This is a genomic window from Sphingobacterium sp. UBA6320 (assembly GCF_002440335.1).
Taxonomy (GTDB): Bacteria; Bacteroidota; Bacteroidia; order Sphingobacteriales; family Sphingobacteriaceae; genus Sphingobacterium.
The window spans coordinates 173,014-218,026 of record NZ_DJTA01000020.1 but is presented as its reverse complement, the minus strand read 5'-3'; the positions used below and the strand labels follow the sequence as shown (position 1 = coordinate 218,026).

Annotated in this window: 35 protein-coding genes and 2 rRNA genes (1 of these 37 cut by a window edge); 18 read left to right on the top strand and 19 right to left on the bottom strand. The window is 35.3% G+C overall.

Annotated elements, in window-relative coordinates:
* Nucleotides 1–19 precede the first annotated feature (19 nt).
* The 5 genes from rrf (B3P23_RS13235) to B3P23_RS13215 all read left to right on the top strand — a co-directional run bounded on the left by rrf (B3P23_RS13235) (nt 20) and on the right by B3P23_RS13215 (nt 5,986).
* Nucleotides 20–131 (top strand): 5S ribosomal RNA (gene rrf, locus B3P23_RS13235).
* A gap of 80 nt (nt 132–211) precedes the next feature.
* Nucleotides 212–323, top strand: a 5S ribosomal RNA gene (gene rrf, locus B3P23_RS13230).
* A 210-nt stretch (nt 324–533) separates the two neighbouring features.
* Complete coding sequence (locus tag B3P23_RS13225; protein WP_293926742.1) at nt 534–1,592, top strand: efflux RND transporter periplasmic adaptor subunit; 1,059 nt, start codon at nt 534–536, stop codon at nt 1,590–1,592.
* 10 nt (nt 1,593–1,602) lie between these two features.
* Nucleotides 1,603–4,680 (top strand): efflux RND transporter permease subunit, encoded by a 3,078-nt coding sequence (locus tag B3P23_RS13220; protein ID WP_094771711.1) that lies wholly within the window; start codon nt 1,603–1,605, stop codon nt 4,678–4,680.
* Nucleotide 4,681: 1 nt separating this feature from the next.
* Entirely contained in the window at nt 4,682–5,986 is a 1,305-nt protein-coding gene (locus B3P23_RS13215; RefSeq protein ID WP_094771710.1) for a TolC family protein, read from the top strand.
* Nucleotides 5,987–6,021: 35 nt separating this feature from the next.
* On the opposite strand, the gene B3P23_RS13210 is transcribed toward B3P23_RS13215, so the two are convergent.
* The 4 genes from B3P23_RS13210 to B3P23_RS13195 all read right to left on the bottom strand — a co-directional run bounded on the left by B3P23_RS13210 (nt 6,022) and on the right by B3P23_RS13195 (nt 9,116).
* On the bottom strand, nt 6,022–6,411 hold the full coding sequence (locus tag B3P23_RS13210; RefSeq protein WP_153197376.1) for an SRPBCC domain-containing protein: 390 nt from the start codon (nt 6,409–6,411) through the stop codon (nt 6,022–6,024).
* 218 nt (nt 6,412–6,629) lie between these two features.
* Nucleotides 6,630–7,841, bottom strand: coding sequence for a bifunctional phosphopantothenoylcysteine decarboxylase/phosphopantothenate--cysteine ligase CoaBC (gene coaBC / locus B3P23_RS13205; protein WP_045755479.1), 1,212 nt, complete (start codon nt 7,839–7,841; stop codon nt 6,630–6,632).
* 20 nt (nt 7,842–7,861) lie between these two features.
* The gene (locus B3P23_RS13200) at nt 7,862–8,191 is read right to left on the bottom strand and encodes a DNA-directed RNA polymerase subunit omega (protein ID WP_045754029.1); all 330 of its coding nucleotides are present in this window, start codon (nt 8,189–8,191) and stop codon (nt 7,862–7,864) included.
* Nucleotides 8,175–9,116 carry an outer membrane protein assembly factor BamD gene (locus B3P23_RS13195; RefSeq protein WP_045754028.1) on the bottom strand — a complete coding sequence of 314 codons (942 nt, stop codon included), beginning with the start codon at nt 9,114–9,116 and terminating at the stop codon, nt 8,175–8,177. The genes B3P23_RS13200 and B3P23_RS13195 overlap by 17 nt, the downstream gene beginning before the upstream one ends.
* Before the next feature lie 227 nt (nt 9,117–9,343).
* On the opposite strand from B3P23_RS13195, the gene B3P23_RS13190 reads away from it, so the two are divergent.
* Both B3P23_RS13190 and B3P23_RS13185 read left to right on the top strand, forming a co-directional pair.
* Nucleotides 9,344–9,625: a NifU family protein gene (locus tag B3P23_RS13190; RefSeq protein ID WP_045754027.1), complete on the top strand. Its 282-nt coding sequence runs from the start codon at nt 9,344–9,346 to the stop codon at nt 9,623–9,625.
* Between the two features lie 62 nt (nt 9,626–9,687).
* Nucleotides 9,688–10,335, top strand: a complete 648-nt coding sequence (locus B3P23_RS13185) for a hypothetical protein (RefSeq protein ID WP_045754026.1) — start codon at nt 9,688–9,690, stop codon at nt 10,333–10,335.
* Here the strand turns inward: B3P23_RS13185 and B3P23_RS13180 are convergent.
* The 11 genes from B3P23_RS13180 to polA form a co-directional block, all read right to left on the bottom strand.
* Nucleotides 10,332–11,417, bottom strand: coding sequence for an ABC transporter permease (locus tag B3P23_RS13180; protein ID WP_260947683.1), 1,086 nt, complete (start codon nt 11,415–11,417; stop codon nt 10,332–10,334). The two genes, B3P23_RS13185 and B3P23_RS13180, sit on opposite strands and share 4 nt — an antisense overlap.
* A 149-nt stretch (nt 11,418–11,566) precedes the next feature.
* The gene (locus B3P23_RS13175) at nt 11,567–12,208 is read right to left on the bottom strand and encodes an MBL fold metallo-hydrolase (RefSeq protein ID WP_045754024.1); all 642 of its coding nucleotides are present in this window, start codon (nt 12,206–12,208) and stop codon (nt 11,567–11,569) included.
* Nucleotides 12,209–12,287: 79 nt separating this feature from the next.
* Nucleotides 12,288–13,031: a shikimate dehydrogenase family protein gene (locus B3P23_RS13170; protein WP_045754023.1), complete on the bottom strand. Its 744-nt coding sequence runs from the start codon at nt 13,029–13,031 to the stop codon at nt 12,288–12,290.
* Complete coding sequence (locus B3P23_RS13165) at nt 13,032–14,438, bottom strand: tetratricopeptide repeat protein (RefSeq protein ID WP_248755920.1); 1,407 nt, start codon at nt 14,436–14,438, stop codon at nt 13,032–13,034.
* Nucleotides 14,439–14,617: 179 nt separating this feature from the next.
* A complete protein-coding gene (locus B3P23_RS13160) occupies nt 14,618–15,994 on the bottom strand; it encodes an OmpA family protein (RefSeq protein ID WP_248755161.1) in 1,377 nt (458 codons plus the stop codon).
* Between the two features lie 248 nt (nt 15,995–16,242).
* Nucleotides 16,243–17,253, bottom strand: a complete 1,011-nt coding sequence (locus tag B3P23_RS13155) for an inorganic phosphate transporter (RefSeq protein WP_045754021.1) — start codon at nt 17,251–17,253, stop codon at nt 16,243–16,245.
* Nucleotides 17,254–17,285: 32 nt separating this feature from the next.
* On the bottom strand, nt 17,286–17,933 hold the full coding sequence (locus B3P23_RS13150; protein ID WP_021190730.1) for a DUF47 domain-containing protein: 648 nt from the start codon (nt 17,931–17,933) through the stop codon (nt 17,286–17,288).
* Between the two features lie 89 nt (nt 17,934–18,022).
* Entirely contained in the window at nt 18,023–19,057 is a 1,035-nt protein-coding gene (locus B3P23_RS13145; protein WP_045754020.1) for a sensor histidine kinase, read from the bottom strand.
* 67 nt (nt 19,058–19,124) lie between these two features.
* Complete coding sequence (locus tag B3P23_RS13140) at nt 19,125–19,778, bottom strand: phosphatidylserine decarboxylase family protein (protein WP_248755162.1); 654 nt, start codon at nt 19,776–19,778, stop codon at nt 19,125–19,127.
* Nucleotides 19,779–19,813: 35 nt separating this feature from the next.
* The gene (locus B3P23_RS13135; protein WP_248755163.1) at nt 19,814–20,917 is read right to left on the bottom strand and encodes a toxin-antitoxin system YwqK family antitoxin; all 1,104 of its coding nucleotides are present in this window, start codon (nt 20,915–20,917) and stop codon (nt 19,814–19,816) included.
* Nucleotides 20,918–20,938: 21 nt separating this feature from the next.
* Nucleotides 20,939–23,725, bottom strand: coding sequence for a DNA polymerase I (polA, locus tag B3P23_RS13130; protein ID WP_293926717.1), 2,787 nt, complete (start codon nt 23,723–23,725; stop codon nt 20,939–20,941).
* A gap of 109 nt (nt 23,726–23,834) precedes the next feature.
* On the opposite strand from polA, the gene rsgA reads away from it, so the two are divergent.
* Nucleotides 23,835–24,755: a ribosome small subunit-dependent GTPase A gene (rsgA, locus tag B3P23_RS13125; RefSeq protein ID WP_045754017.1), complete on the top strand. Its 921-nt coding sequence runs from the start codon at nt 23,835–23,837 to the stop codon at nt 24,753–24,755.
* Nucleotides 24,756–24,757: 2 nt separating this feature from the next.
* On the opposite strand, the gene B3P23_RS13120 is transcribed toward rsgA, so the two are convergent.
* Both B3P23_RS13120 and B3P23_RS13115 read right to left on the bottom strand, forming a co-directional pair.
* Nucleotides 24,758–27,169: a hypothetical protein gene (locus B3P23_RS13120; RefSeq protein ID WP_293926713.1), complete on the bottom strand. Its 2,412-nt coding sequence runs from the start codon at nt 27,167–27,169 to the stop codon at nt 24,758–24,760.
* A complete protein-coding gene (locus B3P23_RS13115; RefSeq protein ID WP_293926710.1) occupies nt 27,135–28,187 on the bottom strand; it encodes a hypothetical protein in 1,053 nt (350 codons plus the stop codon). Before B3P23_RS13115 ends, B3P23_RS13120 begins: the two co-directional genes overlap by 35 nt.
* 115 nt (nt 28,188–28,302) lie before the next feature.
* Between B3P23_RS13115 and B3P23_RS13110 the strand changes: the two genes are divergently transcribed.
* From B3P23_RS13110 to B3P23_RS13095, 4 genes are all read left to right on the top strand, one after another.
* Nucleotides 28,303–30,105 carry a hypothetical protein gene (locus B3P23_RS13110; protein WP_248755167.1) on the top strand — a complete coding sequence of 601 codons (1,803 nt, stop codon included), beginning with the start codon at nt 28,303–28,305 and terminating at the stop codon, nt 30,103–30,105.
* A gap of 150 nt (nt 30,106–30,255) precedes the next feature.
* Nucleotides 30,256–31,989, top strand: coding sequence for a TrkH family potassium uptake protein (locus tag B3P23_RS13105; RefSeq protein ID WP_248755168.1), 1,734 nt, complete (start codon nt 30,256–30,258; stop codon nt 31,987–31,989).
* A 10-nt stretch (nt 31,990–31,999) separates the two neighbouring features.
* The gene (locus B3P23_RS13100; RefSeq protein WP_045754014.1) at nt 32,000–32,686 is read left to right on the top strand and encodes a potassium channel family protein; all 687 of its coding nucleotides are present in this window, start codon (nt 32,000–32,002) and stop codon (nt 32,684–32,686) included.
* 93 nt (nt 32,687–32,779) lie between these two features.
* A complete protein-coding gene (locus tag B3P23_RS13095; protein ID WP_293926702.1) occupies nt 32,780–35,263 on the top strand; it encodes a YfhO family protein in 2,484 nt (827 codons plus the stop codon).
* Nucleotides 35,264–35,299: 36 nt separating this feature from the next.
* On the opposite strand, the gene B3P23_RS13090 is transcribed toward B3P23_RS13095, so the two are convergent.
* Entirely contained in the window at nt 35,300–35,896 is a 597-nt protein-coding gene (locus tag B3P23_RS13090; protein WP_293926699.1) for a ribonuclease HII, read from the bottom strand.
* A gap of 471 nt (nt 35,897–36,367) precedes the next feature.
* Here B3P23_RS13090 and B3P23_RS13085 point away from each other — a divergent pair, with 471 nt between their 5' ends.
* From B3P23_RS13085 to fabD, 4 genes are all read left to right on the top strand, one after another.
* On the top strand, nt 36,368–39,232 hold the full coding sequence (locus B3P23_RS13085) for an outer membrane beta-barrel protein (protein WP_293926696.1): 2,865 nt from the start codon (nt 36,368–36,370) through the stop codon (nt 39,230–39,232).
* A gap of 161 nt (nt 39,233–39,393) precedes the next feature.
* Nucleotides 39,394–39,846, top strand: coding sequence for a GNAT family N-acetyltransferase (locus B3P23_RS13080; protein WP_045754010.1), 453 nt, complete (start codon nt 39,394–39,396; stop codon nt 39,844–39,846).
* Between the two features lie 22 nt (nt 39,847–39,868).
* Nucleotides 39,869–41,098 (top strand): M16 family metallopeptidase, encoded by a 1,230-nt coding sequence (locus B3P23_RS13075; protein ID WP_045754009.1) that lies wholly within the window; start codon nt 39,869–39,871, stop codon nt 41,096–41,098.
* 193 nt (nt 41,099–41,291) lie between these two features.
* Complete coding sequence (gene fabD / locus B3P23_RS13070; RefSeq protein WP_094771702.1) at nt 41,292–42,182, top strand: ACP S-malonyltransferase; 891 nt, start codon at nt 41,292–41,294, stop codon at nt 42,180–42,182.
* Nucleotides 42,183–42,263: 81 nt separating this feature from the next.
* Here the strand turns inward: fabD and metK are convergent, their stop codons facing one another.
* Nucleotides 42,264–43,517, bottom strand: coding sequence for a methionine adenosyltransferase (gene metK, locus B3P23_RS13065; protein ID WP_045754007.1), 1,254 nt, complete (start codon nt 43,515–43,517; stop codon nt 42,264–42,266).
* 309 nt (nt 43,518–43,826) lie between these two features.
* On the opposite strand from metK, the gene B3P23_RS13060 reads away from it, so the two are divergent.
* Together B3P23_RS13060 and B3P23_RS13055 are read left to right on the top strand one after the other, a co-directional pair.
* Nucleotides 43,827–44,705, top strand: a complete 879-nt coding sequence (locus B3P23_RS13060) for a diacylglycerol/lipid kinase family protein (RefSeq protein ID WP_045754006.1) — start codon at nt 43,827–43,829, stop codon at nt 44,703–44,705.
* Nucleotides 44,706–44,713: 8 nt separating this feature from the next.
* Nucleotides 44,714–45,013 carry the 5' portion of a translation initiation factor gene (locus tag B3P23_RS13055; RefSeq protein WP_045754005.1) on the top strand. The gene runs 51 nt beyond the window's last position, so the window shows 300 of its 351 coding nt (coding positions 1–300); the start codon lies at nt 44,714–44,716; its stop codon lies beyond the right edge, outside the window.

Below are 45,013 nucleotides of genomic sequence, written 5' to 3'. Positions count from 1 at the left end.
TATGACTAATAAAAACATTTTAGGTGCCTATATCGGCGGTGTCTACCTCTTCCCATTCCGAACAGAGCAGTCAAGCCCGCCAGAGCCGATGGTATTGCCGTAACAGGTGGGAGAGTAGGTCGGTGCCTTTTTTTATACAAATAGCCTTGTTGAAAGGCTATTTGCTTTTAAATCTGATTTGTTTATATCAACATTGTTGATTCAAAATATTTTAGGTGTCTATATCGGCGGTGTCTACCTCTTCCCATTCCGAACAGAGCAGTCAAGCCCGCCAGAGCCGATGGTATTGCCGTAACAGGTGGGAGAGTAGGTCGATGCCTTTTTTTATACGAAACCACTAGCACATAATGCTAGTGGTTTTTTGTTTTATTACACTTTTCTGAACGGTAATCTAAACCATATCTTTTATAATAATCATATTTATTCTGTTATTATCATAACAATATTACGAAAATCTACTTTTTTAGTCGTTTAATTTTTATAAACTTGAATATTGAAATGCATTTACGCATTTTGACATGCTATACTCGATTATGAAAATTAAATATATTGTCATTGCGCTATTAGTACTTGTATTTGGATACTTGATTTGGCAACGAATTGCGACCAATAAGGAAAAGGAGGCTACTCCTAATGCAGGAAAAGGAAAGACAGGTGATATGGCTGTATATGGTACAGTTATCTTTGCTGAATCATTTGCTGATAACCTTAATCTTACAGGAACAATAGAACCGGATGAACAGGTTGAGATTCGCTCGGAAGTTTCGGGTCTGATCGATCAATTGAATTTTTCTGAGGGTAGTCGCGTCAATAAGGGGGCTGTATTGGTCAAGATTGTAGCGGCTGATTTATTGGCGCAACTGGAACAGGCTAAAACGAGGACTCAATTGACATCTGAAAATGAAAGAAGAGCAAAATTGTTATTAGAGAAAGAGGCGATCAGCCAAGAAGAGTATGATATCGCTAGGGCTGATTATAGAACAGCAAAGTCTCAAATAGCTTTTATTGAAGCTCAGTTATCTAAAACCTATATTCGTGCTCCTTTTTCTGGTACAATCGGTCTAAGATCAGTATCGAAAGGGGCATATATCACACCAACATCTCCAATTGCAAAACTGGTCAAATCTGACCGTGTTAAACTTTCTTTTGCTATTCCAGAAAAGTATGTGAATAGAGTGTCTGTAGGTCAACGAATTTCTTTTAAAATTCCGGAATCTAAGGAAACTTTTGAGGCTAAAGTTTTTGCAATAGATCCATCTGTTGACTTAACGACTAGAACTTTATTGATCAAAGCTATCGCGGAAAATACACATAATAAATTTGTACCTGGTGTATTTGTGAATGTTATATTGCCACTGGAAAGTATTGACGATGCATTAATGGTTCCGTCGGAAGCCTTGATACCGATCCAGAATGGTAAAAAAGTTTTTGTTGTCAAAGAGGGTAAAGCAAGAGAAGTGATTGTCGAGACGGGAGGAAGAACTAAGGATAAGGTGAATGTGTTGTCGGGTTTAATGAACGGTGACACTGTTTTGACTACAGGAGTAATGTCGCTTAAGAACGATGTTAAAGTGAAGGTTACATTACGTTAGTTGTTTTTTTATGAGTTTGTCTACAACAAGTATTAAGCGTCCTGTTTTAACGATTGTATTAAATTTGATGCTCATCTTATTTGGTATCATTGGTTATACTTATCTTGGTGTTCGTGAATTTCCATCCATAGATCCTGCTCAGATATCGGTGAGAACAAGTTATGCTGGAGCAAATGCTGATATTATCGAATCACAGATAACTGAACCCTTAGAAAAAGCGATTAATTCTATTGATGGTATTCGAAATATTTCGTCTTCGAGTAATCAAGGTACGAGTAATATAACAGTTGAGTTTAATTTAGGCAAGAATTTAGAGGAAGCGGCCAATGATGTGCGTGACAAAGTCTCTCAGGCAGTGAGAAGCTTACCTCAAGATATTGATGCTCCTCCTGTGGTATCGAAAGCTGATGCCGATTCGGAACCCATCATTACGATGACTGTTCAAAGTTCTGAGAAGAATATTTTGGAATTATCGGATTATGCCGAGAATACCATTTCACAGAGGCTTCAAACAATCCCAGGTGTCAGTTCTGTCCAGATATGGGGGCAAAAGAAATACGCTATGCGATTATGGTTGGATCCCGTAAAATTAAATTCATATGGCGTCACCGTATTGGATGTGAGATCTGCTCTAAACCTTCAAAATGTTGAACTACCCTCAGGAAAATTGACAGGCTCTAATACGGAATTGACAGTAAAGACTATCGGAAATTTAGCTTCAGAGGATGAGTTTAATGATATCATCATAAAATCTACAGGAAATAGTATCATTCGGCTAAGTGATGTCGGAAAGGCTGCTCTGGAGGCTGAGAATTTCGAAACGAAAATGTCGGATTCGGGACTGCCCATGTTGAGTATGGCGGTCATTCCACAGCCGGGTACCAATTATTTAGAAATTGCGAAGAATTTCTATAAAGAATTTGATCAATTGAAAAAGGATCTCCCTGAGGATATTGTGATGAAAATAGCACTTGATAATACATTATTTGTCAAACGTGCTGTTCTGGAAGTGGCCGAAACATTACTAATTTCTGTTGTTTTGGTTGTGTTAATTATCTTCTTGTTTTTTCGAAATTGGTCTATTGCATTTCGACCACTAATTGACATTCCAGTATCTTTGATTGCAACATTCTTTGTGATGTATCTTTGTGGATTTTCCATCAATGTATTAACATTATTGGCGATTGTACTGGCAACAGGTCTAGTGGTAGATGATGGAATTGTGGTAACAGAGAATATATTTAAAAAGGTAGAAGAGGGGATGTCTCCTATTCAAGCAGCAATAAAAGGATCTAATGAAATTTTCTTTGCTGTGATATCCATTTCAATTACACTTGCAGCAGTGTTTTTACCTGTTGTCTTTTTAGAAGGATTTGTAGGACGGCTCTTTCGAGAGTTTGGGATAGTTATTGGGGCAGCTGTACTTATTTCGGCTTTTGTTTCCTTAACATTGACACCGATGTTAAATGCTTATCTGATGAAAGGTGGTGAACAGAAAAAGACTAAGTTTTATGATAAAACGGAACCTTATTTTGTTGCATTAACGGATGGATATGCCAATTCTTTGGTCAAATTCTTGAAAAAGCAATGGTTAAGTTACCCCATCATATTAGCTTGTTTTGCGCTTATCTACTTATTCTTTAATTTATTACCCAAAGAGACAGCTCCTTATGATGACCGTAGTTACTTAACTATGCGTGTTACAGCTCCGGAAGGTGTATCATACGATTATATGGATCGTTTTATGACTGAATTAACGACATTGGTAAATGATTCGGTTCCTGAAAAAGATGTCAGTTTGGTTATTACTTCTCCTGGATTTGGATCTGCTGCGGCTAACAGTGGTATTATACGCCTTGGTTTAGTGCAGCAAGAAGATCGAAGTAGAACTCAAGCTGAAATTGCTCGTGATTTATCTCGATTGACGCGTTCTTCTTCGGAAGCTAAGGTCTCTATTATGGAACAGCCAACGATTTCAGTAAATCGAAGAGGTGGACTACCTGTACAATATATTATACAGGCACCAAATTTTCAAAAATTGGAAGAAAAGATTCCTGAATTTATGGATGCTGTGAATGATGATCCTACTTTTTCGATCACTGATGTTAATTTGAAATTTAATAAACCCGAAGTATATGTGAATATAGATCGGGAAAAGGCCTTGAGTTTAGGTGTTTCTATTTTGGACGTTGCACAGACGCTGCAGATGTCTCTTTCAGGGCAGCGATTTGGTTATTTTATGATGAATGGCCGACAATACCAAGTGATAGGTCAGTTTGATAAAAAAGATACGAGTACACCATTGGATCTTGCTTCTATATTCGTTAAGAATAAAGATGGTGAGTTAATTCAATTGGATAACATTGTGAAGATTGAGGAACAGAGTAGTCCGCCGCAGCTGTACCACAATAATCGTTATATGTCAGCAACTGTATCTGCAGGTTTAGCTCCAGGAAAGAGTTTGGGAGAGGGAATAGAAGCAATGGATCGTATTAAAGCAAAGGTACTAGATGAGACCTTTACCACTGATTTAGGTGGTGAGTCTAGAGATTTTAGAGAGAGTGGATCAAATACCATGTTTGCCTTTGGCTTAGCTCTCTTATTAATCTATTTAATTTTGGCGGCACAATTTGAAAGTTTTATAGATCCCTTCGTTATTATTATTACAGTGCCACTTGCCGTGGCAGGTGCCTTATTTTCGCTTTGGTTATTTGGGCAATCATGGAATATCTTTAGTCAGATTGGCACAATTATGTTAATAGGATTGGTGACAAAAAATGGTATTTTAATTGTGGAATTTGCCAATCAGTTGCGAGAAGATGGTAAATCGAAATATGAGGCTATTATTGAGGCTTCTGCTGGACGATTACGTCCGATCTTGATGACTTCGTTGGCGATTGCACTTGGAGCATTACCGATCGCATTATCTCTCGGAGCAGCCTCTACAAGCCGAATAGGAATGGGAGTCGTGATCGTAGGGGGAACATTGTTTTCCCTTGTGTTGACGTTATTTGTTATTCCCGCGATCTATTTAATGTGGTCTAGAATAAAGAAACACAATCCTGAATTGTCGAATATTAAAGATTAATATGAATAAGATTTATTATTTATTAGCCCTGTTTTTTATTCCAATGTGCAATGCTTTTTCGCAAAATGTACTAACTGCTCAAGATGCAGTAACTATAGCTCTGGAAAATAATTTTGATGTATTGCTTACAAAAAAGGATGTTATTATCGCGCAAGAAAATGCGACGTATGGGAATGCAGGGATCTTACCCAACCTTACAGCAAATTTTACTCAAAATAATAGTAGTCAAAATTCTAAACAAACACAGATTACAGGTGAAGTTAGAGAATTGGAAAATGCAAAGAACAATAGCATGAATTATGGGGTTAGTCTAGGCTGGACCATTTTTGATGGATTTGGAATGTTTGCGCGATATGAAAAATTAAATCAATTGAAATCAAGGAGTGATCTGGAGTTGAAATCTGTTATTTTAACAACGGTGGGTGATGTGTTAAACATGTATTATACGATCGTTTTAGAAGAGAATTTATTGCATACGATAGATTCTTCTATCGCCATTTCTAACGATCGTTTAAAAACAGCTGAAAACCGTTTTCAAATTGGAAAGGCTTCAAAACTGGAAGTCTTGAATGTTCAGGTAAACTTAAATGAAGATCAATCCTTGAGGTTAAAAAAACTGGAAACAATTGCTAATTTGAAAACGGAGTTAAACCGATTAATGGCAAGGGATTTAACAATAGATTTTGATGTTGAATATCAATTTCAGTTTAATGAAAATTTGCAAATCAATGCCTTATTACAAGAAGCCAGCGATCAAAATATCGATCTTCAATTGATCAAATTGGATAAACGCTTAGCCGAATTGGATCAAAAGGATGTCCGTTCAAAACGACTACCGGTGGTTAGACTCAATTCGGGATATAACTTTTCTTCATCAGAATCGAGTTTAGGGTTTGTTTCTCAATCTAACGCTAGAGGTTTGACTTATGGTGTAACTGCATCTTTGAATATTTTTGATGGATTTAATCAACGAAGGAGTGAACGTGTCGCTAAGCAAATGGTAGAAAAAGCTTCTATACAAATTGAAAGATCGAAAGAGCTTATCAATGCGACTATTTTGAAAGCATATCAAAGTTATATGACCAATATAAGCTTAACGAAATTGGAAGAGCGAAATGAGAAAATCGCTAAACAAAATTTAAATATAACTTTAGATAAATATAAGATAGGTACGATCAGCGCCGTTGAATTTAGAGACGCTCAGGAAAACTATGTCAATGCCGTGAGTAGGCTAAAGGAGGCTAATTACCAAGCAAAGCTTTCTGAGATAGGGCTAAAAGAACTTGTTGGCAACTTAGACTTGTAAGATTTAACAAGGGCACTAAGAGCCTAAAAGGCTGCTTAGCGTCCATCTTCGGTATAGAAGTCTAGGAGAGAACTCATATAAGGATCGTCCCAGCCATCTACGATATCAGCATAGTCTTCTTCTGGTATGTTAGTATGGTTAATTTCAATGGAAGTTCCCTTCTTGTGGTCATGTAGCTTGATCGTCACTATAGATTCGGACTCCTGCTCACCAAAATACCATTGTTGAACAATTTTCTTATTCGGGTCTAATTCGATAAATTTTCCTGTAATGGCACCATCCCACATCGAAAATTCGCCGCCGACAACTGGATTGATTTCTACTAAGTCTCCTGTCCAAAGACGTATGGTAATGTCGGTCGTCAAAGCTAAGTAGATCTCTTCGGGCTCTGCAGGTATTATGTAATATTTTTTGAAATCTTTCATATGAACAAAAATACATTTATTATAATTGAGAGTATCAATCTATTTTAATCTTTTCTGTACTGATAGAGAAATGAAAAAACAAAATGTGAGCCTGATCGAGTAAGACAAGTTTTTTGTAGAGTCTATTATGGATCGTATATCAGCAATAATCACTGTTAAGGAGCTGCTACGAGAACTATTTACTAGCTATAATCCCAATGGAGCAATGGAGGATAGGACTAATTTGAACTTAAAATGGGATGATGTACGATAAGTTGACAAATATCTTTTGCCACTTCTTCTTTTGATTTTAAGGTATATTCCTGAATATGTTCAGAGCGATCGATCACTGTTACTTTATTTGTATCTGTGGCAAAACCAGCGCCTTTATCTTGCATGGAATTGAGAACGATCAGATCTAAATTTTTACGGATTAATTTGCTTTTTGCATTTTCAACTTCATGATCAGTTTCAAGTGCAAAACCGATTAAAAGTTGCTTTTCCGTCTTTCTTTTTCCAACAGTTGCTAAAATATCCGTTGTTTTTTTGAGTGATATAGAAAATTGATCTTCTTTCTTTTTAATTTTTTGAGTTGCGACTTCAATGGGAGTGTAGTCAGCAACTGCTGCGCTCATAACAATTATATCGGACTGAATGAAATATTGCTCAACAGCTTCAAGCATTTCTTGAGCAGAGGTAATTAATATGCGATGCACATTCTTTGGTGTCTCCAAAGCAGTTGGACCACTAATTAAGGTTACATGTGCTCCCAATTCTGAAAGTTGTTTTGCTAATGCATATCCCATCTTGCCACTGGAATGATTTCCGATGAATCTGACAGGGTCGATCGCCTCATGGGTTGGTCCAGCAGTTACTAAAGCCTGTCTGCCGATTAAAGGTAAATCAATGGAGAGGTTTTTTGTAATAAAATGAAGTATTTCTTCGGGCTCGGCAAGTCTTCCTTCTCCAATTAACCCGCTCGCTAGTTCTCCATTTCCAGGATGAATTAATGTGTTTCCATAAGACTGAAGTAGTCGAATGTTATTTTGAGTCGAAGGATGTTTCCACATGTCTAGGTCCATTGCGGGAGCAATAAAAACAGGACATTTAGCTGATAAATAGACTGCCGTTAATAAGCTGTCGCAGATACCATTTGCTAATTTTCCAATGGTATTAGCTGTGGCAGGAGCTACCAGTATAAGGTCAGCTTTTAGTCCGATATGGACATGATTATTCCATTCCCCAGTTTTAGGGTCGAAATAATCGATTAAAACGGGGTTATTTGAAAGTGTTGACAATGTGAGCGGGGTGATAAATTCTGCCGCCTCTTTTGTCATTATGATTTGAACATTTGCTTTTTCTTTGACTAATAATCTTGTCAGATGTGCAATTTTGTATGCGGCAATACTGCCGCATACAGCAATTACAATATTTTTATCAGCTAAGCTCATATCCATTTAGATAAGGCAAGTTATTCTTGCTCTTTTGCAGGATTTCTGAAATAAATCTTATCGTGTAAGAATTCGTCAATTGCAATAAGAGTAGCTTTTGGCATACGCTCATAGTGTTTTGAGATTTCAATTTGCTCACGGTTTTCGAATACCTCTTCTAAGTTATCATTGTTAGTAGCAAATTCTGCAAGTTTGCCATTCAATTCTTCTTTGATGTCAACTGAAATTTGATTAGCACGTTTGCTGATCACTACGATTGACTCATAAATATTGTCAGTAACGATGTCTAATTGTCTTAAATCACGTGTTACAGTTGAAGTTGCTACAGTGCTGTTATTTTTTTGACTCATTGTTTTGGGTATTATCTTTATTATCTTTATTATCTTTTTTTTCTCTCGCGGCTTTTCTTTCTTTCTCTTGCTCTGCGATTGCTTTATTTACTGTTGCCATATAGGCTGTAGCAGCTTTCATTTTCTTTTCAGCATTATCGCGAATGGATTCTGCTTCTTTCAAATATTTACTATTTGGAAATGCCATTGCCAATGAACGATAATAATCAATCACTTCAGCATAGCGATCTGCCTGTTTAAAAGGTGTACTTTGATTGGCAAAATTATACTGAGACTTTAGCGTAAGGTACTCAATTTCTTCCGCATATTTAGTATCTGGATATTCTTTCAATACATTTTGTAATGCGATTACTGCTGCTCTATAATCATCATTTAATCCCATGTCATAGAGAAGCTTAGCATTTGAAAAGGCTTTAAATTCCAATTTGTCACGAAGCTTTTGAATTAAATCACCAGCTTCTTTTGCTCTATCTGACTCTGGATACAAGTTGACAAATAATTGTAATGCATCAATTGCTTTTCTTGTATTTTCTTGATCTAAACTAGATCTAGGAGAATCGAGGTAATAACAATAAGCAGACATAAAACGGCATTCTTCAGCTCTTGGACTATTCGGATAAACATCTGCGAAGTCTTTAAAATGATAGCGTGCTGATGTGTAGTCTTTCAGTCTGTAGTTTGCAAAAGCTGTGAAATAATAGAGATTCTCTGCTTCTGCTTGTCCTCTAAATTTACTTCTCAAATCTTCAAACAATATTAAAGCTTTGCTATATTTCTTATTTTCGTATAATTTGACTGCCTCTTCGTATTTCTGGGCGATGTTATTGCTTGCGCGCAACTTCTCAAATTTACTCTTACAGCTACTGAATGATACCAATAACAAAATTCCGGCACATAAAGCCGCTATACGCCTATTTAAAAACATTTTACAAAGATAAGTGAATTTGTAATACTAATCAATTAAATTTTTATGTTGCAATATAGTGCATTAATGAATGCTAAACAACGAAATACTTTCATATTAACTTTTTTTAACCTCTAGCTAAAGCGCAATTATTATTGTCATTTTCATGTTTAAAAACGATATGAATCGATTTGTCATCATTTCATTTTGGTAAATTTTGATTATATTTACATTCAAATTGTTAAAGTATGACATTAAAAGAAAGAGTTGAGCAAGCATTGGATACGATTAGACCTTATTTGGAAACTGATGGTGGCGATGTTAGTGTGGAAGAAATCACAGCAGATAATGTTGTTCGTCTAAAATTATTGGGCGCATGTGCTTCATGCTCGATGAGTATTATGACTTTTAAAGCGGGCTTAGAGCAAGCGATTAAGAAAGCTGTTCCTGAAATTACAGCGGTAGAGGCGATCAATATTACCGACATCAATGATCCTAATGCTACCTTACCAACGCCTAAAGCCTTATAATTGACGGCTTTAATTAACACAATTTAACAACAGTATTACTGTTTAAATCTTAGATTTGTGCTATGAAATTCAACTATCACTTTATTCTTGTTACATTTTTTATTTTTCTGGGATATGTTTCTTATTCCCAAGAACGTAAAATATTGCAGTTTAGTGGTATTGTACAAACAGTGAGCTCGGGCCTTCCTGTAGGGTATACGACAATTACGAATGAAAGCTTTCGGAATGAAACCTACATGGCTAATAATGAAGGCTTTTTCTCTTTTGTGGCGCATGTGGGGGATACGATCCGTTTTACTTCAGTAGGTTATGAAACCTATCAATATGTTATTCCTAATGTAGAGGGCGATCGACTCTCTACTGCTATCGTGATGACTAATCTCATTATTGAATTGCCAATGGTGACTCCTTATCCTTGGGCTAGTATTGAAGAATTTAATATCGCATTTATGAATTTGGAAGTCAATTCGGATAACGTGATTCGTGCCAAACGAAATATGTCTAAAGAATCAATTGATGCGATGGCTGCTATGATGCCGAGAACTGCTGATGAAATGCACAGCTATAATGTGAATGAAAATCATCGTGGAATGACTAATAAGGTTATCAATCAACGATACGCCAATCCATTATTAAATCCTTTTGCATGGGGAAGCTTGATTCAACAGATTTCTAAAGGAAAAAAAGGTAGTAAAAGCTCAAATTTTTAATCTGTCGCTTCCAATTTATTTAATTCCGATACACTTATTTTAGATGAAAAATAGGCAATCAGTCCTGCTATGCCGGTAATGGTAAAGAATACAATAATAAAATCGCTTAAACGCAATGCAATAGGGTAGCTGTCGATTAACATATTGGCTCCTTCTTCTACTTTTATTATGCCATAATGGATCTGTAAAAAGCAGAATATATAGCCAATTACTAATCCGGTTACGCAACCGATTAAAGAAATCATTAGTCCTTCATAAAAAAATATTTTCTGAATCATAGAATTGTCTGCACCTATGTTCTTTAAAATAGTCATGTCTTCTTTTTTGTCAAGTACGAGCATGGTTAATGATCCTACAATATTAAATAGTGCAATGATGCTAATTAATGTGAGTATAAAAAAAACTGCCCAACGTTCTACTCGTACATTTTTATAAAGAGTTGGATTTTGTTCCTCTCTATTTTTCACAATAAAATCATCACCGAGTTGTGTTTGGAGATTATCTTTGAATGTTTCCAAGTTTTTTTTGTCTTTCACATAAAATTCAATCGCAGAAATACGATTAAATTCGCCTAAGACTTCTTGGGCAAAGGAGATCGGCGTGACTACTAAATTATCAAAATCTTGTTGATTTTTAAATATTCCGGTTGGTTGAATGGATCTTATATTAAATTCGTCCGCAGGATTTGCGCTATTTTTGATACCTTTCCGTGGTGAATATATGTCGATTCGACTTAGGCCTGTGTGTATTGAAACACCTAAGTTTGCTTGTACCCCTGCTCCAATTACAGCATAAGGAGTACTATCTTGCATCAGGTTGTAATCTCCATTACTGATCAAGCTATCCTTGGCCTGATGGTCGATCGAATTGCCTTCTATACCTTTTATCGTGCCAATATATTGTCGATTTTCATACTGGAGCAATACCTTTTCTTGTAGTACTTCCGTATAATTGATTACGTTTGTATCTTTTTTTAGTGCCTGAATACCGGGATGATTGGGGTCGAATAATTTACCTTGTCTTGGTTCTATTTTTATTTCTGGGGCAAATTGGCTAGACATGGATAATATTAAATTTTCCATGCCATTGAATGATGATAAAAGGATTATTAAAGCTGCACTACTTACTAAAACTCCTACGATACTGATACCTGAAATAATGTTTATTGCATTGACTGATTTTTTTGAAAACAAATATCGCTTTGCAAATAGATAAGGTAAATTCATTATTATTATGCTCTAATATATGGATTGTTCACTTTTTCCGATCCGACTGTTGTGGTTGGTCCATGTCCTGGGTAAACGGTGACCTCATTCGGAAGGGTATAAATTTTTTCTTTTATATTTTTAAGGAGTAGTTCGTGATTACCTCCTGGCAGGTCTGTTCTCCCTATACTGTTTTTAAACAATACATCTCCACCAATAAGGAATTGTTGTTTTTCATGATAGAAGCATAGGTGTGCTGGCGAATGACCGGGTGCAAATATCAATTTTAACTCATCGTTTCCTATTTTTATAATACCTTCTTCGCCAAGAAAGGTTTCTGCGATAGGGGAGATCTCGTATCTGAATCCCATTTGGGGTGCATAGTTTTGCACTTCAATCAAAACAGACAGTTCTCCCTCATGAAATTGAGGGTATAGAGCGTATTGATCAAATATAAATCTATTGCCCAGAACGTGATCAATATGACAGTGTGTATTTAATAAGATTTGGGGAATTAAACCATTTTGCTCTATGAAATCTGTTAATAGTTTTTCATCAGCATGACCATACATTCCCGGGTCTATTATGGCACAATTGCGGTGCTCATCATAGAGTACGTAGGTATTTTCTTGGTATGGATTAAAGGTGAAAGTCTTAATATGTAACATAATTTTTTAAAGTAATTTCATGATCAAAATAGTATTTTTAGCGGGGCTGAGTGAAGGTATTATACGTGCTGCAAAATCATCACAGTTCATTCCAAATTTCCCAATTTTTTTCTGCTTGTAGTACTAACATCTCTAATCCATTTTTGATCTTAGCGCCGTTATTTTTGCCATTTTTAAGGAATGTTGTTTCTGGGGGATTATACACTAAATCATATAACAGATGCTTATTACCAATATGATCATATGGAATATCCGGTGCATCTTCGATATTTGGGAAGGTCCCCACTGGAGAACAATTGATAATGATATAATATTCATTTAATATGTGAGCATCAAGTTCGCTATAGGTCAGGTTTGTTTCTGTTTTTGATCTACTGACAACTTTGTAGGAGATATCCAAGGCATTTAATGCATATTCAACAGCTTTTGCGGCACCACCATTTCCTAGAATTAATGCTTTTTTATGATGGTCATCTAATAAGGGTTTTAATGACTCCATAAAGCCAAACACATCCGTATTGAATCCCTTTAAAAAAGGTCCAGAAGCTGTATGTTTAATTTGTATACAATTTACTGCTTGAATAGCTTGTGCTTCTGGCGATAGCTCTTGAAGATACGGAAGCACATTGATTTTATGTGGAATGGTAACATTCACACCATAGAAATCCGAATCCTTAAATATTTTTTCAAATTCCTGAATATCTGCTATACTATAGAGATCATAATTGACGTCTGTAATATGTTCTTTATCAAATTTCTCTAAATAGTATTTTTTAGAGAAGGAGTGTCCTAAAGGGAAACCGATGAGTCCTAACTTTTTCATTTACTTAGGAGAATATTTTTTAATGATTTCTGAAATGATATGATTCCCCTGTAATTGAGGTAGATAATCAAAAAGGATATAATGCTTTTCAGGATCTGTTGCAAGACCCAATTCTAAGAAGACGATTGCATCATTGTATTTACCGTTTGCAAACAAATAGGCTACCATTCTGAAATATAGTTCTGCAGCCTCTGGATTATTAGTGATAGCTTCAGATACAATTTCAATGGCTTCATCGACTTTATCTTGTTCGAAGAATATAGATGAATAGTCCAGCCAGGCGTCAATATCTAAGGGGTTCAATTCAACCACTTTGGCATATGCCTCTTCTGCTAGATCGATTTGTTTTAATTTATATCTTGCGTCAGCAATTGCAAACCAGTAATCTGGATTTGAATCATCTAACTCCAGTGCTTTCTTATAAAAGTGTAACGATTCAAAGTGGCGTTCTTCAAAATCAAGAGTTACACCAATGCCAAACCAGGCATCCGCTAGGTCGCCATCCATTTTGACTGCTTTTTTATAAAAAACACGAGCTTCTTCCATTTGCTCCAGTTTTTCTAAGCATTCTCCGATAGCACAATAGGTGTCAGCACTTGGTTTTTCATATTCAAATGTTTGCTTATAGACTTCCAATGCTTCTTGATAGCGATCAAGATTGACCAATGCATTTCCTTTGTTGAAATATGCAGATGAAAAATTTTCTTTGATTAAAATAGCGTAATCATAAGCATCTATCGCTTCAGGGTATTTGGACAATTTGTGATAAGCATTGCCTAAATTGTACCAAGCATAATAGGAATAGGGTTCCGAATCAATATATTTTTTATAAAATTCGACACTTTCTTCTTGTCTGTCCAGAATATCATAGCAATAGGCAAGTTCATACAAAGCTTCTTGGTTATCCATATTGAGCTCAAGCGTTTTTTTAAGATAATAAATCGCTTTTTCGAAATCTGCTTCACCTTGATAGACGACACTGATGTGAAAGTAGATCTCATCTTTATTATCGGACAAACTCAATGCTTGAAATAATTGTTCTTTTGCTTCTTTAAATTGTCCTTTGGCACCATAGACACCTCCTCTAATAAAGAATATATCTCCTTCAGATGGTTCTAATAACTCCGCTTTTGAAAGTGCGTTTAATGCTTTTTCGAATTGTTGGGTGGCAGAATATAACTGTGCTTGTTTTAATAAAAATGTCACATCAAAGGGGTGCTGATTAATGGCATAATCTGCAACCTGTAAGGCTTTAATAGGATCATTTTTTTCAATGTAATAATCAATAATTCCTTCAAATGCTTTAGAGTCAAAGAAGTATTGATCTTCATTTCTTATCATTTCTTCATAACGATCAACCGAGGTTTTTCTTTCCTCAGGAGATTCAAAATCAAATTCCTCTTCCATCATCCTTGTATAATCTATCAGTAACTCAACTTAGTTGAAAGTAGTGATTTTTAATAACTATGTCTAATTAATTTACAAATAAAATTAATTATTACTTAGCAAAGATACGGATTAAAGTGGGCAAAATAAAAAAGCCGATTCGCAAGAATCGGCTTTCTAAAATTATATGTTATATATAATTATTTTTTGATCTCAACACGACGGTTTTGAACACGACCTTCTTCAGTTGCATTAGATGCTACTGGATTAGCCTCACCGTAACCGTTAGCTGTAATTTTAGAAGAAGCAACACCAGCGTTAACTAAGTATTGTTTTACTGCATTAGCACGGTCTTTAGATAAAGAAAGGTTATATGCTTCAGAACCTTCAGCAGATGCATAACCATCTAAAGTAACAGATGAATTGTTATCACGTACTTCTTTAGCAACTTTGTCTAAAGTAGCATATGATTGAGTTTTCAATACTGAGCTATCAAATTCGAATTGAATTGGAGCAACATAACCGTTTGAAGAAGTTACATTGTTAACAACTGGCTCAGGGAATTTGATTTGACGACCAGATCCATCAACTACTGCACCTGCAGGAGAGTTAGGCTCTTTATCGAATTTATCAGAAACACCGTCACCATCAGAATCAGTATTTAATGCACTAACAGTACTTTCTAATGTAGATACACGTTGTTTTAATGCTTCAACTTCGTTACGTAATGAAGGATCTTTCAATTCATCATACATTGTAGCAACTGGGTTAGCAAAAGTCAAGTTTTGTTTGTCTCTTGAACCTAAAGTGAATTCTAAACCACCGTATACATTAGAGAATTTACCTTTAACATCAGAACGACCTGGGCCGAATAACATGTTGTCATCAGTAAAGTTCATTGTGTAACCTAAGTTTAAAGCAACAACTTCAGATAATTTGAATTTTGCACCAACTCCTACTGGAACGTAAGCAGCTAATTTAAAATCTCTATCTCCAACTTTGTCACGATCTCCGAAGATTTCTTCACCCCATTTACCTTTGTTAGAGAATGAAGTACCTGTGAAATCATTGTTTGCATATTGAACAGGGTTACTTGCCATAACACCTAAACCAACTTTAGCATAGAAATTAACTGAGTTTTCTCTTCTCAAGAAATCGATAGTACCTAATTGGAATACACCATTTAAGCTAGCTGCCCAGTTTACTTCAGTTTCTGCAGATTTTGCACCAGCAGCAAGCCATTTAGTACTTTCAACAGCATTATTTTTGTTGAAAGTTTTGATTTTGCCACGGTTACCTTCTAATTCTAAACCGAATAGGTGAGAGAATTGTTTACGAACTGTTAATCCGTAGTACTCACCTACTTTATTTTGGAAGTAACCAACTTTTTGACCGAAGTTATTAGATCCACCGACCAAAGCATTAGGGGTAGTGATACCACCTTGAACACCGATTGACCAAGTTCTGTATTGTGATCTTCCACCAAATACAGTTTGAGCTTGTGCTACATCAGCAAAGCCTAAAGCGGCAACTAAGGAAGCAGCAACAGCTGTTTTTTTAATTGTAGAATAGTTCATACTCTTGTTTTTAAGGTTATTATTAAATTTTAATTGTTCTAATTTGTATGTGATCTTTTGAAATGGAAACACGGTTTGGAATAATCAAACACCGTGCCGAAATTAAAAAAGCATCAATTGTTTTAATTCTAACTAGAAGAAAAACGTATTTTTCTTTGTTTTATTGCAAAGCAGTAAAACAAAAATCCGGACGAATCTACCAAATTTTTGTTTTACTTTATATTTTTTTTGTAAAATAGTGTAAATTATTACAATATGTAGTGTATAATAAACAATGTGATTGCACCAAGCAATGCAGATACAGGAATAGTTAATACCCAAGCCCATAATAGACTGATCGTAACTCCCCATCTTACTGCTGAAACGCGTTTAACAATACCCACCCCTATGATAGAACCTGTGATGGTATGTGTGGTCGAAGCAGGAATACCAAAATGCTCTGTTAGACCTAATGTTAGGGCACCAGCTGTCTCTGCAGCAACACCCTCCAAAGGGGTAACTTTCGTAATTTTAGTTCCCATCGTTTTCACAATTTTCCATCCTCCACTCATCGTTCCTAAAGAGATGGCCAAATAACAGGTCAATGGAATCCATTCCGGCATGTGCTCAGTATTGGGTAAATACCCCCCTGCTACCATCGCTACTAGGATAATACCCATCACTTTTTGTGCATCATTACCTCCATGAGCAAAACTTAATGCTGCTGAAGAAACCAATTGTAATACCTTAAACCACTTTTCTGCAACTGCAGGTCGGGAGTTTTTAGCGATATTGATAATAATGAGGGTGATAATAATGGATATGAGCATCCCAATAATGGGGGCGAGTACAATAAATGCAATGATTTTTAGCGTTGCATCAATATTGATGGCATGGATCGGATCTCCACCTATGATGAAAGCGTAAGCCATTCCTGATCCGGCAAACCCACCGATTAGAGTATGTGAAGAACTTGACGGTACACCGTAGTACCACGTGAATAGATTCCAGCCTATCGCAGCTAATAAACCTGCAAAAATGACTTCTAATGTAATATATTCTTCTAATACAGTTTTTGCAACTGTATTGGCCACTTTATGGTCTGTAAAGTAAAAGTAAGCAGCGAAATTGAAAATCGCAGCCCACAAAACAGCCATAAAAGGAGTTAATACTTTTGTTGAAACGACGGTAGCAATTGAGTTGGCAGCATCATGAAAACCATTAATGTAGTCAAAAGCAATCGCTAGTATAATTACAACAATTAATAATGTTGACATCATAATATGAATGTGTTAATGTGTTAAAATCGCGATTATGCGTTTTTAACCAATATGCTTTCTAATACGTTTGCTACGTCTTCACATTTGTCTGTAGCGTCTTCCATTGCCGATAATACTTCTTTATGTTTGATCAAAGTAATGGCATCTTTTTCAAATTCGAATAAATCAGCGACTGCTTTATCAAAGATATAATCAGCTTTATTTTCAACGCTATTGATACGAACACATGAATCTGTAATATTGCGGATGTTTTTAAGATCTTTTAATTCGAAAATTGCTTTTGCTACATGATCTGTTGCCTCAACGATTAAATCAGCCATTTCAATCATAGGTTCTGTCGCCTTTTGTACTTTATAAAGATCCATTTTGTTAGAAGCTCCATTTATAAAATCTGCAACATCATCCAATGAACTTGCTAATGCGTGAATATCTTCACGATCAAATGGAGTAATGAAATTTTTACCAAGCTCGAGGTGAATTTGGTGTGTAATATTGTCTCCTTTATGTTCTAGATCTTCGATTTTACGAACGATTTCTTTACGTTTTTCCGCGTCGCTTGCGTTAACGGCTTCTTTTAGTAATTTTGACATTTCTATCAAATTACTACCTGCTTGTTCAAATAAAGGGAAAAACTTTTTATCCTTAGGAACGAAATACTGAAAAATGCTATTTAAAGACATATCATTATTAATTATTTTTTGCGAAATTACTAAGTTAATGTTAAGTTAATGTTAAGTTTTGTGGAATGTTAAGTCGTACATCCTTGATATTATGTTTGAGAAACTTTTTCAAGGGTAAACCCAAAAGTTGTCCCGATGCCTTCTGTACTTCTTACATTTACATTTTGTTGGTGTGCTTCTATAATATGTTTGACTATTGATAAACCTAGCCCAGAACCTCCAATGCCCCTTGATCTACTTTTATCGATCCTATAAAAACGTTCAAAGACGCGGCTTAAATTTTTCTCCTCAATACCATATCCGTCATCTGTTATTTCTACTAATACCTGCTCGAATAGGGGAAAAATACGGATTTGACTTTTTCCGCCATTTTTCCCATACTTAATCGAGTTTTCAATTAAGTTGACAAGAACTTGACTGATTTTGTGCTTATCCGCCTTTACCCAATAGGGGGTACCCGGTTTTATTTTTAATTGAATTTCAATATTATTCGATTTGGCTTTATCATCCAAGGATTCCTTAGTTTCTTTAATTAGTTCTACAATATCAAACTTTTCAATATTTAAAACCATTTTTCCGGATTCTAGTTTTGATATTTCATCTAAATCTTGGATGAGATAGTTTAAGCGATCCACATTTTTAGATGCTTTATTGAGAAAAGTTTTGGCCATCTCCAGATCTTCTTCCATAAGGCCATCTTGTAAAGTTTCTATATAGCCTTGAATCGAAAAAAGCGGGGTCTTAAATTCATGAGAAACATTAGACAAGAATTCTCTTCTAAATTTTTCCTGTGATTTTAATTGTTCTATTTCTATTTTTTTTGCTTTCGCCCAAGCTTTTACTTCATTTTCAGCATCTCCTATTGGGTCTGCAGTCACATGCTCACCTAGTGCATCCTTAAGATCTTTTCCTAATTTAAGGTTATGTATAAGCTTGTACATCGTATTTATTCTTTTATAAATATAGCGTTCAAATACGAAGTTGAACATCAGAAAACTGACAAGGGTAGCGATAATAAAAATAATTAGAAAGGACTTCCAATCCGAATGGTAGTAAAAACTAACGGCAGAAATAGCCAAACCAACGGCTAATGAACAATTTAAAACGAGTTGTCTAAAATTCATGTATATAATAAAAAAGGCTTTGGTAAAATACCAAAGCCTAAGTTAGTTATTACTTGTTAATAAATTATTAAAATTTTCCGATGATGGTCTTACCTCCGACTACCTTATCACCAATATTAACATGGATTTCTGTGCCCAAAGGTAAGAATAGATCAACACGGGAACCGAATTTGATAAACCCAAATTCTGCCCCTTGTGCAACTTGATCATTTTCTTTTATATACCATACAATACGACGTGCTAATGCGCCTGCAATTTGTCTAAAAAGTACTTCTACACCATTGGCGTTTTTTACGACTACTGTCGTTCTTTCATTATCTGTGGATGATTTTGGATGCCATGCAACCAAAAACTTGCCAGGATGATATTTGAAATAGGTCACAATCCCACTAATTGGATTACGATTAACATGTACATTAATAGGTGACATGAAAATAGAAACTTGTAACCTTCTGTCATGGAAATATTCATTTTCTTCCGTTTCTTCTATCACGACAACTTTTCCGTCAGCAGGACATAAAATCGTTCCTTCGTCGATAACAATTTGTTTTGTTGGACTACGGAAAAATTGAACGATTGTGATAAAAAGAAATGCTGAAAGGATATAAATAATCCATTTAATAACTTCAGGAGCATCATAATAGTCCGCAATTGCATTTATAATAAATATTACTAAAATAGTAATAGCCAGACTTGTATATCCTTCTTTGTGAAATTTCATGCCTATAATTTTTTTGCAAATATAATCAAATAGTCTTATTGTCCTTTTTCTCGATGAATTATTATTGGTAGTACAGTAATTTTTCCCTCAGAATTCGTATATATTTTACCGGTTACGGTCAGGATATCTACAACTGGCATACCGTTTTCTAATGATGGATAATAAAAGCTAATATTACTTAATAATGGTTTAAGCACATTATTGATCGCGTCTGATGAGGTTAACTTAATAAAATTTATTTTTGATGGTGTTCCAGATTTATCTAGCTTGATTTTATACTCAAACGTATCTTCTATAAATCCTTCTGAATCCATCTGGTTTAATGCACTCGTTAATTCTAAACTTGTAAACATGTTGAAATTAGAAAAATCATCAAAGTTACAGGCTTTAAAGGTCAATGACTCAGCTCTAAAAAATGTATCATACGGAATTATCCCAAATTTTGTTTTGCGGTATGAATTGTCAAAATAGTAATCGTTTCCTATGAGTAAGTTTCCATCCTGATATTTTTCTGTTGCGATTAGTGTTTCTTTGTCTCCTTTATTATAACCTAGTATTTGCCAATTGCCATCCTGTTTGCCATTGCGTATTTTTCCTTTTGCTACATAAAAATCAAATCCATACTGGTTGTAACCTTCAAACGGAATTGAAAATGAGTAGGTTCCTTCGCCATCTTTTATTTTCTGCGTGCCATTAGGTAACCAAAAGTCTTTTATATAGATGATGCTATCGGTGTACAATAGTGTCATTGCCAACTGGTTACTTGGGTAACGATGTTTGACTTCTCCTTTTGGCACATCTGCTATAAAATTAGCTTCCCATTTTAATGTGCCATTAGGGTGATAGGCTTTGAAAGGCCCATCTTTTATTCCATTTGTATAAACTCCTTCTAGAATTAAACGACCATAATTGTTGAAGTCTTTAAAAATACCATCAAATTTTTGTGTTTTCGGATTTAAAGGGACAACACGTTCAATGGACTTGAATTCACAAAATTTGTCGGAAAGAAAATAGTTCTTATCAAAGAAAAAACGAAAAGTATTATTCTCGACTTTTTCATAGTAAGTTGCTTTTTCTTGTCCTATAACCATGTTAACGATTTGAAAGTAAGCTATTAAGATAAACAGAAGTTTTCTCATAATTATCCTTGATATAGTTATTTAATGTGCTTCTAACCAATTTTTACCTTGTCCTATTTCTACGACTAGTGGGATCTCTGTTTTTATGGCGCCAGTCATTTTTGTTTGGATGATCTCTTTAAAAATGGATACTTCATTTTCAGGGACATCAAAAACAAGCTCATCATGCACCTGCATAATCATTTTACCTAATAGTCCTTGCTCTTCAATTTCTTTTTGAATACCGAGCATGGCAATTTTGATCAAATCTGCCGCCGAACCTTGAATAGGAGCATTAATGGCATTTCGCTCTGCAAACCCCCTTACGGTCATATTTGCTGAATTGATATCTCTTAGATAACGTCTTCTTTTGAGGATTGTTTCGACATAACCGTTTTCTTTTGCAAACTCTAAAACTTCACTCATGTATTTTTTGATCCCTGCATATTGAATAAAATATTGATCAATAATTTCTGCGGCTTCTTTGCGTGGAATAGCAAGACTCTGCGATAGACCAAATGCCGACTGTCCGTAGATTATACCAAAATTTACTGCTTTTGCATTTCTACGCTGATCTGATGTTACTTCTTCTAGCTCGAGCCCATAAACTCGGGCAGCTGTCGCACGGTGAATGTCATGCCCAGAAGTAAATGCTTCCATCATATTGGGATCTTTACTCAATTCGGCAATAAGGCGTAACTCGATCTGAGAATAATCGGCAGATAATATGACATTGTTTTCATGACGAGGGATGAATGCTTTTCTTACTTCGCGACCGCGCTCTGTTCGAATCGGTATATTTTGTAAATTGGGATTTGTTGAACTTAAACGACCAGTAGCTGCTACAGCTTGATTGTATGAAGTGTGGATGAGTCCTGTATCGGGATTGATCAATTCTGGAAGCGTATCTACGTAAGTCGATTTTAATTTCTGTAGCTGTCTAAAACTCAATATATCTTGGACAATATCTGATTTATAAGCTAATGCTAATAAAACATCTTCTCCTGTTTTGTATTGCCCCGTTTTTGTCTTTTTTGCCTTAGGATCTAATTTTAATTTATCAAAAAGAACTTCACCCAACTGTTTAGGTGACGCAATATTAAAATTTACTCCTGCTTTTTCGTAAATGGTTTGTTCTAATAATCTAATGTCTGTTTCCAGATTTTTTGAGAATTGTTGCAAAGCGCCAATATCGATGCGGACACCATTTCTTTCTATTTCTGCTAAAACGTACACCAATGGGAACTCGACCTCATTGGCAAGGCTTAGTGTATTTGTTTCCTCTAAGAGTGGTTTAAAGATTTCTTTAAGTTGTAGGGTAATATCAGCATCTTCGGAAGCATATTCTTTAATTAAATCAAGTTCAACATCTCTCATGTTTCCTTGTTTTTTACCTTTGCTTCCTATCAACTCTGTGATGGATAGTGGTTTGTAGTTTAGGTAGTTCTCTGCCAATACATCCATGCCATGCCTTGTATCTGGATCGATTAAATAATGGGCAAGCATGGTATCAAAAATAGGACCTTTGACAGCAATTTGGTATCGAGCTAATAATAAAATATCGTATTTTATATTTTGACCAATTTTTTCAATTTGATCATTTTCCAATATGGGTTTGAAAATATTGATCACTTCTTGTGCCTGTTGTCTATCTGCTGGTGTGGGTATATAATAGGCTTTTCCCTTTTCAAAAGAGAATGATAACCCTACAATATCAGCAAGGTTGGCATCTAAGCCTGTAGATTCTGTATCAAAGCAAAAGCTTGTTCGTGTCGATAATTGTGCTGCTAGCGCTTCTTGTTTCTCTTTTGTGTTGACTAAAATATATTCGTGTGGCGTATTTTCCAGGTTGTTCACAGGGCCTGCGTAGTTCTCTTCTTCGATCATTTGAACATCTTGTGGTAAGGAAAATAAGTCCATTTGTCCAGTTGTAGTCTTTGAACTTTCTGTACTATTGGCCATCTCTCCAAATACCCGTTTCCCAAGTGTTCTAAATTCCAATTCGATGAATAGGGGCTCAAGTATATCTTTATTGGGTTCTTCTATTAATAATTTTTCTTCTTCGAGTTCTACTGGAACATCCAATAATATCGTGGCCAATTTTTTTGAAATTAAGCCCTGCTCAGCATAATTTTCGACGTTTTCACGTTGTTTGCCTTTTAATTTGTCTGCATTGGCAATAATATTCTCTATTGAACCAAATTCCTGAATCAATTTTTTGGCTGTTTTTTCACCAATTCCAGGTATTCCTGGTATATTATCAACAGCATCTCCCCAGAGTCCTAAAATATCAATGACTTGATTGACATCAGATACTTCCCATTTTTCAAGAATTTCTTTTACACCTTGTATTTCAGCGCCATTCCCCATACGAGCTGGCTTGTATATAAAAATATTTTCTGAAACGAGTTGACCAAAATCTTTATCTGGAGTCATGCAATATACTGTAAAGCCATTTTTTTCGGCTTTTTTCGCTAGGGTTCCGATGATATCATCTGCTTCGTAACCATCTTTCGTAATGATGGGAATATTGAAACCTGTGATCAATTTGAAAATATAGGGTATGGATGCCGAAAGATCTTCTGGCATTTTCTCACGATGGGCCTTATATGCTTCAAACTCAATATGCCTAGCTGTTGGTGCTTCGGTATCAAAAACTACGGCTAAATGTGATGGTTTTTGATTTTTTAATATTTCCAATAATGTGTTTGTAAATCCCATTATTGCACCTGTATTTAAGCCATTTGAGGTAATACGAGGTGTTTTGCTTAATGCAAAATAGGCTCTATAAATAAGGGCCATTCCATCTAGAAGAAATAGTTTTTTCACGAATTCTAATTTTAAGGTGTCTCTTACAAAGGTAATAAAAACGATAAACCTTAAGTTTAATAAATTTTTCCGATTTTTGTTGGATGATATATGCACAAAAGAAACTTTTATGAGAGGACTAGTAACAAAATCTACGGGTAGTTGGTATCAGGTATTGGGTGAAGATGAGCAACGTTATGACTGTCGTATAAAAGGAAAATTTCGTACAAAAGGGATTAAAAGCACCAATCCTGTCGCTGTTGGTGATTGGGTGCATTTTGAAGTGGAGCCTGATCTTGAAAGTGCTGTCATTAATGAATTAGAACCTAGACGTAATTATATCATTCGTAAATCTGTCAACTTATCAAAGCAAACACAGATCATTGGTGCTAATTTAGATCAAGCTTTTTTGGTTGTAACATTAGCATCCCCGCCTACATCACTTGGTTTTATCGATCGTTTTTTGGTTACCACAGAAGCATATAGCATTCCTGCAGTTTTGATTTTTAATAAATTGGATTTATTTAGTGAAGACGGATTAGCTATTTTACAAGATTATAAAAGTATCTATGAACATATTGGCTATCCATGTTATGAAGTGTCGGCACTGAATGGGATGAATATAGATCAGTTAAAAGACCTTCTGAAAGATAAGACGACACTAATTTCAGGACATTCTGGTGTAGGTAAATCAACTTTAATTAATGCGATTGTGCCTGAATATGCTGTTAAGACAGGAGACATTTCGGATTGGTCTGATAAAGGGAAGCATACGACAACATTTGCTGAAATGTATGATCTCCCATTTGGTGGAAAACTTATTGATACGCCAGGTATTCGCGAATTGGGTATTGTAGACATTGAAAAGCAAGAGTTATCTCACTTTTTTCCTGAAATGCGTGATCTGATGAATCAATGCCGATTTGACAATTGTAGACATGTCAACGAACCGGGATGTGTGGTTATGGAGGCGGTTGAAGCTGGTGAGATCGAATCATCCCGTTATGATAGCTATCTCAGTATCTATCATAACGAGAATAATCGGATGTAATATTAATTTTTTGAAATAAAATCTTGTAAATAAGTACATTCTCGGATTGCTGTTTGATAAAAAACAGTCTTTTGATATTGATTTTTTAGTTGATGAAAGTATTTGTTTTGGATTGCAAATTGATAAAATGGATTGTCATGACTACTTTCGTAATAGGTCCATCGCATATCATCTTTTAATTCAAATTCTTTTTGCTCACATTTTGCTAACATAAATGTACACTTCGCTTTGAATTCGGGAGTTGAACCCAACTCTCGGGCTTTTAAGTACCATTCTTTGGCAGTTTTAGTTTGTGTGTAGTTTCGTTCCCAATATTGACTTGGTCTGGCATTATTGTCATACGATGACCACTGGTAAGATACGAGAGACCATGCATTGCCGTAAGTACTTGTTTGGTAAATGCCATTTGCTAAATGAAAATAATAATCTGCTTTTTTACTATTATTTTTTTCTTCATTTATTAAAGACTGGAACTTTAACATACGTGCTGCGTACTCGAGTTTAGTCATACCAGAAGTTCCAATTCTTTTTGGATAGTCATTGATCGTCGTAATAAATGGATCTGGAGCTATTGTCTGGTCTGTATACCAATTGCTATATTCTTTGGATTTATATGTACCAGGTAGTCTTTTTAATGTTTTTACAGCATTCTTAAAATCTAATTCTCTCAAATAGGCGGTACCGATCAATTCGGTTAAATAATTCTTATTTATTTTTTTGATATCTTCTAGTAAAAATTGAACCATTTTTGATGGTTTATCAGGCGTTAAAATATATTCCTGAATTCTTAACAATATTTGTGGAGTTAAATTGTCTTGCCAAAACTGGATAGTGCTATATTGCATATTATTTTCAAGTGTATCATTCACATGACCATAGTGATAAAAAGTATCACCTTTTACTGCAGCCAGGCTTGCTAGAGCAGTATCTCCTTTAATCAGATATTGATTGACAACGATATTTTGTATGATATTTTTAGCAATGAGGCTGTAAGAGCTATTTTCAAATGCATTCCAATAACTTGGATTTTCAGATTTATTTTCTTTACGTGCCTTTTCTTGTAGCCACTTTAAGGTTGAGATCAACTGATTTTCATTTAATGTTTTATTCGCTTCCCAGTCTTTCAGTTGGGTTAACATATCTGTTATTCGTAATTGATCTTTAAGATTTTCATTCAGAGATTTAATGTCTACCTTTTTGATGTAGTTCTTTGCTAAATCATTTTCTGCATTAAGCCAGCTTAAATAAGCTGCTGTGATTAATCCTAATTGTGGTTGAACATATTTTTTATCTTTATAGAGTGAGTTAGCAAGTGCTCTAACATCTTGGAGGTGTTTTTGAATATCTTGTGTTTGTCCATCATTATACCCATTTGTGCTACTGCGACCTAGTGTATTGGGTTTGATGAAATAGTTTTCAATTTTATTGACTTCGCGCGTTAGGAGTACAGCATTAATCGTATTTGCTGGGTCTAGTTGATAACAGTTTTTAAGATATGTTAAGTTGATATTGCTGTTATTAAAACCAATAATTGCATTGATATTGAACTTGTCGGCTTTAGTTTTTGCATGTGCTAATATTTCGGAGTCTGTAGTCTGAATATAATGGAAGTTGTTATAAGCTAATATTCTTCTTTCGGGTGATTGTGTAAAAACTTTAGAAAATAAGAAAGCTGCTTTTGCTGGATCGCCATTTTTTCTGGTAGCGCCGGCATAATTTGATAGAGCCCATCCTAGGATAGGAGATTTTGACTTTGAGCGTGCTATGTATTTCTCATAAACCATCATACTTTTTTCATATTCTTTTGCAAAAAGAAATAACCTTGCAGCCTGATATGCATAGCGCAGTGCGATGAAGTGATTGTCTTTGTCGTTAGAAATTTTACTTTCAGCTTCTACTGCAAATTGATTTATTTTATCAAAATTACGTTCATCTGGACTCCATGGATCCTGAGCTATATTAGTAATAGGTTCTTGATCTTTTGTAAAGATGAAATAATCCCATTCCGACTTATTTTTTGGAAGTAGTAAGCTCTGAACAAAGGTGTTATTTTGTAGCGAATCAGGTAGATTTTTTAAGGCATCATTTTTTTTAAAAATCTGTATTGTTTCTGCGTTGTATTGATACATAAGAGCGTACACATCCTCACTTTTGACCTGGCTGCCAAGGTGATCAATCCAGTCTGCCACGTTGACCATCGCTTCAGAAATAGGTTCTTGTTCGGTATAGAGAAATTGATAAGGGATAAATTGAAAGGCTGAATAGCTATTGTCCTCCAAATTGGGGAGAAAATAGGTTTGTTGATTGTCGTATGGATCCATCTCAGGACCGCAAGCGATATTAATCGCAATCTCACTGAAATATAGGGAAAGTGTTGTGCTAAAAAGCAGCAATGACTTCTTGTAAATCTGCATAACTATAATTGGATATTACTTCTGGTGCTAAATGATAAAATATAATTCTGTTCTCTTTTCCTTGAAGTTCTTTCTTTAAAAATTTTGCTGTCGCTATCAATTGCTCTTTAGTAACAAATTCATGACGGATCACATCTCCTTTTTTAAGATTGGCTTTTTGTAGATCTTGGTTTAGAATATATAATTCAGTTTTTGGATTTCTTGTAAAAAGGCCATTATCCTGAAAATCTGATTGGTCAATATACTTGGATATTCCGATGTACTGTTGATCACGGAACGCGACATACCAATCAAAAAGTGGTAAAGCGATGTCTAATTGTAACGGATAGTTTTTTAATGTACCACTTAAATAGGTTGTTAAATCCTGCTGATTTAAAATGGAGTTATGATCACCAAATTGTCTCAAGTTGCCCATATTATAGCACATAAGTGTTGCTTTTTTAACAGGAGGGACACCATTTGTTTGAATATTTTTCACTTGGTGGAGTCGCAAAGTTGATGTTACTGTCACTTCATTTAGTTCTGGAATTGTTTGTAAGAATTCGAGTAAATAAAAAAATTTATCTCTTGAACTTTTTGTCCAATCACAGTCTATTTGGAGTTCCTTGAACGCGTCTTTTCCTCCTTGCTTTACTTTTGCAGCTATAAAAGGTATCATTTTATGGGCAAGTCCTCTTATCTCTAGACTATCGAGCTCTGTAAATATTCTTTGGTTAATAAATACTACTGGAATAAGCTCCTGATTTTGATCCACAGTTTGTTCAAAAGAAATAGGTGATATGGGTGTGGGTTCAATTCCATTATCTGTAAAATCAATATCCATAACACGTACGAACAGGGCATCGGATTTCAACTCTTGGACTATTTTTTGAGATATGGTGTCAGGTTTATAAATTGTTTTCCAGTAATAAAATCCTACAGAATGCTCTTTTTTTTGACAGGAAATGAGTAATATTATGCTAAATGCAGCGCATAAGAATATTTTTATTTTGGGAAATGCCATGGATTTTTTCTTCATGAATGAATCGTTATGAATATGATTTTATTGAAAATCAAACAAAAGTATCAATAAGTTGTTTTGTTTAAGTTTAAAATAACCAAATAATTTACACTAAGATAAGGAGAGCATTTTAATGAAGACAGTTTGGAAATGGGTTATCGGCATCGTTGTGACGCTGTTAATAATGCTTGGCGGTGTCGTTTGGTATTTTAGTGTACACTGGAAGCCTCTATTGGACCAAAAATTTAAAGAACTTGTGGTCGCTTCAACAGATAGCTTGTATACTGTTGATTATGATGATTTAGATATTAATCTGGCTTTAGGAAATGTTACGGTTAGTAATCTTGTGCTTAGGGCAGATAGTAATGTGTATAGACAATTAGAGAGTGTTAAAAAAGCGCCGGATAATCGCTTTCAAATCGAAGTGAGTAAATTAAAATTTCGAAATTTCTCGATTAAAGATATGCTCATGAATAAGGAGCTTTATCTCAAAAATGTTGTATTGGATACGCCAATTATCCATATGATCAATGAATATCACTCATACAATGATACTGCATCTACCGAAGTCAAAAAACCGTTATATGATAAAATTAAAAATACCTTAAAAAGAATTCAAATATCTGGAATAGCATTGAATGGGGTTAATTTTAAATATTCTCAACTCCAAAAAAATATCTATCAAGATTTTGAATTAAAAAAAGTCAATATAAAGATCCAAGATGTATTGGTAGACTCTACATCAATATTAGATGTGAGTCGATTTTACCACACGAAAATGGTTGATATAGAAGTTCCTGGTTTTACTTATAAAACATCGGATGGCTTTTATAAAATAAACTTTGATAAGTTAAAGATCAATACAAAAGAACGCAATATCTTATTGACAAAGGTCGCCTATCAACCACTTTTGAATAAAGCTGACTTTTATAAAGCAAAAGGAAAGGGGGGGAGTTATATTGTGATGAAGTTTGACACAGTGCGTTTCGAATCTTTCGATTTTAACGATTTGATCCGCAATAAGAAAATATATGCGGCAAAGGCACAATTAAAAAATGGTCGATTGGATATTTACTCGGATAAGCATTATAAATCCACTCCGTTGAATAAAATTGGAAGATCTCCTCATCAGGCTTTATTACATATGAAGACGCATATGGCAATAGATACAGTATTAGTTCAGAATGCTGATATAAGTTATTCAGAGCTGAGTGAAAAATATAATCAAGTCGGGAAGATCACATTTGATAACAGCTATGCAACGATTAGTAATATGACAAATGATGCAGCCAGTTTGATCAAAAATAAATGGATGCGCGTCGATGTGATTACAAAAGTGATGAATAGCGGGAGGTTGCATGTTTTATTTGGATTTGATATGACATCTAAAACAGGTTTTCATACTTATAAAGGCACTGTTGGAGCGATGAAAGCTCCTGCATTTAACCAAATTTTACGCCCGCTACTGAATGTCGAAATTACTTCTGGTAATATCAAAAAAATAGCGTTTGATATGGAAGCAACTGATCACAGAAATTGGGGGAAATTTAACTTTGATTATGATGATCTGAAAATTGCTATTTTAGAAAAGAAAGAAGATGGTACACATAAAAAGAAAGGTCTGGTTTCTTTATTGGTTAATGAGCTTCTTGTAAATGGAAGTAATCCCAACCTTTCGGGAGAATATATTATTGGAAAAGTAAATTGGCATAGACACCCTGAGCATACTTTTTTCAAGACTTTGTGGCAAAGTTTATTGGATGGTATCAAACAGTGTGTTGGATTGAGTAAACAAAGAGAAGCGAAATTAATGCGTTCTGCTGATCGAGCGCAGCATACGCTTGAAAAGGCAAATACTGTTGTTGGTAAAACAAAGAGCTTTGTCTCAAAGCTTTTCAAAAAAGATAAAGACAGCGAAGATAAAAAAGAGAAATAGAACAAAATCAAATTGATTGCAAATGAGTTTCACGTGAAATATCACTGTAATTTGATCGCTGCTCTTTTTCCTAAGTTATGAGTATGTTTGTGACAGATGGGGTCAATATTGAGTTTTTTAAAGTTCGTCTTTAAATATAAAAACGGCGTTGTGGATCAGATTATGTTGTATGTCAGCATGATCTGTGCTTTTGCTGTTATTTTTAATGTAGGATACGTGCGAGATCCTGAATTAGCAGATCTCCTAGATCGTATCATTCATGTGATGTTCTACGCTTTATTTATCATGACGGGGCTTCGTACAGCGTCGTCTATTTTTGCATTAAAGAAAATTGAAGTAGAACATTATTCGGGTTTAGTCATATTGACTTATTTCACCGTGATTATCATTGCACGATTTGCAAGTATTCCCGCTGTGGATTTATTTGGAAAAGATCAGTGGATTTATTTAGGAATATATCTTGTGTTTATTACAGAATTATCTAAGAGTACTTTATTTTTTGATAATTTCTATTTTAATCCTACGATTTTATTTGTGATCAGTTTTTTCGCATTGATTTTAATAGGTACGGTTTTATTGATGCTGCCTAGGACAACATTGCAAGCTCCTCTAAGTTTTATAGATGCCTTATTTATGGCGACAAGTGCGGTGTGTATTACTGGATTATCGGTAACTGATATTTCGACTAACTTTTCTCTTTTTGGACAAACTATTATCCTCGTTTTAATACAGATTGGTGGATTGGGCATCATGACGTTCACGGGATTTTTTGGTTATTTTTTTTCTGGTGGATTTTCTTTTAAGAATCAATTGATGTTTGGGGAAATCCTTGGTGAAAATAAAGTGGGTTCCGTTGTCAAAACACTATTAACTATTATTTTTATAACCTTATTATTTGAGCTTCTTGGTGCATTATTAATTTTTAGCACATTAGACGCAACTCTTTTTCCATCTCTAGGAAATCAAGTTTTTTTTGCTATTTTTCATTCTATATCTTCTTTTTGTAATGCTGGATTTTCCATATTAACAAACGGAATAACAAACGATGGCTATAAATACAATTATAATTTCCAGTTGGCTTTATCTGTTTTATTTATACTTGGAGGATTGGGCTTTGGAATTGTATTGAATATATATTCTTATGTTAAGGATTCTACCGTGTATTGGTACCATCGTCTTATTACAAAGAGAAATTATAAGCACAAGGCCTGGAATTTTAGTTTCAATTCTAAGTTAGTTCTACTGTGTAATGCTATTATTATTGTCGTTGCAACGGTATTCTTCTTTTTATTAGAAAGAAATAAAACACTTTCGTTGGAACATGGGCAGGTTGGAGAATGGGTGACTTCATTTTTTATGGCAAATGCTTCTCGTTCTGCGGGATATAATAGTGTTGATTTATCGTTTATATCCATGCCGACAGTTTTACTCATCATTCTGCTGATGTGGGTTGGAGCCTCACCAGGTTCTACAGGTGGAGGTGTGAAAGTAACGACCATAGCTGTATCCATTATGAATATCATAGCCTTAGCTAGAGGAAAGGAGCATATTGAGCTTTTTAAAAGGCGTATAGCGAGTGAATCGGTTCATAAGGCCTTTGCCATTATTTTATTATCCTTATTTACAATAGGTATTAGTTTTATGCTCTTGGTGTTTTCGGATCCGGATAAGAGTTTTAAAGCATTATTGTTTGAATCGGTATCAGCGTATACGACTTGCGGACTTAGTTTGGGAATTACGCCATCTTTAAGTGTTGCAGGGAAATTTATTGTGATGGTGACCATGTTTGTTGGTCGGGTGGGCACTTTGACTTTATTAGTTGCTTTTATTAAGAATATAACACGGAGGAATTATACTTTTCCTGAGGAAAAGATACTCTATTAATCAGATTGATATGAAATATATTGTTTTGGGACTTGGGCATTTCGGCCGATCACTTGCTGTACATTTGACCGAATTGGGACATGAAGTGATTGGAGCGGATAAGAGTCTAATTATAGTGGAACAATTGAAGGATAAAGTGACACATACTGTTTGTTTAGATACAACAGACCGAGAAGCTGTTTCTTCTTTGCCCTTAAAAGATTGTCATGCGGTTATTGTTGCAATAGGTGAGGATGAAGGTGCATCTTTATTGACTGTAGCTTTAATGAAGCAATTAAAAGTAAAGCGGATTATTGGACGAATTGTATCTGATCTGCAGAAAACGGTACTTGAGGCTATGGAAATCGGCGAGTATATCATGCCAGAAGAAGAGGCTGCAGAAAGACTGGCTATGCGTTTGGATAATATTGATATCGTGGATTCGTTTAAGGTATCGGATAAATATAGTATTATTGAAACTAAGGTTCCAGCAAGATATATTGGTATGACCCTTCGCGAAGCTAATCTTACTAATCTATTTAAGGTTATCGTTATGACAACGCTAAAGATAACGGAGACCAAAGATCATATCAAAAAGAAGGAGGTGAAAGAGGCATCTGGAATAGCAACTTCAGAAACTTTGCTGGAAGAAGGCGATATATTGGTTCTTTTTGGCGAATTGTCCAATATTAATAAGCTTATTCAAAAAGGTGAATAGATTAAATAAGTAGTGGGTTTGGAAAATAATATAAATTGTAAAATCAAATGTATATTTTTGGTTTTCGTAAGTTTTAATAACCTAATAATATAGATGAAAAATTGGTTTAAAGAAAATTCAGCACATCTGATCGTTATAGCGATTTTTGTAGCGCTTGTATTCTTTTATTTTACTCCAGTGTGGCAGGGTCAGACCTTGGCACAAAGTGATGTCGTGCAAGCTCAAGGTGCACAGAAAGAAATGTTCGACTATAAAGCACAGGATGGCAAAGCACCTTTGTGGACAAATTCGATGTTTGGAGGTATGCCGACCTATCAGATTTGGTCAGCAAGTGAAAATAATATAGGAACTTATATTCTAGCGGCTGTTAAAACCGTTTTTCCACAACCCATTGATATCGTTTTATTTTATTTATTGGGTGGTTATTTCCTATTGAGTGTCTTACGTGTTCGCCCTTGGCTGGCAGCATTGGGTGCTATTGCTATTGCGTTTACTTCTTATAATTTTATTTATATCGAAGCGGGACACGTCACTAAAGCTTATGCTATCGCCTTTATTCCTCCCGTTATTGGAGCTGTGATCATGTGTTTTAGAGGAAGCCGATTATGGGGACCTGTGTTATTAGCCTTATTTATGGCTCTTGAAATTCGTGTCAACCACTTACAAATGACCTATTATATGCTTATTGCATTGATGGTGTATGTCATCTTTGCATTGGTATATGCGATTCGTGATAAAAAAGTCAAAGAATTTTTTATAGCTTCAGGTTTACAATTGGCTGCAGTGATTGTTGCGGTTATGGTGAATGCTTCTATTTTAATTCCAACCTATGAATATAGTAAATTAAGTACGCGTGGTCATGCCAATATAACTAAGGTAGATGTTTCGAAAGAAAAGGGGTTGGATAAACAATATGCTTACGAATGGAGCCAAGGTGTTGGAGAGACATTGACATTTTTAATTCCGAATGCCTATGGAGGCGGATCAAGTGGCGTCTTGGATGAAAAATCAAATGTCGCTAAATTTTTGATGTCTACTTTTGGGGCACAGGGAATGACCAACGTTCAGGCTGCCGAGATTGCTAGTCGAATGCCTGTATATTGGGGGGATAAACCGTTTACATCTGGACCATGGTATTTTGGTGCTGGGGTATTGTTTTTATTTATCTTGGGTCTAGTGATTGTCAATAATAGATTAAAGTGGTGGATCTTGACAACAACAGTATTGATTTTATTGCTGTCTTTTGGAAAGAACTTTACTTTAGTTTCAGACTTATTCTTTGACTACTTCCCGATGTACAATAAGTTCAGGGCAGTGGAATCGATTCTGGTTATTGCAGCAATCTTGATTCCGCTAATGGCTGTATTAACATTGAATGAGCTGATCACAAAGGCAGATAAAATTGAAAAATTGGATAAGAAAGTATTATATACTTTTATCGGTGTTGGCGTGATTTGTTTACTTGTGGCCTTTGTTCCTGATTTATTTTTAAGCTTTAAAAATAAAGATCATGCGCAATTGATCGCGAGTTTGACTCAGCAAGTTGGTGATCAAAATGCTGCTAATCAATGGGCAAATAGCTTGATCAAAGATCGTTCTGCAGTAGCAAGTGCCGATGCATACCGTTCTTTTGCTATAGTTCTGATTACTTTTTTAGCGATTTGGTTTTATATTAAGAAAAAGCTTTCCGCAAATGTATTAATCATTGGACTAGCTGTTATTTTTCTTTTTGATCTATGGAGCGTTGATAAGCGTTTTTTAAACGATAAATCTTTTATGGAGAAACGTTTGGTTACAAGCCAAGCATTTCAGGAACGAGAAGTAGATCAATTGATCCGTATGGATAAAGATTTGATTTATAGAGTGATTGATCTAACTACCAATCCATTTTCAGATGCGCGTGCGTCTTATTATCATAAATCTTTGGGAGGTTATCATGCGGCAAAATTGATGCGTTTTCAGGAGATTTTGGAAAATCAATTTAATGGAGCAGTCAATGAAGACGTATTGGATATGTTTAATGTTCGTTACGTCATTACTGGTGATGAGCAAAAGGGCCAGCGTATTCAACGCAGAAGCTCTGCTGCTGGTAATGCATGGTTTGTCGATCAGGTAACTTTCGTTAAGGACAATGCTCAGGAAATGCAAGCAATCAGCAGCTTCAATCCTTCCAAAGAAGCTTTCGTTAGCGAAGAGTTTAAAGATAAATTCAATGGTCAACGTCTGGGTGTGCCTGTAAATGCATCGATCAAATTGACATCGTATCATCCTGATAAAATGGTGTATGAGTATTCTACTCCTACTGAAGCATTTGCTGTATTCTCCGAAGTATATTATGAGAAAGGCTGGAAAGCTTTCGTTGATGGTAAAGAAGTTCCAATCATCCGTGCCGATTATATTTTGAGAGCTTTACAATTACCAGGTGGAAATCATAAAGTAGAATTTATATTTGATCCTGAATCTCATAAGCTTGGAGGTATGTTAACTTTAATTGCGTCAATAATCTTAGGCTTAGGTTTAGTTGCTGCAGTTTATTATTCTGTAAAAAACGATAAAACGAAAAAAGCAACAACCTAATAGATTATTGCTTTCGATATATTTTGTGTCAAACCTTTAGAATAGCTTGAGCTGCGGATCAGTTATTCTAAAGGTTTTTCTATGATGCGGTGTTATTCCTCTTAGTAGTACTGCGCTTCTGTGTTTGACTGTAGGATAGCCCTTATTATTTAACCAATCATATTCTGGATAATCCCGTGCAATATGATCCATATAATCATCACGATAGGTTTTGGCTAGGATGGATGCCGCTGCAATAGATAAATACTTGCCGTCTCCTTTGACAATACAATTATGTGGGACTTGCTGATAAGGGATAAACTTATTACCGTCAACTAAGATATACTCGGCTTTTAATTTTAATTGATCCAATGCGCGATGCATAGCGACATAGGATGCATTGTGAATATTGATCCGATCAATTTCTTCAGCAGATACACTTGCTACTGCATATGCAATTGCTTCTTGTTCAATAATACTGCGCAATTGCATTCTTTTTTTTGCACTCAGCTGCTTGGAATCATTTAAGAGCTCATGATGATAATCTTTGGGGAAAATCACTGCGGCAGCAAAGACGGGTCCTGCTAGACAGCCTCTCCCTGCTTCATCACAACCCGCTTCTATAAGTTCATCTTGAAAGTACGATAATAGCATCTTTTGTATTTTTTAAGAGACAAAAATACAATATATTATCAAATAGCCCTAGTCCGGTATCCTATATTTTGGCCTATGATTTTGTTGCTTGAAAATTATTATAGTTCGATTTTGTGAGGGTAATGTGAAAAATAAGGGTGTGTTTTACCCCATAAATATTGCCCTCATTGATTAGGATCTATTCTGCCTCTCCCTATTATTTAATGGCAATTGTTATGATCTGTATCGCATAGGCTTTATTGTAACTATTGTGTTAAAATTCGGGATTTACATTTATTAACACTACTATTCTCGTCATTTGTATAATTATTTTAATGCATATTTCCTTGCAGCAATTTGTATATAGATTGTTTCGAGAGAAAAGCTCGTTTTAAAAGTTAAGTGGAAAAGAAGAAATAAAAATCTTTTATGAAAGTAAGTTTAAAAACGTGTTTTATGATTTAATAATTGGCTTTTGCTGTTAAAGTATATATGATGATCACAAAAAAGAAGAATATGATGAGGGTTACTTTCCTATTATTTTGGAGTATGCTATTGAGCTGGGGAGTTCATGCGCAAACGAAGACTGTGCAGGGTATGTTGAAAGATGACAAGATCCGTGTTGTCGCTGGAGCGTCAGTAAAGTTGATTTCCGATCAGGATTCGCTGGTTACAAGTTCTTCGATCGCTGGAATATTTATTTTTAATAATGTAAAAGCAGATAAGTTTAAAATATCGGTTTCAAATTTGGGGTTTCAAAGGTTTGAACAAGAATTTACCTTTCCTTTGGGAGAAACTAAATATATCATTCCAAGTTTCACTTTACAACAGTCGTCAGAGTTGTTGCAAGAGGTTGTTATTGATGGTGTCCCTACTGTTGTTGTCAAAGGGGATACTTTAGAGTATACCATGAAAGACTTAAAGTTGCGTGATGGTTCTGTTGCTGAAGATGCTTTAAAGAAATTGCAAGGAGTCGACGTGGATAAAGATGGCAATGTGACTGCGCAAGGTGAGTCTGTAAAGCGCGTTCGTATTAATGGGAAAGATTTTTTTGGTGGAGATGTGAAGACGGCTACTCAAAACTTGCCTGCCAATATCATCGAAAAAATGCAAATTGTCGATGATTACGGTGATATGGCGAATATAACAGGTAATAAAAATGGTGATTCGGAGAAAGTGTTGAATATTCAAATTGATCCGAAATATAATAAAGGTCAAATGGCCACTTTACGTGCTGGATATGGTACGGAAGATCGTTATCAAGCTACCGGTATGTGGATGGGCATGAGGGAAGGAGAGCAGATTTCCGTCTTAGGTAATCTAAATAACACGAACGCGCCATTATTTGATTTTAGCACCACTGGTGGTGGCGCTCGTCGTCAGCAAGGTGGCGGAGGACGTCGTGGAGGAGGTATGTTTGGTGGATCTGATGGTCTTACAAAATTGGGATCAATTGGACTGAATGCGAGAAAAGACTTTTCTGATAAATTGACTGTATATGGTAGCTATAGTTATAGTCATAGTAATAATGTCACTTTGTCTGAACAATTCCAAGAAAATACCTTGAGAGGAATAATTCAAGATGATAGTATAAAATCAAATGCAAATACGATTGGCGGGAGTCATCGTTTTGAAGCAAATCTAGAATGGAAACCTTCAGCTAAGGATTACATCAAGATCTCTCCTCAATTTGGATTTGACGAGGGGGATGCAAGCTCGTTGACAAATTCTATTACTTTTAGAAATGGAGAGTTTAATAATTCACAAGATCAAAATATTTTCACACAATCAACGGCTCCTCGATATGGTATTAGCGGCTTGTATAATAGGAAGCTAAGTGATCGTGGTCGAAATATCTTCTTGAATATGAATTATAATAATGCTAAAACTGATAAAGATCAGAATGCCATATTACAACGTTTGTTAGAAGATCCAAATAATGCCAATGCTTCTTTAAATTCGATTTATGAGAAAACAATTCAAGAAGCAAGTAATAAAAGTTGGAATGCTGGTGGCTCGTTGAATTATACAGAACCTTTATCTGAGAAAGGAAGATTAGAATTTACATATGATTTCAATAAGAATAAATACGATAATTCAAATCTGCAACAGGGATTTGATCGTGATGAAAATCCAATTGCTAATGATCCGAAGTTAAACTTTGATTATAATTATGATTATTCTTTCACTACGCATAAAGTCGGAGCTAATTACTTGTATAATGGTGACAAGGTAACTTATTCCATTGGTGCTGCTGCGCAACCTTCCCAATTGCGTGGTAATGCATTGAGTTCCGATCTATTGGTACCTATTCATCGTAATAATTTAAACTGGATGCCTATTGCACGATTTGAATACAAATTTTCACGCCAATCAAATATTTCCTTAAATTATAGCGGTTCAACAACAGAACCATCTGTTACGCAAATATTACCCTTTGATATGAGTACTAATCGCACGAGCATTGTGATGGGAAATGCAGACCTAAGTCCAGAATTTAATCATCAATTGAATATTAGGTTTCGCAAAAATGATTTTCAGAAGGGAAATAACTTCTTTGCTTTTTTAAATGCAAATTTGGCCAATAATAAAATTGTGAGCCTTAATAAGTCATATTTAGGTCGTTTACAAAATAATAATACTGGCGGGGTTGATACGACTTTAATTTCAGAAACACGTTATTTAAACGAATCAGATGATCATCCTTTTGGCATCAGTTCTTTTTATCATTACGGCAAATCGTTGAAAGAAAAGACTTACAATATCATGCTGATGGGGGGTGTTTCTTACAACAAAAGAATAGGCTATTCTTCAACAGATAGTTTGGACAATATTGGATTGAAAAATATATCTAACAATATTGTGTTTAATCAGGGTTTAATGTTCAGATATAATCCTTCCGAAAATTTTGAACTCAATCCGGGCGTTAGATATCAGTATAACCATACTAAAAACTCTTTAACAAATAGAACGACAAATATTTCATCTTGGACACCTACTTTAATCGGATCTGTTAATATCACGCCTACCACCATCTTTGGAGCCGATCTATCGAAACAGTTTAATCAGGGCTATGGTGATGGGATTAATTCCAATCCGTTTATTATCAATACTTATGTGGAACAAAAGTTTTTAAAAGGGCAACGTGGAACGATACGTTTACAAGCATTTGATCTGTTAAATGAGCAGACTAATATTTCTAGAACTGTAAGTGAGTCGATGGTTATCGATAGTCGTACCAATCGTTTGGGAAGGTATTTTATGTTGTTATTTACCTATAAATTTCAAAAATTTGCGTTGGGTTCCCCAACAGGAGATGGCGGAGGCCCTGGTGGAATGCGTCCGCCTCGCATGTAATCTTGCCACCTATCTACCGAAAAATAAGTGGATTAAATGGTTCTGATAGCAATATCAGGACCATTTTTTATTTGATGCTATATCCCATCCACGTCATTTTTCCAATGTTATAGAATAGGGCTGTTTTTATTTAGTTATTTTTGCCTGTAAACAAATGCACTATGCTCACATTTGAAAAATTAACATTTGAAAATATCGATACCATTGTTTCCATGATGCAAGATTTCTATGCCATTGATGGATATGATATGGATCCTGCTGTAAGTCGAGAAAATTTTAAAACTTTTCTTGATGATCAAAACTTGGGTCAGTCTTGGCTAATTAAAGAAAATGATTTAGTGCTTGGTTATATTATTGTTGTTTATTTCTTTAGCTTTGAATTTAAGGGAAGGGTAGCTTTGTTGGACGAGTTATTTCTCAATGCTGATGCTAGAGGTAAAGGCGTAGGGAGAAAAGCTGTTGAGTTTGTCAAGGATTATGTTCAAGAGCAAGGATGTAAACTGGTATTATTAGAGGTTGAGTCTCATAATTTACCTGCGCAAAAACTGTATGAAAGTCAAGGGTTTGATTTTCACCCCAGAAATATAATGCGATACAGCATTAAGAATAATTAAAATAGAATCTCCAAATTAATATATGGAATACGAAATAATACGCTTATCCAATGGTATTCGTGTGGTTTTTCAACCACAAAATTTACCGATTACACATGCCTGCATGTTGATCAATGCTGGCTCGAGAGATGAAAAAGAAGGTAAATTTGGTGTTGCACATTTTATTGAGCACCTCCTTTTTAAAAGAACTGAACGTAGAAGCACGAACCAAATTTTGAATCACTTGGAAGCTGTTGGTGGAGATCTGAATGCCTATACAACTAAAGAATATACCTGTGTGCACGCTTCTTTTTTGACACCCTATTTGGATAGAGCATTGGACTTGTTTGAAGATATATTTTTTCATTCGACTTTTCCAGAGGAGGAATTAGAGAAAGAGAAGTCAGTTATTGTAGATGAAATGGCTTCTTACTTGGATAGTCCTGAAGAATCGATCGTAGATGATTTTGAGGATCTTTTATTTGAGAAATCGGGTTTGGGACACAATATACTAGGACTTGAAGAGCAATTGTTAGCCCTTACAAAAAATGATATTCATGATTTTATTCAATCCAATTACGACACAAACGAAATCGTAATCTCGATTACGGGAGATTATACGCTAAAGCAGGTGGAGCGATTGGCTAATAAAATATTTGCGCCCGTTGCTGAAAATAAAATTCAAAGAGAACGAAATGACGTGGTTCCTGTATTAGTCAGTCATGTGGAGTCTCCAAAACCAATCAATCAGGTACATTATATGTTGGGGGCTCATGCTTATAGTTTCCGTGATGATCGTAAGACAGGCTTATTACTGCTTAATAATATGTTAGGGGGAATGGGAATGAGTTCGATATTGAATCTTTCTATTCGTGAAAAACATGGTATCGCCTATACTATTGAATCGAACTATACGATGTTTTCTGACTCAGGCCTATTTAGTATATATCTTGGAACGGATGAAGAGAAAATAGAAAAGGCTAAAAAATTAGTTTTTAAAGAACTCAATAAATTATGCGACAGAGAGATGACATCTGGACAGCTCCAAAAAGCCAAACGTAAATTTATCGGTCAAATCGCACTATCTGAAGAAAATAGAATGAGTATGATTATTGCGGCCGCAAAAAATGTGATGGATTATAATCGTATCATAGAATTGGATGTTATCATTGAAAAGATAAAAACAATCACAGCTGTAGAATTACTGGAAATATCGAGAGATATTTTGGATCCTACGAATATGACATCGCTAAGTTTTGTACCTGAAGATTAGTTTTTCATGTATTATGATGTTGCTTTTTTAAGAATTTAAAGATAAAAGATGATTTGTTATTGCTTGTAAATCATTTGTTTAAATATTTTTAAATGGCCGGGTGGTTTTTATTGTATTTGATATTCAATTCAATTTCATTGTATATAAAATACAATTTCTCTAAGTTTGTTTATTAGAATAGATAATTTTAAATATGAAAACAGCATATGTATTTCCTGGTCAAGGAGCTCAATTCGTAGGAATGGGCCAAGACTTGTATAACTTAAATGATGAAACGAAAGCTTTATTTGAAAAAGCAAATGATATCTTGGGGTTTCGCATTACAGATATCATGTTTACAGGAACTGATGATCAATTAAAACAAACAAATGTAACTCAGCCCGCTATTTTTTTGCATTCTGTCATTTTAGCTAAAGCTTTAGGAGATCAATTTAAACCCGATATGGTGGCAGGTCATTCTTTAGGAGAGTTCTCTGCATTAGTATCTGCAGGTGCACTGTCTTTTGAAGATGGCTTGAAATTAGTTTCTCAGCGCGCAAATGCGATGCAACGGGCATGTGAACTTGAACCTTCCACTATGGCTGCGATTTTAGGTCTTGAAGATGCTGTTGTGGAAGAGATTTGTTCAAAAGTAGATGATGTGGTTGTGGCCGCAAATTATAATTGTCCGGGTCAATTGGTGATTTCTGGATCAATTTCTGGAGTGGATAAGGCTTGTGCTTTATTGACAGAAGCTGGTGCGAAGCGTGCATTGAAATTAAACGTTGGTGGTGCCTTTCACTCGCCATTGATGGAGCCGGCTAAGGTTGAGCTGCAGGCGGCTATTGAAGCTGTTGAGATAAAAACACCTATTTGTCCAATTTATCAAAATGTAGATGCAAGCTCTTATACAGATGCTGAAACAATTAAGAAGAACCTGATTGCACAATTGACAGGGGCTGTGCGTTGGACGCAAACTGTTCAAAATATGCTCCATGATGGTGCAGAGGCTTTTGTAGAAGTTGGTCCTGGTAATGTATTGCAAGGATTAGTGAAAAAGGTAAATCGTCAAGTTCAAACATCAGCAGCTAGCATTGCCGAATAATATACTTAATAAGGTATCGGTTTAACTATCATAAAAAAAGGAAGTCATTTTGACTTCCTTTTTTTATGATATATTTTTTAATTATAGACCAAATGACGTCTTTACTTGATCAACATAATCTAATTTTTCCCAAGTAAATAGCTCTACTTCGACTACTTTTTTATCTCCATTTGAGTTTTCAAATTCTTTGGTAACCTTTTTAGGAGTTCTACCCATGTGACCGTAGGCAGCTGTCTCAGAGTATATCGGATTTCTTAAACCTAACCGAGTTTCAATTCCGTAAGGAGTCATGTCAAAGATCTCGGTTATTTTTGATGCAATTTGACTATCATTTAAATTCACTTTGGCTGTACCATAGGTATTTACGTAAATACCCATAGGGTCTTTTACGCCAATAGCATATGAAATTTGAACTAATATCTCATCTGCAATGCCTGCTGCAACTAAATTTTTGGCAATATGACGAGTTGCATATGCTGCCGAGCGATCAACTTTAGAAGGATCTTTACCAGAGAAAGCTCCGCCCCCATGTGCGCCTTTACCTCCATAAGTATCTACAATAATTTTACGACCAGTTAAACCTGTATCTCCATGGGGACCACCAATGACAAATTTTCCTGTTGGATTAATGTGAAATTTGATTTCATCATTAAATAAACTCTGCAACTCCGGTTTTAATTGAGCTTTGACTCTTGGTATTAAAATATTCTTAATGTCAGCAGTAATTTGGTCACGCATTTCTTCTTCTGTCGAAAAGTCATCGTGTTGTGTGGAGATTACGATGGTATCAATACGAGCAGGTTTGTGATCTTCTGTATATTCTAAGGTTACTTGTGACTTGGCATCTGGACGTAGATAGGTAATTTCTTTATTTTCACGACGCAGTACGGCTAATTCATACAGTAATCGATGCGATAGATCCAAAGCGAGAGGCATATAGTTGTCTGTTTCATTGCTAGCGTATCCAAACATAATCCCTTGGTCACCAGCTCCTTGATCTTGCTTTGCTTTACGATCTACACCCTGATTGATATCGGCAGACTGTTCATGGATTGCTGATAGTACGCCACAAGAATTTGCTTCAAACATATATTCAGATTTCGTATAACCAATACGTTCGATTACTGAACGGGTTATCTTTTGAACGTCTAAATATATTTTTGATTTCACTTCCCCAGCAAGAACAACTTGTCCAGTTGTTACTAAAGTTTCGATTGCAACGCGTGCATCTTCGTCCCAAGCTAAAAAATTGTCGATCAGCGCATCTGAAATTTGATCAGCAATTTTGTCTGGATGTCCTTCTGAAACAGATTCGGACGTAAATAAGTAAGCCATATTACCTTTTTTATTTATATAATAAGGATTTGCGTTGGAGAGGTTTTCAATAGAAAAGTACTAAATAGCCTTGCTATATGATGGTTTTAGCACTTTTTTACTGTGGTTGCAATCTCCTGTTATATTCTCATTAAGAATAAACTACGCAAATCAATCCACATTTTTTTATTGTCGACACAAAACTACAATACTTTCTGTTAAGATTAAAGATTTCTTGTATAATAGTTTTAAATTGATGGATCAAATGGATCTTAATTAAGAATTTTGACATTGTTTTAAGAAATTAGCGAATAACTGTATATTTGATTTATGGGAGAACGTAAACAGATACTGTTTGTTATCAATCCGATTTCGGGAGGTAAGCATAAGACATCATTTAAGAAGCAGGTGTTAGATGTGCTTGATTTACAAAAGTTTGATCCTACATTTCAAGAGACTTCTTATGCAAATCATGCGTATGAAATCGGTTTGCGTGCTATTGAAGAACAGTATGATGCGGTGATCGCAGTAGGGGGAGATGGAACCATTAACGAATTGGGTTCTGCGCTAGCGGAGAGTGGTATCCCGTTGGGTATTGTGCCGGAGGGTTCGGGCAATGGTCTTGCATTATATTTGGGTATACCGTTAAATGAAACTGCTGCAATTCGTCGTATTAATAGATTTGAATTTGTCGAAGTGGATTGTGGTACCATTAACGATAGAAAATTCTTTAATATCGCTGGATTAGGTTTTGATGCATCCGTCAGTGAAAATTTTGCTAATGAGAATATTCGAGGACCTTTGGGCTATTTAAAATCAGCGATCAATGTACTAAGTAAATACAAGCCATGTGAATATCGATTGAGCATTGATGGTAAGGAATACGAGCGTAAAGCTTTTATGATTTCTGTTGCTAATTCACCTCAATATGGTAATAATGCCTACATCGCACCGCAGGCATCAGTTAATGATGGGATATTAGATGTGTGTATTGTCCATCAATTTCCAATGTATATTTTACCAAAAATGTTGTTTCACTTATTCAATAAATCGGCTGACCAGTCAGATTATGTAGAAATAATACCAGGTAAAAATATTATGATCGAGACGGCAGATAAATCTGTCGTACATATTGATGGTGAGCCAGTTGACTTGGGTAATTGCCTGAATATCGGTATTATTTCGAAGGCTTTAAAAGTTATTTGTTAAATAAAGTTATGAGTAAAAATAAGAAACAACAGTATGAAGGCGTTGTATATTCAACAGACAACAGTTTTGAATATCAATTTTCTGAATTATTAGAAGATCTAGAAACACTTCCTAATCAGCAACAACAGCTTAAAGTTCAATTGGATCGTAAAATGCGAAAAGGTAAGGTCGTGACTTTGGTTAGTGGATTTAGAGGTAAGCAAGAAGATCTGGAGATGTTGGCGAAATTTTTAAAACAGAAGTGCGGAGTTGGTGGTAGTGCCAAAGATGCTCAAATCGTGATTCAAGGAGATTTTAAACAGAAAATT

Excerpts from the sequence above, each read along its gene's own strand:
- B3P23_RS13225 (WP_293926742.1), top strand. The coding sequence starts at position 534 with ATGAAAATTAAATATATTGTCATTGCGCTATTAGTACTTGTATTTGGA.
- B3P23_RS13220 (WP_094771711.1), top strand. The coding sequence starts at position 1,603 with ATGAGTTTGTCTACAACAAGTATTAAGCGTCCTGTTTTAACGATTGTA.
- B3P23_RS13215 (WP_094771710.1), top strand. The coding sequence starts at position 4,682 with ATGAATAAGATTTATTATTTATTAGCCCTGTTTTTTATTCCAATGTGC.
- B3P23_RS13210 (WP_153197376.1), bottom strand. The coding sequence starts at position 6,411 with ATGAAAGATTTCAAAAAATATTACATAATACCTGCAGAGCCCGAAGAG.
- coaBC (WP_045755479.1), bottom strand. The coding sequence starts at position 7,841 with ATGAGCTTAGCTGATAAAAATATTGTAATTGCTGTATGCGGCAGTATT.
- B3P23_RS13200 (WP_045754029.1), bottom strand. The coding sequence starts at position 8,191 with ATGAGTCAAAAAAATAACAGCACTGTAGCAACTTCAACTGTAACACGT.
- B3P23_RS13195 (WP_045754028.1), bottom strand. The coding sequence starts at position 9,116 with ATGTTTTTAAATAGGCGTATAGCGGCTTTATGTGCCGGAATTTTGTTA.
- B3P23_RS13190 (WP_045754027.1), top strand. The coding sequence starts at position 9,344 with ATGACATTAAAAGAAAGAGTTGAGCAAGCATTGGATACGATTAGACCT.
- B3P23_RS13185 (WP_045754026.1), top strand. The coding sequence starts at position 9,688 with ATGAAATTCAACTATCACTTTATTCTTGTTACATTTTTTATTTTTCTG.
- B3P23_RS13180 (WP_260947683.1), bottom strand. The coding sequence starts at position 11,417 with ATGGAAAATTTAATATTATCCATGTCTAGCCAATTTGCCCCAGAAATA.
- B3P23_RS13175 (WP_045754024.1), bottom strand. The coding sequence starts at position 12,208 with ATGTTACATATTAAGACTTTCACCTTTAATCCATACCAAGAAAATACC.
- B3P23_RS13170 (WP_045754023.1), bottom strand. The coding sequence starts at position 13,031 with ATGAAAAAGTTAGGACTCATCGGTTTCCCTTTAGGACACTCCTTCTCT.
- B3P23_RS13165 (WP_248755920.1), bottom strand. The coding sequence starts at position 14,438 with ATGGAAGAGGAATTTGATTTTGAATCTCCTGAGGAAAGAAAAACCTCG.
- B3P23_RS13160 (WP_248755161.1), bottom strand. The coding sequence starts at position 15,994 with ATGAACTATTCTACAATTAAAAAAACAGCTGTTGCTGCTTCCTTAGTT.
- B3P23_RS13155 (WP_045754021.1), bottom strand. The coding sequence starts at position 17,253 with ATGATGTCAACATTATTAATTGTTGTAATTATACTAGCGATTGCTTTT.
- B3P23_RS13150 (WP_021190730.1), bottom strand. The coding sequence starts at position 17,933 with ATGTCTTTAAATAGCATTTTTCAGTATTTCGTTCCTAAGGATAAAAAG.
- B3P23_RS13145 (WP_045754020.1), bottom strand. The coding sequence starts at position 19,057 with ATGAATTTTAGACAACTCGTTTTAAATTGTTCATTAGCCGTTGGTTTG.
- B3P23_RS13140 (WP_248755162.1), bottom strand. The coding sequence starts at position 19,778 with ATGAAATTTCACAAAGAAGGATATACAAGTCTGGCTATTACTATTTTA.
- B3P23_RS13135 (WP_248755163.1), bottom strand. The coding sequence starts at position 20,917 with ATGAGAAAACTTCTGTTTATCTTAATAGCTTACTTTCAAATCGTTAAC.
- rsgA (WP_045754017.1), top strand. The coding sequence starts at position 23,835 with ATGAGAGGACTAGTAACAAAATCTACGGGTAGTTGGTATCAGGTATTG.
- B3P23_RS13120 (WP_293926713.1), bottom strand. The coding sequence starts at position 27,169 with ATGCAGATTTACAAGAAGTCATTGCTGCTTTTTAGCACAACACTTTCC.
- B3P23_RS13115 (WP_293926710.1), bottom strand. The coding sequence starts at position 28,187 with ATGAAGAAAAAATCCATGGCATTTCCCAAAATAAAAATATTCTTATGC.
- B3P23_RS13110 (WP_248755167.1), top strand. The coding sequence starts at position 28,303 with ATGAAGACAGTTTGGAAATGGGTTATCGGCATCGTTGTGACGCTGTTA.
- B3P23_RS13100 (WP_045754014.1), top strand. The coding sequence starts at position 32,000 with ATGAAATATATTGTTTTGGGACTTGGGCATTTCGGCCGATCACTTGCT.
- B3P23_RS13095 (WP_293926702.1), top strand. The coding sequence starts at position 32,780 with ATGAAAAATTGGTTTAAAGAAAATTCAGCACATCTGATCGTTATAGCG.
- B3P23_RS13090 (WP_293926699.1), bottom strand. The coding sequence starts at position 35,896 with ATGCTATTATCGTACTTTCAAGATGAACTTATAGAAGCGGGTTGTGAT.
- B3P23_RS13085 (WP_293926696.1), top strand. The coding sequence starts at position 36,368 with ATGATGATCACAAAAAAGAAGAATATGATGAGGGTTACTTTCCTATTA.
- B3P23_RS13080 (WP_045754010.1), top strand. The coding sequence starts at position 39,394 with ATGCTCACATTTGAAAAATTAACATTTGAAAATATCGATACCATTGTT.
- B3P23_RS13075 (WP_045754009.1), top strand. The coding sequence starts at position 39,869 with ATGGAATACGAAATAATACGCTTATCCAATGGTATTCGTGTGGTTTTT.
- fabD (WP_094771702.1), top strand. The coding sequence starts at position 41,292 with ATGAAAACAGCATATGTATTTCCTGGTCAAGGAGCTCAATTCGTAGGA.
- metK (WP_045754007.1), bottom strand. The coding sequence starts at position 43,517 with ATGGCTTACTTATTTACGTCCGAATCTGTTTCAGAAGGACATCCAGAC.
- B3P23_RS13060 (WP_045754006.1), top strand. The coding sequence starts at position 43,827 with ATGGGAGAACGTAAACAGATACTGTTTGTTATCAATCCGATTTCGGGA.